The sequence below is a fragment of the Pseudomonas sp. BRM28 genome (genome assembly GCF_002939405.1).
In the GTDB taxonomy this organism is placed as follows: domain Bacteria; phylum Pseudomonadota; class Gammaproteobacteria; order Pseudomonadales; family Pseudomonadaceae; genus Aquipseudomonas; species Aquipseudomonas palmensis.
On record NZ_PEFV01000001.1, the window covers coordinates 112944 to 169611 of the forward strand.

At 62.2% G+C, this 56668-nt stretch carries 50 protein-coding genes (2 of these 50 only partly in view); 33 read left to right on the forward strand and 17 right to left on the reverse strand.

The annotated features are described in order from the left end of the window. Both CR917_RS00550 and CR917_RS00555 read right to left on the reverse strand, forming a co-directional pair. Positions 1–903, reverse strand: partial view of an FAD/NAD(P)-binding oxidoreductase gene (locus CR917_RS00550; protein ID WP_104571754.1) — the 5' portion only. It extends 375 nt beyond the left edge of the window; the window shows 903 of its 1278 coding nt (coding positions 1–903); the start codon lies at positions 901–903; its stop codon lies off the left edge, out of view. A 39-nt stretch (positions 904–942) separates the two neighbouring features. Beyond that, positions 943–1827: an MBL fold metallo-hydrolase gene (locus CR917_RS00555; RefSeq protein ID WP_043862233.1), complete on the reverse strand. Its 885-nt coding sequence runs from the start codon at positions 1825–1827 to the stop codon at positions 943–945. Positions 1828–2079: 252 nt separating this feature from the next. On the opposite strand from CR917_RS00555, the gene CR917_RS00560 reads away from it, so the two are divergent. Next, the gene (locus CR917_RS00560; RefSeq protein ID WP_104571755.1) at positions 2080–3390 is read left to right on the forward strand and encodes a sigma-54-dependent Fis family transcriptional regulator; all 1311 of its coding nucleotides are present in this window, start codon (positions 2080–2082) and stop codon (positions 3388–3390) included. Positions 3391–3514: 124 nt separating this feature from the next. Here CR917_RS00560 and gyrB read toward each other — a convergent pair whose 3' ends face one another. Genes gyrB through dnaA form a run of 4 tightly spaced genes read right to left on the reverse strand, consistent with a single transcriptional unit; the run spans position 3515 to position 9722 of the window. After that, entirely contained in the window at positions 3515–5932 is a 2418-nt protein-coding gene (gene gyrB / locus CR917_RS00565) for a DNA topoisomerase (ATP-hydrolyzing) subunit B (RefSeq protein ID WP_054916057.1), read from the reverse strand. 4 nt (positions 5933–5936) lie between these two features. Then, positions 5937–7040 carry a DNA replication/repair protein RecF gene (gene recF, locus CR917_RS00570; RefSeq protein ID WP_104571756.1) on the reverse strand — a complete coding sequence of 368 codons (1104 nt, stop codon included), beginning with the start codon at positions 7038–7040 and terminating at the stop codon, positions 5937–5939. Positions 7041–7059: 19 nt separating this feature from the next. Continuing rightward, complete coding sequence (gene dnaN, locus CR917_RS00575; protein WP_043860677.1) at positions 7060–8163, reverse strand: DNA polymerase III subunit beta; 1104 nt, start codon at positions 8161–8163, stop codon at positions 7060–7062. A gap of 41 nt (positions 8164–8204) precedes the next feature. Next, positions 8205–9722: a chromosomal replication initiator protein DnaA gene (gene dnaA, locus CR917_RS00580; RefSeq protein ID WP_058541975.1), complete on the reverse strand. Its 1518-nt coding sequence runs from the start codon at positions 9720–9722 to the stop codon at positions 8205–8207. Positions 9723–10325: 603 nt separating this feature from the next. Between dnaA and rpmH the strand changes: the two genes are divergently transcribed. From rpmH to glmS, 21 genes are all read left to right on the forward strand, one after another. Beyond that, positions 10326–10460: a 50S ribosomal protein L34 gene (rpmH, locus tag CR917_RS00585; protein ID WP_002551315.1), complete on the forward strand. Its 135-nt coding sequence runs from the start codon at positions 10326–10328 to the stop codon at positions 10458–10460. Between the two features lie 13 nt (positions 10461–10473). After that, the gene (gene rnpA / locus CR917_RS00590; RefSeq protein ID WP_196933215.1) at positions 10474–10878 is read left to right on the forward strand and encodes a ribonuclease P protein component; all 405 of its coding nucleotides are present in this window, start codon (positions 10474–10476) and stop codon (positions 10876–10878) included. Next, positions 10871–11119: a membrane protein insertion efficiency factor YidD gene (yidD, locus tag CR917_RS00595; RefSeq protein WP_078481305.1), complete on the forward strand. Its 249-nt coding sequence runs from the start codon at positions 10871–10873 to the stop codon at positions 11117–11119. The genes rnpA and yidD overlap by 8 nt, the downstream gene beginning before the upstream one ends. 2 nt (positions 11120–11121) lie before the next feature. Continuing rightward, complete coding sequence (gene yidC, locus CR917_RS00600; RefSeq protein ID WP_104571757.1) at positions 11122–12804, forward strand: membrane protein insertase YidC; 1683 nt, start codon at positions 11122–11124, stop codon at positions 12802–12804. Positions 12805–12887: 83 nt separating this feature from the next. Beyond that, on the forward strand, positions 12888–14258 hold the full coding sequence (gene mnmE / locus CR917_RS00605; RefSeq protein ID WP_104571758.1) for a tRNA uridine-5-carboxymethylaminomethyl(34) synthesis GTPase MnmE: 1371 nt from the start codon (positions 12888–12890) through the stop codon (positions 14256–14258). A gap of 515 nt (positions 14259–14773) precedes the next feature. Further along, entirely contained in the window at positions 14774–16666 is a 1893-nt protein-coding gene (mnmG, locus tag CR917_RS00610) for a tRNA uridine-5-carboxymethylaminomethyl(34) synthesis enzyme MnmG (RefSeq protein WP_054916064.1), read from the forward strand. Further along, on the forward strand, positions 16663–17313 hold the full coding sequence (gene rsmG, locus CR917_RS00615) for a 16S rRNA (guanine(527)-N(7))-methyltransferase RsmG (protein ID WP_058541972.1): 651 nt from the start codon (positions 16663–16665) through the stop codon (positions 17311–17313). The genes mnmG and rsmG overlap by 4 nt, the downstream gene beginning before the upstream one ends. Before the next feature lie 18 nt (positions 17314–17331). Then, a complete protein-coding gene (locus CR917_RS00620) occupies positions 17332–18126 on the forward strand; it encodes a ParA family protein (RefSeq protein WP_043860671.1) in 795 nt (264 codons plus the stop codon). A gap of 9 nt (positions 18127–18135) precedes the next feature. Then, a complete protein-coding gene (locus CR917_RS00625; RefSeq protein WP_043860670.1) occupies positions 18136–19008 on the forward strand; it encodes a ParB/RepB/Spo0J family partition protein in 873 nt (290 codons plus the stop codon). Positions 19009–19157: 149 nt separating this feature from the next. Beyond that, a complete protein-coding gene (locus tag CR917_RS00630) occupies positions 19158–19565 on the forward strand; it encodes a F0F1 ATP synthase subunit I (RefSeq protein WP_043860669.1) in 408 nt (135 codons plus the stop codon). Positions 19566–19581: 16 nt separating this feature from the next. Continuing rightward, entirely contained in the window at positions 19582–20451 is an 870-nt protein-coding gene (atpB, locus tag CR917_RS00635) for a F0F1 ATP synthase subunit A (protein ID WP_043860668.1), read from the forward strand. Positions 20452–20593: 142 nt separating this feature from the next. Then, positions 20594–20851: a F0F1 ATP synthase subunit C gene (gene atpE, locus CR917_RS00640; protein WP_003097235.1), complete on the forward strand. Its 258-nt coding sequence runs from the start codon at positions 20594–20596 to the stop codon at positions 20849–20851. A gap of 57 nt (positions 20852–20908) precedes the next feature. Next, positions 20909–21379, forward strand: a complete 471-nt coding sequence (locus CR917_RS00645; protein WP_043860667.1) for a F0F1 ATP synthase subunit B — start codon at positions 20909–20911, stop codon at positions 21377–21379. 12 nt (positions 21380–21391) lie between these two features. After that, positions 21392–21928, forward strand: coding sequence for a F0F1 ATP synthase subunit delta (locus CR917_RS00650; protein WP_043860666.1), 537 nt, complete (start codon positions 21392–21394; stop codon positions 21926–21928). Positions 21929–21949: 21 nt separating this feature from the next. Beyond that, complete coding sequence (atpA, locus tag CR917_RS00655; RefSeq protein ID WP_043860665.1) at positions 21950–23494, forward strand: F0F1 ATP synthase subunit alpha; 1545 nt, start codon at positions 21950–21952, stop codon at positions 23492–23494. A gap of 50 nt (positions 23495–23544) precedes the next feature. Beyond that, the gene (atpG, locus tag CR917_RS00660; protein ID WP_054916061.1) at positions 23545–24405 is read left to right on the forward strand and encodes a F0F1 ATP synthase subunit gamma; all 861 of its coding nucleotides are present in this window, start codon (positions 23545–23547) and stop codon (positions 24403–24405) included. 27 nt (positions 24406–24432) lie between these two features. Then, positions 24433–25809, forward strand: coding sequence for a F0F1 ATP synthase subunit beta (atpD, locus tag CR917_RS00665; protein WP_043860663.1), 1377 nt, complete (start codon positions 24433–24435; stop codon positions 25807–25809). A 44-nt stretch (positions 25810–25853) separates the two neighbouring features. Continuing rightward, the gene (locus tag CR917_RS00670) at positions 25854–26273 is read left to right on the forward strand and encodes a F0F1 ATP synthase subunit epsilon (RefSeq protein WP_043860662.1); all 420 of its coding nucleotides are present in this window, start codon (positions 25854–25856) and stop codon (positions 26271–26273) included. 127 nt (positions 26274–26400) lie between these two features. Further along, positions 26401–27768: a bifunctional UDP-N-acetylglucosamine diphosphorylase/glucosamine-1-phosphate N-acetyltransferase GlmU gene (gene glmU, locus CR917_RS00675; RefSeq protein WP_054916062.1), complete on the forward strand. Its 1368-nt coding sequence runs from the start codon at positions 26401–26403 to the stop codon at positions 27766–27768. Between the two features lie 192 nt (positions 27769–27960). Then, positions 27961–28728, forward strand: a complete 768-nt coding sequence (locus tag CR917_RS00680) for a DeoR family transcriptional regulator (RefSeq protein ID WP_054916063.1) — start codon at positions 27961–27963, stop codon at positions 28726–28728. Positions 28729–28739: 11 nt separating this feature from the next. Next, positions 28740–30575, forward strand: a complete 1836-nt coding sequence (gene glmS, locus CR917_RS00685; protein ID WP_058541969.1) for a glutamine--fructose-6-phosphate transaminase (isomerizing) — start codon at positions 28740–28742, stop codon at positions 30573–30575. 221 nt (positions 30576–30796) lie between these two features. On the opposite strand, the gene CR917_RS00690 is transcribed toward glmS, so the two are convergent. After that, positions 30797–33010 (reverse strand): LTA synthase family protein, encoded by a 2214-nt coding sequence (locus CR917_RS00690; RefSeq protein WP_256589584.1) that lies wholly within the window; start codon positions 33008–33010, stop codon positions 30797–30799. A 176-nt stretch (positions 33011–33186) separates the two neighbouring features. Between CR917_RS00690 and hcnA the strand changes: the two genes are divergently transcribed. Genes hcnA through hcnC form a run of 3 tightly spaced genes read left to right on the forward strand, consistent with a single transcriptional unit; the run spans position 33187 to position 36142 of the window. After that, positions 33187–33501, forward strand: coding sequence for a cyanide-forming glycine dehydrogenase subunit HcnA (hcnA, locus tag CR917_RS00695; protein ID WP_043861504.1), 315 nt, complete (start codon positions 33187–33189; stop codon positions 33499–33501). Further along, entirely contained in the window at positions 33498–34901 is a 1404-nt protein-coding gene (gene hcnB, locus CR917_RS00700; protein ID WP_104571759.1) for a cyanide-forming glycine dehydrogenase subunit HcnB, read from the forward strand. The genes hcnA and hcnB overlap by 4 nt, the downstream gene beginning before the upstream one ends. Next, entirely contained in the window at positions 34898–36142 is a 1245-nt protein-coding gene (hcnC, locus tag CR917_RS00705) for a cyanide-forming glycine dehydrogenase subunit HcnC (protein WP_104571760.1), read from the forward strand. Before hcnB ends, hcnC begins: the two co-directional genes overlap by 4 nt. A 77-nt stretch (positions 36143–36219) precedes the next feature. Here the strand turns inward: hcnC and lpdA are convergent, their stop codons facing one another. Further along, positions 36220–37620: a dihydrolipoyl dehydrogenase gene (gene lpdA / locus CR917_RS00710; RefSeq protein WP_104571761.1), complete on the reverse strand. Its 1401-nt coding sequence runs from the start codon at positions 37618–37620 to the stop codon at positions 36220–36222. A gap of 188 nt (positions 37621–37808) precedes the next feature. Between lpdA and cfaB the strand changes: the two genes are divergently transcribed. Beyond that, positions 37809–38993, forward strand: a complete 1185-nt coding sequence (gene cfaB / locus CR917_RS00715) for a C17 cyclopropane fatty acid synthase CfaB (RefSeq protein ID WP_043861508.1) — start codon at positions 37809–37811, stop codon at positions 38991–38993. Positions 38994–39002: 9 nt separating this feature from the next. Here the strand turns inward: cfaB and cls are convergent, their stop codons facing one another. After that, positions 39003–40442 carry a cardiolipin synthase gene (cls, locus tag CR917_RS00720; protein ID WP_054916444.1) on the reverse strand — a complete coding sequence of 480 codons (1440 nt, stop codon included), beginning with the start codon at positions 40440–40442 and terminating at the stop codon, positions 39003–39005. A gap of 128 nt (positions 40443–40570) precedes the next feature. On the opposite strand from cls, the gene CR917_RS00725 reads away from it, so the two are divergent. Then, entirely contained in the window at positions 40571–41098 is a 528-nt protein-coding gene (locus CR917_RS00725) for a DUF3617 domain-containing protein (protein ID WP_043861510.1), read from the forward strand. Here CR917_RS00725 and folE2 read toward each other — a convergent pair whose 3' ends face one another. Continuing rightward, positions 41099–41998, reverse strand: coding sequence for a GTP cyclohydrolase FolE2 (gene folE2, locus CR917_RS00730; protein ID WP_104571762.1), 900 nt, complete (start codon positions 41996–41998; stop codon positions 41099–41101). A gap of 75 nt (positions 41999–42073) precedes the next feature. Further along, complete coding sequence (locus CR917_RS00735; protein ID WP_305887858.1) at positions 42074–42391, reverse strand: glutamine synthetase; 318 nt, start codon at positions 42389–42391, stop codon at positions 42074–42076. Positions 42392–42544: 153 nt separating this feature from the next. On the opposite strand from CR917_RS00735, the gene zigA reads away from it, so the two are divergent. The 3 genes from zigA to CR917_RS00750 are packed head-to-tail and all read left to right on the forward strand — an operon-like array spanning position 42545 to position 45357. Beyond that, positions 42545–43753, forward strand: a complete 1209-nt coding sequence (zigA, locus tag CR917_RS00740) for a zinc metallochaperone GTPase ZigA (RefSeq protein ID WP_088513960.1) — start codon at positions 42545–42547, stop codon at positions 43751–43753. Next, a complete protein-coding gene (locus CR917_RS00745; protein ID WP_104571764.1) occupies positions 43753–44352 on the forward strand; it encodes a DUF1826 domain-containing protein in 600 nt (199 codons plus the stop codon). The genes zigA and CR917_RS00745 overlap by 1 nt, the downstream gene beginning before the upstream one ends. A gap of 42 nt (positions 44353–44394) precedes the next feature. Further along, positions 44395–45357 carry a GTP-binding protein gene (locus tag CR917_RS00750; protein ID WP_100634894.1) on the forward strand — a complete coding sequence of 321 codons (963 nt, stop codon included), beginning with the start codon at positions 44395–44397 and terminating at the stop codon, positions 45355–45357. A gap of 54 nt (positions 45358–45411) precedes the next feature. Here CR917_RS00750 and CR917_RS00755 read toward each other — a convergent pair whose 3' ends face one another. Further along, the gene (locus tag CR917_RS00755; protein ID WP_043861515.1) at positions 45412–45804 is read right to left on the reverse strand and encodes a DUF3301 domain-containing protein; all 393 of its coding nucleotides are present in this window, start codon (positions 45802–45804) and stop codon (positions 45412–45414) included. A gap of 117 nt (positions 45805–45921) precedes the next feature. Here CR917_RS00755 and pdxY point away from each other — a divergent pair, with 117 nt between their 5' ends. Beyond that, the gene (gene pdxY / locus CR917_RS00760) at positions 45922–46794 is read left to right on the forward strand and encodes a pyridoxal kinase PdxY (RefSeq protein WP_100634868.1); all 873 of its coding nucleotides are present in this window, start codon (positions 45922–45924) and stop codon (positions 46792–46794) included. Here pdxY and CR917_RS00765 read toward each other — a convergent pair. Continuing rightward, positions 46791–47276: an acyl-CoA thioesterase gene (locus CR917_RS00765; protein ID WP_043861517.1), complete on the reverse strand. Its 486-nt coding sequence runs from the start codon at positions 47274–47276 to the stop codon at positions 46791–46793. The genes pdxY and CR917_RS00765 overlap by 4 nt on opposite strands. A 323-nt stretch (positions 47277–47599) precedes the next feature. Here CR917_RS00765 and CR917_RS00770 point away from each other — a divergent pair, with 323 nt between their 5' ends. Beyond that, the gene (locus CR917_RS00770; RefSeq protein ID WP_054916449.1) at positions 47600–49360 is read left to right on the forward strand and encodes a cation:proton antiporter; all 1761 of its coding nucleotides are present in this window, start codon (positions 47600–47602) and stop codon (positions 49358–49360) included. Here CR917_RS00770 and CR917_RS00775 read toward each other — a convergent pair. The 4 genes from CR917_RS00775 to uvrD all read right to left on the reverse strand — a co-directional run bounded on the left by CR917_RS00775 (position 49357) and on the right by uvrD (position 54074). Further along, positions 49357–50169 carry an alpha/beta hydrolase gene (locus CR917_RS00775; RefSeq protein WP_104571765.1) on the reverse strand — a complete coding sequence of 271 codons (813 nt, stop codon included), beginning with the start codon at positions 50167–50169 and terminating at the stop codon, positions 49357–49359. The two genes, CR917_RS00770 and CR917_RS00775, sit on opposite strands and share 4 nt — an antisense overlap. A 157-nt stretch (positions 50170–50326) precedes the next feature. Then, entirely contained in the window at positions 50327–50734 is a 408-nt protein-coding gene (locus CR917_RS00780) for an SMI1/KNR4 family protein (protein ID WP_014720555.1), read from the reverse strand. Positions 50735–50845: 111 nt separating this feature from the next. Beyond that, a complete protein-coding gene (locus CR917_RS00785) occupies positions 50846–51697 on the reverse strand; it encodes a Tim44 domain-containing protein (protein WP_043861520.1) in 852 nt (283 codons plus the stop codon). A gap of 193 nt (positions 51698–51890) precedes the next feature. Continuing rightward, positions 51891–54074, reverse strand: a complete 2184-nt coding sequence (gene uvrD / locus CR917_RS00790) for a DNA helicase II (RefSeq protein WP_043861521.1) — start codon at positions 54072–54074, stop codon at positions 51891–51893. Positions 54075–54309: 235 nt separating this feature from the next. Here uvrD and CR917_RS00795 point away from each other — a divergent pair, with 235 nt between their 5' ends. Continuing rightward, on the forward strand, positions 54310–56668 hold the 5' portion of the coding sequence (locus CR917_RS00795; protein ID WP_054916452.1) for an EAL domain-containing protein. It continues 512 nt past the right edge of the window; 2359 of the gene's 2871 nt are visible here — the first part of the coding sequence; its start codon is at positions 54310–54312; its stop codon lies beyond the right edge, outside the window.

A 56668-nucleotide genomic window follows, 5' to 3' on the forward strand; every position in this document is an offset into this window, starting at 1 on the left:
GTAGCGCGCATGGCGCAGGGTGGCCGGGTCGACCTCGAGCCAACCGGCCGCATCAGCCAGCGGGCTGTTGCGGATGAAGTCCGGCGAAACCTGCGGCGGTACCACATGCAGCATGTCGAATGCCTGCACCACGGTTTCGCTGCTGCCGTCGGGCAGGGTGCGCAGAAAGGTCGCGCGCTTGCCCGGCCCGTCCACCGCCACCAGCCGGTGTGAATAGTTGAGGTCCACGCCGTAACGGTCGATGTATTCCATCAGCGCCGGCACATAGTCGGCGACACCGAACAGCACGTTGCCGGCGTTGAAGAACTGCGCCTGGATCGCCCCCAGGCGCCCGCTGCGCAGCCAGTGGTCGCACGACAGGTACAGGGCTTTTTGTGGGGCACCGGCGCACTTGATCGGCATCGGTGGCTGGGTGAACACGGCGCGGCCTTCCTTCAGGCCCTGCACCAGCTGCCAGGTGTAGGGTGCCAGGTCGTAGCGGTAATTGGAGGTCACGCCGTTCTGGCCGAGGGTCTCGAGTAGCCCGTCGATGGCGTCCCAGGCCAACCGCAGCCCGGGGCATACCACCAGCTGTTCGTAACTCACCAGGCGCCCGTCATCCAGGCTGACGGTCTGCGCCTGCGGGTCGAACTGTTGCACGGCGGCCTTGATCCACCTGACCGCCGCCGGCACGGTCGAGGCCAGGGTGCGGGCGGTGGACGCTGCACGGAACACGCCCGCGCCGACCATGGTCCAGCCAGGTTGATAGTAGTGAACGTCGGCGGGGTCGATGATCGCGATATCCAGCGAGGCATCACGCGCCAGCAGGCTGGAGGCGGTGGCGATTCCGGCGGCACCGGCGCCGACGATCAGCACCTTGTGGTGGCTGACCTCGCGGGCAGCGGCAGAGGAGGGGGCAGGCATGGCAGTACGTCCTTTAATAATAATTCTGGTGCAGCAGGTTCAGAGCTTGTTGAGCGGGATCTTCAGGTAGCGCACACCGTTGTCTTCCGGCTCGGGCAACTGGCCGCTGCGCATGTTCACCTGCACCGAGGGCAGGATCAGTTGCGGCATGTCGAGGGTGGCATCACGGGCTTCGCGCATGGCCACGAAGCAGTCCTCGCTGATGCCGTCGCGAATGTGAATGTTGCTGGCGCGCTGTTCGCCCACCGTGGTCATGTAGCGCAACGCACGGCCTCCGGGCAGGTAGTCGTGGCACATGAACAGGCGGGTGGCATCCGGCAGGGCCAGGATGCGCTGGATCGAGCGGTACAGGGTGCGCGCATCGGCCCCGGGGAAGTCGCAGCGGGCCGTGCCGTAATCCGGCATGAACAAGGTGTCGCCGACGAACGCGACGCACTCGTCACCGGCCTGTACCAGGTAGGTCATGCAGGCCGGGGTATGCCCCGGGGTGTGCAAGGCGCGCAGCTTGAGCGTGCCAAGGGCGAGCTCGCCGTTGTCGTCCAGCAGCACATCGAACTGGCTGCCATCACGGGCAAAGCCGGGTTCGGCATTGAACAGCGTGCCGAACACCTTCTGCACCTGGGTGATGCGGCTGCCGATGGCCACCTGGCCTCCCAGCGCCTGCTTGAGATAGGCGGCAGCAGAGAGGTGGTCGGCGTGCACATGGGTCTCGAGTATCCACTGCACCTGACCACCCAGCTCGCGTACCCGTGCGATCAGCTTGTCGGCCGAGGCGGTATCGGTACGCCCGGCCTTGGGGTCATAGTCCAGCACGCTGTCGATCAGGGCGCAGTGCGCGCTGGCCTGGTCCATGACCAGGTAGCTGATGGTCGAGGTCGCGCTGTCGAACAGCGCTTCTACATACAGGTTACCGCCGATGATCATTACCGCTCTCCAGAGAAATCCGCTGATGCCTGCCGGCCAGCCGTGCAGGCATTCGACCAACAGTCATCAAGATATGTGCCAGCGCAGATTCACGCCTGCCCCCGGCCAGCACGCCCGATTTACCTGAGTCTGGACCCTCTGGCCGAAACTGCCTGCCACGGTTCTGTCAGCTGGTTGGCAGAGGCTGGCAGTTTTTGGCAGTGGGCGTGGCGTTCGGTTAAGCTGCGGGCCTGCCTTGCCCCTGGTGCCGTCATGCCCATGAACCCCGACACACCCGCCAGCCCCGCCCTGCAGGCGCTGGTGTCCTACCTCGAACACGAACCTCAGCCGAGCATCGTGCTCGACCTGCAGTACAACATTCTTGCCGCCAACACCGCGTACCTGCATCAATTCGGGGTGGTGGGCGCCGCGCCGATCGGCCAGAAGTGCCACCACGTCTCGCACCACTACGCGGTGCCGTGCGACCAGGCGGGCGAGCACTGCCCGATGCGCAAGGCCAGGCACAGCCGCACCCCCGAGCGGGTGCTGCATGTGCATCACACCCCGCGCGGGCCGGAGCATGTGGACGTGGAGTTGCGCCCGATCCTGGACGAGCAGGGTGAAGTGATCGCCTTTGTCGAACGCCTGACCAGCATCGCCGTGGCGTCGGCACAGCCGCAGCAGTTCGGTCTGGTAGGGCGTTCGGCGGCCTTCCAGGAGGCCCTTGCCGGTGTCCAGCGGGCCGCGCCGGCGCAGATACCGGTGCTGCTGCAAGGGGAGTCCGGTACCGGCAAGGAGCTGTTCGCCCGCGCCCTGCATGCCAGCAGCCCGCGTGCCAGCGGTCCGTTGGTGGTGGTGGACTGCACGGGGCTGACCGAGACGTTGCTGGAGAGCGAGCTGTTCGGCTACGAGAAGGGCGCATTCACCGGTGCCAACCAGCGCAAGATCGGCCTGGCCGAAGCCGCCCATGGCGGCACCCTGTTTCTCGACGAGATCGGTGAGGTGCCGCTGGCGATGCAGGTCAAGCTGCTGCGCCTGATCGAGTCGGGCAGCTTTCGCCCGGTGGGCAGCCTGCGCACGGTGCATTCGGATTTCCGCCTGATCTCGGCCACCCACAAGCCCCTCAAGGAAATGGCCACCGCCGGCAGCTTTCGCGAAGACCTCTACTACCGTATCAGCGGCTTCCCGATCCGCCTGCCTTCACTGCGCGAGCGCTTCGAAGACCTGCCCCTGCTGATCGAGACCCTGCTGCAGCGCCTGGCCGGGTCCGCTGCGCCGCGGGTCGACGAGGAGGCCATGACCTTGCTGGGGCTGTACCGCTACCCCGGCAACATCCGCGAGCTGCGCAACATTCTGGAGCGGGCGAGGTTGTTCAGCGACGACGGCATCATCCGCGCCGAGCACCTGCCCACGGAGCTGAGAGCCGACTCGCCCGTCAGTGCCCCACGCCGCTCGAATACCCGATTGCGCGACATCGCCCAGGCGCTGGACAGCTTCGAAGGATCGCGCAGCGAGCTTGCCCGCCACCTGGGGCTGAGCGAGCGCACCCTGTATCGGCGCCTGCGCGAGCTGGGTGTTTCTTGAGTGCTCACGCCTTGGGCGCAGCAGCACCTAGGCAGGAAAACAAAAAGGCCAACCCCTGAGGGTTGGCCTTTCGAGGGCGTTGTCACTGTGGATAACTGCCCGCTTTCAGAGGTACTGCAACCGGTCAGAAGTCCAGGTTGGATACCGCCAGGGCGTTGCTTTCGATGAACTCGCGGCGCGGTTCCACGGCGTCGCCCATCAGGGTGTTGAAGATCTGATCGGCAGCGATCGCGTCTTCGATGGTCACCTTGAGCATGCGGCGCACAGTCGGGTCCATGGTGGTTTCCCACAGCTGGTCCGGGTTCATCTCGCCCAGCCCTTTGTAGCGCTGGATAGTGTGACGCTTGGTGCTTTCGGCCATCAGCCAGTCCAGGGCTTCCTTGAACTCGGTGATGGCTTTCTTGCGTTCGCCACGCTGCACGTAGGCACCTTCACCCAGCAGGGTGGCAAGCTGGGCGCCCAGCGCGGTCACGGTGCGGTAGTCGTTGCTGCCGAAGAAGTCGCGGTTGAAGGTCACGTAGCTGGCAAGGCCGTGGGAAGTGATTTCCACTTCTGGCAGCCACACGTTGCGCTCGCGGTCTTCACGCAGGCTTGCCTTGTACAGCAAGCCCGACTTCTCGGTGTTGCGCAGGCGCTCATCGAACCTGGCGAGCCAGTTCTGCATGTGCGCGTGGTCGGACAGCTGCTCCACCGAGATGGCCGGCAGGTACACGAAGTGCTCGGTGAGCTCTTGCGGGTACAGGCGCGACAGACGCTTGAGAGTCTTCATCACGGTACGGAATTCGTTGACCAGACGCTCCAGCTCGACACCGGAAACCGGTGGCGCGGACTCGTCCAGGTGCAGGCTGGCATCTTCGAGGGCTGACTGGGTCATGTACTCTTCCATGGCCTCGTCGTCCTTGATGTACTGCTCCTGCTTGCCCTTCTTGACCTTGTACAGCGGCGGCTGCGCGATGTAGATGTAGCCGCGCTCGACCAGCTCCGGCAACTGACGGAAGAAGAAGGTCAGCAGCAGGGTACGGATGTGCGAACCGTCGACGTCAGCATCGGTCATGATGATGATGTTGTGATAGCGCAGCTTCTCGATGTTGTACTCTTCGCGGCCGATGCCACAGCCCAGTGCGGTGATCAGCGTGCCCACTTCCTGGGACGAAATCATCTTGTCGAAACGTGCTTTCTCGACGTTGAGGATCTTGCCCTTGAGCGGCAGGATAGCCTGGGTCTTGCGGTTGCGACCTTGCTTGGCCGAGCCGCCTGCGGAGTCACCCTCCACCAGGTACAGTTCGGAGAGGGCAGGGTCTTTTTCCTGGCAGTCGGCAAGCTTGCCCGGCAGCCCGGCAATGTCCAGCGCGCCCTTGCGACGGGTCATTTCACGCGCTTTACGGGCCGCTTCACGGGCGCGCGCAGCGTCGATCATCTTGCCGACCACAGCCTTGGCTTCGTTCGGGTTTTCCAGCAGGAAGTCGGAGAAGTACTTGCCCATCTCCTGTTCCACCGCAGTTTTGACTTCGGACGAAACCAGCTTGTCCTTGGTCTGCGAGCTGAACTTGGGATCAGGCACCTTCACCGAGATGATTGCGGTCAGGCCTTCACGGGCATCATCACCGGTGGTCGCGACCTTGTTCTTCTTGGCCAGACCTTCCTGCTCGATGTAGTTGTTCAGGTTACGCGTCAGCGCCGAACGGAAACCCACCAGGTGAGTACCGCCGTCGCGCTGCGGAATGTTGTTGGTGAAGCACAACAGGTTCTCGTTGAAGCTGTCGTTCCACTGCAGGGCGATTTCCACACCCACACCATCCTCGCGCTGAACGCTGAAGTGGAACACTTCGTTCACCGGAGTCTTGTTGGTGTTCAGGTATTCGACGAATGCGCGCAGGCCACCTTCGTACTTGAATTCCTCTTCCTTACCCGAGCGTTCGTCCTTCAACAGGATGCCTACGCCAGAGTTGAGGAACGACAGTTCACGAATCCGCTTGGCCAGGATGTCCCAGCTGAAGTGGATGTTCTTGAAGGTTTCGGACGATGGCTTGAAGTGGATCTGGGTGCCGGTGGTTTCGCTGTCGCCGACAATCTTCATCGGAGCCTGCGGTACACCGTGAACGTAGGTCTGCTCCCAGATCTTGCCGCTGCGGCGAACGGTGAGGATCAACTCTTCGGAAAGCGCGTTCACCACCGAGACGCCCACACCGTGCAGGCCGCCGGATACCTTGTAGGAGTTGTCGTCGAACTTACCGCCGGCGTGCAGTACGGTCATGATGACCTCTGCGGCGGAAACCCCTTCTTCCTTGTGTACATCGACCGGGATGCCGCGGCCGTTGTCGCGAACGGTGATGGACTCATCCGGGTGGATGATTACGGTAATGTCGTCACAGTGGCCGGCGAGGGCTTCGTCGATCGAGTTATCGACCACCTCGAACACCATGTGGTGCAGGCCGCTACCATCATCGGTGTCGCCAATGTACATACCGGGACGCTTGCGTACGGCATCCAACCCTTTGAGCACTTTAATGCTGGAGGAGTCGTACGTTTGATTTTCGCTCATGCCTTCACTCCCGATGGTCGTGGGTCTGGGTGATACGGCCTTGTTCCACGTGGAACAAGGCAACTGGCGTATCCGTCTGCCAGCCTTCCCTCAATAATTCGTGGTCTACACAGGTGATGAACACCTGGCAGCGTAAGTCTTCCAGCAAGCGGCAAAGTGCACGACGGTGCTGCTCGTCCAATTCGGACGGCAGGTCATCCACCAGATAAATACATTGGCCGCGGCGTGCCTGGCTGACCAGATGCCCCTGGGCGATACGCAGTGCGCACACCACCAGTTTCTGCTGGCCGCGAGACAGGATATCGGCCGCGTTGTTGGCGCCTAACCTGAGCCGCAGATCCGCACGTTGCGGACCTGCCTGTGTGTGGCCCATCTGCTGATCCCGATGGAGCGAGCCAGCCAGGACCTCACTGAGGTCTCTGTCCTTGTCCCACCCTCGGTAGTAACTCAGGGTCAGCCCCTCGAGCTCCAGCAATTCGCTCAAGGTTTGTTCGAAGACGGGTTTCAGCGCTTTGATGTAATTACGGCGGTACTCGTCGATTTCCGCACTGGCCAGGCATAACTCCCGGTCCCAGGCTGCTTGCGAAACAGCGTCAAGTGTACCATGCCGCAACCATGAGTTCCGCTGCCGCAGGGCCTTCTGCAGGCGCTGCCAGGTGGACATGAAGCGAGGTTCCACGTGGAACACACCCCAATCCAGGAATTGCCGGCGAATCTTGGGCGCACCTTCGAGCAGGCGAAAACTGTCCGGGTTGATCAGTTGCAGCGGCAGTATCTCTGCCAGTTGGGCGGCACTGCGGGCGTTCTGCCCGTCGATGCGAATGGTGAAATCCCCTTGCCGTTCCCGCGATATGCCCAGGTTGCTGTAACCACCTTCATTCAGTTCGACCTGACCGAATACCGTACACGCCAGTTCTTCATACTGGATGACCGGTGTAAGGCGAGTGCTGCGAAATGAACGGGCCAGGCCGAGCAAATGGATGGCTTCCAGCACGCTGGTTTTGCCGCTGCCGTTGGCGCCATACAGGATGTTGATGCGGGGGGAGGGGGAGAAGGTCACCGGGTGCAGGTTGCGCACCGCGGTGACTGAAACGCGACTGAGGGACATCTAGCGAGTGCTGGACAAATTACAGGCGCATCGGCATGACGACGTATGCAGAATCGTCATTGTCCGCCTCTTGCAGCAGGGCGCTGCTGTTGGAATCGGACAGGATCAGACGAACCTGTTCGGTGGTCATCACGCCCAGCACGTCGAGCAGGTAGCTCACGTTGAAACCGATTTCCAGCGAACCGCCGTTGTAGTCGACGCCGATCTCTTCTTCGGCTTCTTCCTGCTCAGGGTTGTTGGCCTGAATCTTCAGTTGGCCAGCCGCCAGTTGCAGACGAATGCCGCGGTACTTTTCGTTGGACAGAATCGCGGTACGGCTGAACGCTTCGCGAAGTGCCTGGCGATCACCCAGTACCAGTTTGTCGCCGCCCTTTGGCAATACGCGCTCGTAGTCCGGGAACTTGCCATCCACCAGCTTGGAGGTGAAGGTGAATTCGCCAGTAGTGGCGCGAATGTGTTGCTGGCCCAGCACGATGGCAACGGTGCCTTCCGGATCAGTGAGCAGGCGCGCCAGCTCAAGGATACCCTTGCGAGGCACGATCACCTGGTGGCGATCAGCCTGACCGATATCGGCCTGCATCGAGCACATGGCCAGACGGTGACCATCGGTGGCGACCGCGCGCAGAGTGCCGGTGGAGACTTCCAGCAGCATGCCGTTCAGGTAGTAGCGCACGTCCTGCACGGCCATTGCGAAGCTGGTGCGCTCGATCAGGCGGCGCAGGCGGCTCTGCTCCAGGGTGCAGGTCAGCGAACCCGGGCCTTCCTCGACGGTGGGGAAATCGTTGGCTGGCAGGGTCGACAAGGTGAAACGGCTGCGGCCGGCCTTGATGATGACCTTCTGCTCGTCGACCTTGATGCTGATCTCCGCTTCGCTCGGCAGGCTCTTGCAGATATCCATCAGCTTGCGTGCAGGTACGGTGATCTCGCCAGGCTCGGCAGGGTGTTCCAGTTGCACACGGCCAACCAGTTCCACTTCCAGGTCAGTACCTGTAAGCGACAGTTGCTGGCCCTGGACCACCAGCAGCACGTTGGACAATACCGGCAAGGTCTGGCGGCGCTCGACGACGCCTGCGACCAGTTGCAGGGGTTTCAACAGGGCTTCGCGTTGAATGGTGAAATGCATGGTCTAGTCCCTTGCCTTAAAAAAAGCCGCGCTGACGTTCATCACGTCGTCAGGGTCCGCAGCAGGTTCTTGTAGTCCTCGCGGATATCCGCGTCGGATTCCTTGAGTTCGTTGATCTTGCGGCACGCGTGCAACACCGTGGTGTGATCGCGGCCGCCGAAGACGTCGCCGATTTCCGGCAGGCTGTGGTTGGTCAGTTCCTTGGACAGGGCCATGGCCACCTGACGCGGCCTGGCCACCGAACGCGAACGCCGCTTGGACAGCAGATCGGAAATCTTGATCTTGTAGTACTCGGCCACTGTGCGCTGAATGTTATCCACACTCACCAGCTTGTCCTGCAGTGCCAGCAGATCCTTGAGCGACTCGCGAATCAACTCGATGGTGATATCGCGGCCCATGAAGTGCGAGTGGGCAATGACCCGCTTCAGCGCGCCTTCCAGTTCCCGCACGTTGGAGCGGATGCGCTGGGCAATGAAGAACGCAGCGTCATGTGGCAGGTCGACCTTGGCCTGGTCGGCCTTCTTCATCAGGATCGCAACGCGGGTCTCGAGCTCCGGCGGCTCTACGGCAACGGTCAGGCCCCAGCCAAAGCGGGACTTGAGGCGCTCCTCGAGGCCTTCGATTTCCTTGGGGTAGCGGTCGCTGGTGAGAATCACCTGCTGGCCACCTTCGAGCAGGGCGTTGAAGGTGTGGAAAAACTCCTCCTGCGAACGCTCCTTGCGGGCAAAGAATTGAATGTCGTCAATCAGAAGCGCATCGACCGAGCGGTAGAAGCGCTTGAACTCGTTGATGGCATTGAGCTGCAACGCCTTGACCATGTCGGCGACGAAGCGCTCCGAGTGCAGGTACACCACCTTGGCATTCGGATTCTTCTTGAGCAGGTGGTTACCCACAGCGTGCATCAAGTGCGTCTTACCCAGGCCCACCCCGCCATAGAGGAACAACGGGTTGTAGCCATGCTTGGGGTTGTCGGCGACCTGCCAAGCTGCCGCGCGGGCCAGCTGGTTGGACTTGCCCTCGACGAAATTCTCGAAGGTGAAGGTGCGGTTCAGGTAGCTGGTGTGTTTGAGCGCACCCTCTACCTGCACAGTACGTTGTTCGGTACGGCTGCTGGGTGGCGCCACCACGGCAGTGTTCTCGCCCATCGAGTCGAAGCTGTCGCGCGAAGGTGCATCTTCGACCTGGGGCGCTGCCGGCACAGGTGCTGGCGCTGCAGGGGCTGCCACGGCGGCGACCTGGGCAGCCTGCTGGGCCTGGGAAGCGGCGACCGAGGCGGCGAGCGGTGCGTTGGGCGCAGCACGGGGTGCCGAACTGCGTCGGCTGCCTATTAATAACGAAAGCGCAGGGGCGATGCCGTTGCCGTGTTCGCCCAGCAGTTCGAGCAAGCGACCCAGGTACTTTTCATTGACCCAATCGAGTACGAACCGGTTAGGCGCATAGACGCGCAACTCGTCGCCTTCGGCTTCGACCTGTAGCGGACGGATCCAGGTGTTGAATTGCTGGGCAGGCAGTTCGTCGCGCAGAAGGTCCACGCACTGCTGCCAAAGTTCCACTGACACGGATATCCCCTGAGTTGAACGCCGGTGAGGCAAAAACAAGCGGCCATTGTACCGACCACCAGCGCAGTTATCCACATGCAGGTGTGTCGAGGGTGGCGATAAATCAGCAGGTTAGTGGCAAAAACGTCACTTTACCGCTGTGAATAAGCCCTGTGGATAACCATGCCTGAGCACTTTGCACAACTGGGGGTCGAAATCGGTGGATAACTGCGCTGTGGATAACAGGCCTTTTAATCCACAGCTTTTGCGCCTGCACAGCACAGCCAGAGCACCGCTTCCCGACAGGGTTTCTTTTCTCTGTACAGTACGTAGAACAAGGCCTGTAGCGTTCTATCCACAGAAAACAGCTGCCTAAGTTCTATAAGATTTACAAAAAAGCTTTAAATACCTTCTCTTCTTTTTTCTATGTTTAAGCGTCCGGCAAGGCTGTGTCCCTGTCATCCGGGGCACAGGCCTGTGGACGAGCATGCGAAGGCGCCCGGTTTTTTATCCATAAGGAAAAGCTGGTTGGAAATTGACCTATGGCGCTGCTTTCTCTAGAATCGCCGGTCTCTTAAAACGGGGGCCATTCCGGCCCGTTGTCGACGAACCAGGTAACACGCCATGAAACGTACTTTCCAACCAAGCACCATCAAGCGCGCCCGCACTCACGGTTTCCGTGCCCGTATGGCTACCAAGAACGGCCGTGCCGTACTGTCCCGCCGTCGTGCCAAAGGCCGTAAGCGTCTGGCAGTTTGATTTTTCGGCACAGGTGGTGAGTCAGGACTTCAGTCGGGAAAAGCGTCTTCTGACACCCCGACACTTCAAAGCGGTCTTTGACTCTCCATCCGGCAAGGTGCCAGGCAAGAGTCTCTTGCTCCTTGCCCGCGAGAACGGCCTGGATCATCCCCGCCTGGGGCTCGTGATCGGGAAAAAGAGCGTCAAGCTCTCCGTTCAACGCAACCGCTTGAAGCGTTTGATGCGCGATTCGTTTCGTCTCCACCAGCATTTGCTGGCCGGTTGGGACATCGTGATCGTCGCGCGCAAAGGCCTGGGCGACGTAGAAAACCCAGAATTGCACCAACATTTTGGCAAGCTCTGGAAGCGCCTTGCACGCAGTCGGCCCGCTCCAGTGGTTAACAGCGAATCTGCAGGGGTAGACCGTCCAGATGCGTAAACTGGTACTCGTTCCGATCCAGTTTTACCGTTACGCCATTAGCCCTCTGATGGCCAGCCACTGTCGTTTCTATCCGACCTGTTCCACCTATGCGATTGAAGCCATCGAAACACATGGCGCATTGCGCGGTGGATGGTTGACCGCTCGTCGTCTCGGGCGTTGTCATCCGTGGAATGCCGGCGGTTATGACCCGGTTCCGCCTGCTCCCACTTCCCGTACTTCTTCTTCGATAGCCGAGTAATCATGGATATTAAACGCACGATCCTGATCGCCGCCCTGGCAATCGTGTCCTATGTCATGGTCCTCAAGTGGAACCAGGACTACGGCCAGGCTGCCCTGCCGACTCAGAATACTGCTGCCAGCACCGTCGCGCCGGGCTTGCCCGATACCCCGACCGTTGGCACATCCGGCGCCAGCGCCGATGTTCCGAGCGCCACTGCTGAAACCACCCCTGCAGAAATTGCACCGGTTGCCGTCAGCACAGACCTGATTAGGGTCAAGACCGATGTCCTCGACCTGGCTATCAACCCCAACGGCGGTGATATCGCGCAGCTGACCCTGCCGAAATATCCACGTCGCCAGGACCATCCGGAAATTCCGTTCCAGCTGTTCGATAACGGCGGCGAGCGCGTTTACCTGGCCCAGAGCGGCCTGACCGGTGCCAACGGCCCCGATGCACGTGCCGCTGGTCGCCCGCTGTATTCCGCCGAGCAGAAAAGTTATCAACTGGCCGATGGCCAGAACCAACTGGTCGTCGACCTCAAGTTCAGCGACGCGGGTGTGAACTACATCAAGCGTTTCACCCTGAACCGTGGTGAATATGACCTGAAAGTCACTCACCTGATCGACAACCAGAGCGGCAAGCCGTGGACAGGCAACCTGTTTGCACAGCTCAAGCGCGATGCCAGCTCCGATCCGTCGTCGAGCACCGCCACCGGTACCGCCACCTATCTGGGCGCCGCCCTGTGGACAAGTGCCGAGCCGTACAAGAAAGTGTCGATGAAGGACATCGACAAAGGTAGTTTGAAAGAAAATGTTAACGGCGGCTGGGTTGCCTGGTTGCAGCACTACTTCGTGACCGCCTGGATTCCCAACAAGTCGGACAACAACGTTGTTCAGACACGCAAGGACAGCCAGGGCAACTACATCATCGGGTTCACCGGTCCGGAGCTGAACGTGGCTGCCGGCGCCCAGGGCGAAACCAGCACGCTGCTGTACGCCGGTCCCAAGAGCCAGGAAAAACTCAAGGCGCTGTCCCCGGGCCTGGAGCTGACCGTCGACTACGGCATCCTGTGGTTCATTGCCCAGCCGATCTTCTGGCTGCTGCAACATATCCATGAGCTGCTCGGCAACTGGGGCTGGTCGATCATCGTCCTGACCATGCTGATCAAGCTGCTGTTCTTCCCGCTGTCCGCTGCCAGCTACAAGTCGATGGCGCGCATGCGTGCCGTGGCACCTAAACTGGCCGCGCTGAAAGAGCAACATGGCGATGACCGGCAGAAGATGTCGCAGGCCATGATGGAGCTGTACAAGAAAGAGAAGATCAACCCGCTGGGCGGCTGCCTGCCGATCCTGGTGCAGATGCCAGTCTTCCTTTCGCTCTACTGGGTATTGCTGGAAAGCGTTGAAATGCGCCAGGCCCCGTGGATGTTCTGGATTACCGACCTGTCGATCAAGGATCCGTTCTTCATCCTGCCGATCATCATGGGCGCGACCATGTTCATCCAGCAGCGCCTGAACCCGACGCCGCCGGATCCGATGCAGGCCAAGGTGATGAAGCTGATGCCGATCATCTTCACCTTCTTCTTCCTGTGGTTCCCGGCAGGTCTGGTGCTGTACTGGGTTGTGAACAACTGCCTGTCGATCGCACAGCAGTGGTACATCACCCGCAAGATCGAAGCGGCGAGCAACAAAGCCACCGCTTGACGGGTTAGCCAGCTAACCTGTGGATAAAACGCCCCCTCGTGGGGCGTTTTGCTATCTGTCGTTTTTGTCTGAGGCCTTCGCTGATGAATGCTCGTCGTGAAACCATCACTGCAATTGCCACTGCCCAGGGTCGTGGCGGTGTAGGAATCGTGCGTATTTCCGGACCGCTGGCCAGCAAGGCCGGGTTGGCCATCACCGGCCGTGAGCTCACCCCGCGGTATGCCCATTACGGTCCGTTCAAGGGCGACGATGGCCTGGTGCTGGATGAAGGCATTGCCCTGTATTTTCCCGGGCCCAACTCCTTTACCGGTGAAGATGTGCTGGAACTGCAGGGCCACGGCGGCCCGGTTGTGCTCGACATGCTGCTGCAGCGCTGCGTGGAACTGGGTTGCCGCCTGGCGCGTCCGGGCGAATTCAGCGAGCGCGCCTTTCTCAACGACAAGCTCGACCTGGCGCAGGCCGAAGCCATCGCCGACCTGATCGAGGCCAGTTCTGCACAGGCGGCGCGTAATGCGCTGCGCTCGTTGCAGGGCGAATTTTCCCGCCGTGTGGATAACCTCACCGAAAAACTGATCAGCCTGCGTATCTACGTCGAGGCGGCAATCGACTTTCCCGAAGAGGAAATCGATTTTCTTGCCGATGGCCACGTCCTGCGCATGCTCGAGGAGGTGCGCGAAAGTTTATCCACAGTGCAGCGCGAGGCGGGGCAGGGTGCGCTGTTGCGCGATGGCATGACGGTGGTGATCGCCGGGCGGCCGAATGCCGGCAAGTCCAGCCTGCTCAACGCACTGGCCGGGCGCGAGGCGGCCATCGTGACGGACATCGCCGGTACTACCCGGGATGTGCTGCGCGAACATATCCACATCGACGGCATGCCGTTGCACGTGGTGGACACCGCCGGCCTGCGCGATACCGAAGACCATGTGGAAAAGATTGGGGTGGAACGCGCCCTCAAAGCCATTGGCGAGGCCGATCGGGTGCTATTGGTGGTGGATGCCACGGCACCTGAAGCCGATGATCCGTTCGCATTGTGGCCTGAATTCCTTGAACAGCGCCCCGACCCGGCCAAGGTCACGCTGATTCGCAACAAGGCCGACCTCAGTGGCGACCCCGTGGGCCTGCAGTTGTCCGACGATGGTCACGTCACCATCACCCTCAGTGCCAGGGGCGCCGACCAGGGCCTGGAACTGCTGCGCGATCACCTCAAGGCCTGCATGGGTTACGAACAGACTGCCGAAAGCGGCTTCAGTGCCCGCCGGCGCCACCTGGACGCCCTGCGCCAGGCCAGTTCGCACCTGGACCACGGTCATGCGCAATTGACCCTGGCGGGCGCTGGAGAGCTGCTGGCCGAAGATCTGCGCCAGGCCCAGCAGTCCCTGGGCGAAATTACCGGCGCCTTCAGCTCCGATGACCTGCTAGGGCGTATCTTCTCCAGCTTCTGCATCGGCAAGTAGTCCGTTTATCCACAACGGGGCCGATCCAGGGCCTCGTTGTCGGCTGTCATCCCCCTCAATTTTTTATCCCCTGCCGAGAATTCCGGAACGCTCCGGGGGCTTTCGCGTGCCTGTCTTACTCACAAACCGCAGAATAAGCCCTGTGGAAAACCCCGCCTCAGCTCGGTTGATAACCCGGCCTCAAGGCTGGAGATAACTCCCCCTGTTGATAAGTAGGTGTTTCATCCACAGGCTTAAGGCGCTTATCCAGACCCCTCATGGCCACTAGACCACAGCCTTTTGAACCTCTGTACATAAGGTGGAATAAGGCCTGTAGAGGTTTATCCACAGAAAGGTGCCTCACTAAGAATAAACATAAAAACAAAGCTTTAATAAATTTCTCTCTCTTTATTTCTATTGTCAGCCACTCATCCACAGGCTGGTTAAATTTTGTTCAAGCGGTTCCTAGAAGGGGGGTAAGTCCCTATACTTGTGCGTTATTCCTATCTATTCCCGAAACAGGCACGAGGTGCGTGGTGGATTTCCCTTCCCGTTTTGAAGTGATCGTCATCGGCGGCGGCCATGCCGGAACCGAGGCTGCGCTTGCGTCTGCACGCATGGGTGTGAAAACCCTGCTGCTGACCCACAACGTGGAAACCCTCGGGCACATGAGCTGCAACCCGGCCATTGGCGGTATTGGCAAGAGCCATCTGGTCAAGGAGATCGATGCGCTGGGCGGTGTCATGGCCCTGGCTACCGACAAGAGCGGTATCCAATTCCGCGTTTTGAACAACCGCAAAGGCCCGGCGGTGCGTGCAACCCGCGCCCAGGCCGACCGCGCCATCTACAAGGCCGTGGTACGCGAGATTCTCGAAAACCAGCCCAACCTGTGGATATTCCAGCAGGCCTGTGACGACCTGATCGTCGAGCAGGACCAGGTACGCGGCGTCGTCACGCAGATGGGTCTGCGTTTCCATGCCGATTCTGTGGTGCTGACCACGGGTACCTTCCTCAGCGGACTTATCCACATAGGTCTGCAGAATTATTCCGGTGGGCGTGCCGGCGATCCGCCGGCCATCGCTCTGGCGCACCGCATGCGTGAGCTGTCGCTGCGCATGGGTCGCCTGAAAACCGGCACGCCGCCGCGTATCGACGGGCGTTCGGTAGATTTCTCGGTGATGACCGAACAGGCCGGTGACACCCCGATACCGGTGATGTCGTTCATGGGCGACAAGGCCATGCACCCGCGTCAGGTCAGTTGCTGGATTACCCACACCAACGAACGCACTCACGAGATCATTGCTTCCAACCTCGATCGTTCGCCGATGTACTCCGGCGTGATCGAGGGCATCGGCCCGCGTTACTGCCCGTCGATCGAAGACAAGATCCACCGGTTTGCCGACAAGCAGAGCCACCAGGTATTCATCGAGCCAGAAGGGCTCAATACCCACGAGCTGTACCCGAACGGGATATCCACATCCCTGCCGTTCGACGTGCAGCTGCAGTTGGTGCGTTCGATCCGCGGCATGGAAAACGCGCACATCGTGCGCCCGGGCTATGCCATCGAATACGACTACTTCGACCCGCGTGACCTGAAGTACAGCCTGGAAACCAAGGCCATCGGCGGGTTGTTCTTTGCCGGCCAAATCAACGGCACCACCGGTTACGAAGAGGCCGGCGCGCAGGGGCTGCTGGCTGGTGCCAACGCCGCGCTGCGTGCACAGGGCCGCGAAAGCTGGTGCCCGCGCCGCGACGAGGCGTACATCGGGGTGCTGGTCGACGACCTGATCACCCTGGGTACCCAGGAGCCGTACCGCATGTTCACCTCGCGGGCCGAGTACCGCCTGATTCTGCGTGAAGACAACGCCGACCTGCGTCTGACCGAAAAAGGCCGTGAACTGGGCCTGGTCGACGATGCACGCTGGGCCGCGTTCAGCGCCAAGCGCGAAAGCATCGAGCGCGAGGAGCAACGCCTGAAGTCCACCTGGGTTCAGCCCAATACCGCGATGGGCCAGGCGATTGTGGATAAGTTCGGCACGCCGCTCAGCCATGAATACAACCTTCTCAACCTGCTGACCCGCCCGGAAATCGACTATGCCGGGTTGGTGGAAGTGACCGGCGGTGGAGAAATCGACCCACAGGTGGCCGAGCAGGTCGAGATCAAGACCAAATACGCCGGTTACATCGACCGGCAACAGGAAGAAATCGCTCGCCTGCGGGCAAGCGAAGACACCCGCCTGCCCGAGGATATCGACTACGCTGGTATTTCCGGGTTGTCCAAGGAGATTCAGGGTAAGCTCAGCCAGGCCCGCCCAGAGACGCTCGGCCAGGCCTCGCGCGTTCCCGGCGTGACCCCGGCGGCTATTTCCCTGTTGCTGATTCACCTGAAAAAACGCGGCGCAGGCCGCGAGTTGGAGCAAAGCGCTTGAGTTCTATGGTCACCCCTCAACACGCCCAGGAGTTGTCCACAGGTGCCCGCCAGCTTGGTGTCGAGCTGAGCGAGGCCCAGCACGCGCAACTGCTGGCTTATCTGGCGCTGCTGATCAAGTGGAACAAGGCTTACAACCTGACTGCAGTGCGCAATCCCGACGAAATGGTGTCCCGCCACCTGCTGGACAGCCTGAGCGTCATGCCGTTTATCCACAGCGACACCGAGCGCTGGCTCGACGTCGGCAGCGGCGGCGGCATGCCGGGCATTCCCCTGGCTATCCTGCATCCGCACAAGCAGGTCACGGTGCTGGACAGCAACGGCAAGAAAACCCGCTTCCTCACCCAGGTGAAACTGGAGCTGAAGCTGGATAACCTGCAAGTTATCCACAGCCGGGTCGAGGCGTTCCAGCCGGAACAGCCTTTCTCCGGAATTGTTTCTCGTGCTTTCAGCAGCATGGAGAACTTCACCAATTGGACGCGCCACCTTGGCGACGCCCAGACGCAGTGGCTGGCAATGAAAGGGCTGCATCCGGCTGATGAGCTGGTAGCATTGCCGGCAGATTTCAAAGTGGATAGCGAGCAGGCCTTGACCGTTCCGGGTTGCCAAGGCCAGCGCCATCTGCTGATACTGCGCCGCACGGCATGACTGGGAACACAAGCAAGAATGGCTAAGGTATTCGCGATCGCGAACCAGAAAGGTGGTGTGGGCAAGACCACCACCTGCATCAATCTCGCTGCATCGCTGGTGGCTACCAAGCGCCGCGTGCTGCTGATTGACCTCGATCCACAGGGCAACGCCACCATGGGTAGCGGTGTGGATAAACACGTCCTTGAACATTCGGTCTATGACCTGCTGATCGGCGAGTGCGACCTGGCTCAGGCCATGCACGTGTCCGAACACGGTGGTTATCAACTGCTGCCGGCCAACCGCGACCTCACTGCGGCCGAAGTGGTTCTGCTCGAAATGCAGATGAAGGAGAGCCGGCTGCGCACAGCGCTGGCGCCGATCCGCGAGAGTTACGACTACATCCTGATCGACTGCCCGCCGTCGCTGTCGATGCTGACGCTCAATGCCCTGGTGGCCGCCGATGGCGTGATCATTCCGATGCAATGTGAATACTTTGCCCTGGAAGGCTTGAGCGACCTTGTGGATAACATCAAGCGCATCGCTGCCAAGCTCAATCCGCAGCTCAAGATCGAAGGCCTGTTGCGCACCATGTACGACCCGCGCCTGAGCCTGATCAACGACGTGTCCGCGCAGCTCAAGGAACACTTCGGCGAGCAGCTCTACGATACGGTGATCCCGCGCAACATCCGCCTGGCCGAGGCCCCGAGCTTCGGTATGCCGGCCCTGGCCTACGACAAGCAGTCCCGTGGCGCCCTGGCCTATCTGGCCCTGGCCGGTGAACTGGTACGCCGTCAACGCCGTCAAACCCGCACTGCCGCACAGGCAACTTAAGGAATCCGCATGGCCGTTAAGAAACGAGGTCTCGGACGTGGGTTGGATGCACTGCTCAGTGGTCCTACCGTCAGCGCGCTCGAAGAGCAGGCTGTCAAGGTCGACCAGAAAGAACTGCAACACCTGCCGCTGGACCTGATCCAGCGCGGCAAATACCAGCCCCGTCGGGACATGGACCCGCAGGCCCTTGAAGAACTGGCGCATTCGATCAAGAGCCAGGGCGTGATGCAGCCGATCGTGGTCCGCCCGATCGGCGACGACCGCTTCGAGATCATCGCCGGCGAACGCCGCTGGCGCGCCAGCCAGCAGGCCGGCATGGAGACCATCCCGGCGATGGTGCGCGATGTGCCGGATGAAACCGCCATCGCCATGGCGCTGATCGAGAACATCCAGCGCGAAGACCTCAACCCGGTGGAAGAGGCCATCGCACTGCAGCGCCTGCAGCAGGAATTCCAGCTGACCCAGCAACAGGTCGCGGATGCTGTGGGCAAGTCGCGGGTGACCGTGGCCAACCTGCTGCGCCTGATCTCGCTGCCGGAAGTCATCAAGACCATGCTGTCCCACGGCGACCTGGAGATGGGTCATGCCCGTGCGCTGCTCGGTTTGCCTGAAGAACAGCAGGTCGACGGGGCGCGACACGTTGTCGCACGAGGCCTGACCGTACGCCAGACCGAAGCCCTGGTTCGCCAGTGGCTCAGCGGCAAGCCCGAGCCGGTGGAACCGGCCAAGCCCGATCCGGACATCACCCGCCTTGAACAGCGTCTGGCAGAGCGGCTGGGCTCGGCGGTACAGATCCGTCACGGCAACAAGGGCAAAGGCCAGTTGGTGATCCGTTACAACTCCCTGGACGAGTTGCAGGGCGTGCTTGCTCACATCCGCTGAAACAATTCGCTTTGTAGCGCGCAGTCGGAAATCACTACCCAGCAGTTGAATAGGGGTCCAAGCGCCCCTATACTCTGCGCGCATTTTGTCGGCACAAATTATGCCAAGTCATTACTGACTGGTTGGTCGACTTTCGAGGAGCAGTTGTGATGGAGACCCGCACGCCAAACCGCTTGCCTTTCCATCGCTGGGCGGTTTTTCCGGTACTGTTCGCTCAATTTGTCGTGTTGCTGCTGGCATCGTTGGGGGTGTGGCAGTGGCATGGGGTGGTCAGCGGCTATTCGGCACTCTGCGGAGGACTGATCGCCTGGCTGCCGAATCTGTACTTTGCCTACAAGGCGTTCCGTTACACCGGCGCCAGGGCAGCGCAGGCCATCGTCAAGTCGTTCTACGCTGGCGAGGCAGGCAAATTGATTTTGACGGCAGTGCTGTTCGCATTGACGTTCGCAGGAGTGAAGCCATTGGCGCCATTAGCAGTATTCGGCGTCTTCTTGCTGACCCAGTTGGTCAGCTGGTTCGCGCCCCTGCTGATAAAAACGAGACTTTCGAGACCTTAGGGCGTTTGAGGCAAACATGGCAGCAGAAACCGCTTCGGGCTATATCCAGCACCACTTGCAGAACTTGACCTTCGGGCAATTACCAGACGGCGGTTGGGGCTTTGCCCATTCCGCAGCAGAAGCCAAGGCAATGGGCTTCTGGGCGTTCCACGTGGACACCCTGGGTTGGTCCGTTGCGCTGGGTCTGATCTTCATCCTCCTGTTCCGCATGGCGGCGAAAAAAGCGACTTCCGGTCAACCCGGCGGCCTGCAGAACTTCGTCGAGGTGATGGTCGAATTCGTCAACGGCAGCGTCAAGGACTCGTTCCACGGCCGCAGCCCGGTCATCGCACCGCTGGCACTGACCATCTTCGTGTGGGTGTTCCTGATGAACGCCGTCGACCTGATCCCGGTCGACTGGATCCCGCAACTGGCGATGCTGATCTCCGGTGATCCGCACATCCCGTTCCGTGCCGTATCCACCACCGACCCGAACGCCACCATCGCGATGGCCTTCTGCGTGTTCGCGCTGATCATCTTCTACAGCATCAAGGTCAAGGGCATCGGCGGCTTCATCGGCGAGCTGACCCTGCACCCGTTCGGCAGCAAGAACATCTTCGTCCAGATCCTGCTGATCCCGGTCAACTTCCTGCTGGAATTCGTGACCCTGATCGCCAAGCCGATCTCGCTGGCCCTGCGTCTGTTCGGCAACATGTATGCCGGCGAGCTGGTGTTCATCCTGATCGCCGTGATGTTCGGTGCCGGTCTGCTGTGGCTGAGCGGCCTGGGCGTGGTGCTGCAATGGGCGTGGGCTGTGTTCCACATCCTGATCATCACCCTGCAAGCGTTCATCTTCATGATGCTTACCATCGTCTACCTGTCGATGGCTCACGAAGATAACCATTAAGACCGCCTGGCGTGTCTGAGGCCTCTCCGCCGGGGTGGGGGGAGGCCGAAAAAGTCCGCAAGGGCAGCTGTACCAAACGATTTTGTTTTACCGCTTCAAACTAAAAAACCTAACCAATACGACGTAAAAGTCGGGAGGAAAGATGGAAACTGTAGTTGGTCTTACCGCTATCGCTGTTGCTCTGCTGATCGGCCTGGGTGCCCTGGGTACCGCCATTGGTTTCGGCCTGCTGGGCGGCAAGTTCCTGGAAGGCGCTGCTCGCCAGCCAGAAATGGTTCCGATGCTGCAAGTCAAAATGTTCATCGTCGCCGGTCTGCTCGACGCCGTGACCATGATCGGTGTTGGTATCGCTCTGTTCTTCACCTTCGCTAATCCCTTCGTTGGTCAAATCGCTGGCTAATCACTCGAATTTTCGAGTGGATTGGTGTGATGGACTTAGAACGAGCGAGGTGTTGGCGTGAACATTAATGCAACCCTGATTGGCCAGTCCGTTGCGTTCTTCATTTTTGTACTGTTTTGCATGAAGTTCGTGTGGCCTCCGGTCATCGCGGCTTTGCAAGAACGTCAGAAGAAGATCGCGGAAGGACTGGACGCTGCCAACCGAGCAGCTCGCGACCTGGAGCTGGCCCAAGATAAAGCGGGTCAGCAACTGCGCGAAGCTAAAGCTCAGGCAGCCGAAATCATTGAGCAAGCCAAGAAACGCGGTAACCAGATCGTCGAGGAAGCCCGTGACCAGGCTCGCGTCGAAGCTGACCGTGTGAAGGCCCAGGCTCAAGCCGAGATCGAACAGGAACTGAACGGTGTCAAAGACGCGCTGCGCGCCCAAGTGGGTAGCCTGGCCGTCAACGGTGCTGAAAAGATCCTTGGCGCCACAATCGATCAAAACGCGCATGCGGAGCTGGTTAATAAACTGGCCGCTGAAATTTAAGCGAGGGCGATCATGGCAGAACTGACCACGTTGGCCCGACCTTACGCTAAGGCGGCCTTTGAGCACGCCCAGGCCCATCAGCAACTGGCCAATTGGTCAGCCATGCTCGGCCTGGCTGCTGCAGTGTCTCAAGACGACACAATGCAGCGCCTGCTCAAGGCCCCGCGACTGACGAGCGCAGAAAAGGCCGCCGCGTTTATTGACGTGTGCGGTGACAAGTTCGATGCACAGGCACAGAATTTCATTCATGTTGCCGCGGAAAACGAACGTCTCCTGCTGTTGCCGGAGATTTCGGCTCTGTTCGATCTGTACAAGGCCGAACAAGAGAAATCCGTGGACGTGGAAGTCACCAGTGCTTTTGCGTTGAACCAAGAACAGCAAGACAAACTCGCCAAGGTTCTCAGTGCACGACTCAGCCGGGAAGTGCGCCTGCACGCGACGGAGGATGCCAGCCTGATCGGTGGTGTCGTAATCCGCGCCGGCGACCTGGTTATCGATGGTTCAGTACGCGGCAAAATCGCGAAACTGGCCGAAGCATTGAAATCTTGAGTTTGAAGGGGCAGCAGAGCAATGCAGCAACTCAATCCTTCCGAAATTAGTGAAATCATCAAGGGCCGCATCGAGAAACTCGATGTAGCCTCCCAAGCCCGCAACGAAGGTACTGTCGTCAGCGTTTCTGACGGTATCGTGCGGATTCACGGTCTGGCCGACGCTATGTACGGCGAAATGATCGAGTTTCCGGGCGGCGTGTTCGGTATGGCCCTCAACCTGGAGCAAGACTCCGTTGGTGCGGTAGTACTGGGCGCGTACGACACCCTCGCTGAAGGCATGAGCGCCAAGTGCACCGGCCGCATCCTCGAAGTTCCGGTTGGTAAGGAACTGCTGGGTCGCGTCGTCGACGCACTGGGTAACCCAATCGATGGCAAAGGTCCGCTGAACAACACCGAGACCGACGCTGTTGAAAAGGTTGCACCGGGCGTTATCTGGCGTAAATCGGTAGACCAGCCTGTACAGACTGGCTACAAATCGGTTGACGCCATGATCCCTGTCGGCCGTGGCCAGCGTGAGCTGATCATCGGTGACCGTCAGATCGGCAAGACCGCCATGGCCATCGACGCCATCATCAACCAGAAAGACTCCGGTATTTTCTGTGTGTATGTTGCTGTCGGCCAGAAGCGTTCGACCGTTGCCAACATCGTTCGCAAGCTGGAAGAAAACGGCGCCCTGGCCAACACCATCGTGGTGGTTGCCAGTGCTTCGGAATCCGCCGCACTGCAATTCCTGGCGCCATACGCCGGTTGCACCATGGGCGAGTTCTTCCGTGACCGCGGCGAAGACGCACTGATCGTCTACGATGACCTGTCCAAGCAGGCTGTTGCCTACCGTCAGATCTCCCTGCTGCTGCGCCGTCCACCAGGACGCGAAGCATACCCAGGTGACGTGTTCTATCTCCACTCCCGCCTCCTGGAGCGTGCATCGCGCGTTTCCGAAGAGTACGTAGAGAAGTTCACCAACGGTGCCGTAACTGGCAAGACCGGCTCGCTGACCGCACTGCCGATCATCGAAACCCAGGCTGGCGACGTTTCCGCGTTCGTTCCGACCAACGTGATCTCGATCACCGACGGTCAGATCTTCCTGGAATCGGCCATGTTCAACTCGGGCATCCGCCCTGCAGTGAACGCCGGTGTTTCGGTATCCCGTGTAGGTGGTGCCGCTCAGACCAAGATCATCAAGAAGCTCTCCGGTGGTATCCGTACCGCTCTGGCTCAGTACCGTGAACTGGCGGCATTCGCCCAGTTCGCTTCTGACCTGGACGAAGCCACCCGCAAGCAACTCGAGCACGGTCAACGTGTTACCGAGCTGATGAAGCAGAAGCAATACGCTCCAATGTCCATCGCGGACATGGCGCTGTCGCTGTATGCCGCTGAGCGTGGGTTCCTGACCGACGTCGAAATCACCAAGATCGGCAGCTTCGAACAAGCGCTGATCGCTTTCTTCAACCGTGATCACGCCGAACTGATGGCGAAGATCAACGTGAAGGGTGACTTCAACGACGAAATCGACGCTGGCATCAAAGCCGGTATCGAGAAGTTCAAGGCCACCCAAACCTGGTAAGCCGCAGCGGGGGCTTTGCAGCCCCCGCTTGCTAACCTGATAGGTGTTACATGGCAGGCGCAAAAGAGATTCGCAGTAAGATTGCGAGCATCAAAAGCACGCAAAAAATTACCAGCGCCATGGAAAAAGTGGCGGTCAGCAAGATGCGCAAGGCTCAAATGCGCATGGCTGCTAGCCGTCCCTATGCGGAGCGTATCCGCCAGGTGATTGGTCATCTGGCCAACGCCAACCCGGAATACCGCCACCCCTTCATGATCGAACGCCCTGTCAAGCGCGCTGGTTATGTGGTTGTGAGCAGTGACCGTGGTCTGTGCGGTGGCTTGAACACCAACCTGTTCAAGGCCCTGGTCAAGGACATGGCAGCCAACCGCGAGCAAGGGGTCGAAATCGACCTGTGCGTGGTGGGCAGCAAAGGTGCGGCGTTTTTCCGCAGCTACGGCGGTAACGTCGTTGCAGCGATCAGCCACCTGGGCGAAGAGCCGTCGATCAATGATCTGATCGGCAGCGTCAAGGTCATGCTGGACGCTTACCTGGATGGTCGTATCGATCGTCTGTCCGTGGTATCGAACAAGTTCATCAATACCATGACGCAAGCCCCAACGGTCGAGCAGTTGATTCCGTTGGTTGCAACCCCGGATCAAGAACTCAAGCACCACTGGGACTACCTCTACGAACCTGACGCCAAGGAGCTGCTGGACGGCCTGATGGTGCGTTACGTGGAGTCGCAGGTCTACCAGGCGGTGGTCGAGAACAACGCGGCCGAACAAGCTGCGCGGATGATCGCAATGAAGAACGCCACCGACAACGCCGGCGACCTGATCAGCGAATTGCAGCTGATATACAACAAGGCGCGTCAGGCTGCGATCACCCAAGAGATCTCGGAAATCGTCGGCGGCGCTGCCGCGGTTTAACGGTTCAAATATTCAGAGGATCCAGCTATGAGTAGCGGACGTATCGTTCAAATCATCGGCGCCGTCATCGACGTGGAATTCCCACGTGACAGCGTGCCGAGCGTGTACAACGCACTGAAAGTACAAGGCGCGGAAACCACCCTGGAAGTTCAGCAGCAGCTGGGCGACGGCGTGGTCCGTACCATTGCGATGGGCTCGACCGAAGGCTTGAAGCGCGGTCTGGACGTCGTCGACAGCGGCGCAGCCATCTCCGTACCGGTCGGTAAAGCGACCCTGGGCCGGATCATGGACGTGCTGGGCAACCCGATCGACGAAGCTGGTCCGATCGGTGAAGAAGAGCGCTGGGGCATTCACCGCGAAGCGCCTTCGTTCGCTGACCAGGCAGGCGGCAACGACCTGCTGGAAACCGGCATCAAGGTTATCGACCTGGTCTGCCCGTTTGCCAAAGGCGGTAAAGTTGGTCTGTTCGGTGGTGCCGGTGTAGGCAAGACCGTAAACATGATGGAACTGATCCGTAACATCGCCATCGAGCACAGCGGTTATTCCGTGTTCGCCGGTGTGGGTGAGCGTACTCGTGAGGGTAACGACTTCTACCACGAGATGAAGGACTCCAACGTTCTCGACAAGGTAGCGCTGGTCTACGGTCAGATGAACGAGCCACCAGGAAACCGTCTGCGCGTAGCGCTGACCGGCCTGACCATGGCCGAGAAGTTCCGTGACGAAGGTAACGACGTTCTGCTGTTCGTCGACAACATCTATCGTTACACCCTGGCCGGTACCGAAGTATCCGCACTGCTGGGCCGTATGCCTTCGGCGGTAGGTTACCAGCCGACCCTGGCTGAAGAGATGGGCGTTCTGCAAGAACGTATCACTTCGACCAAGGAAGGTTCGATCACCTCGATCCAGGCCGTATACGTACCTGCGGACGACCTGACCGACCCGTCGCCAGCCACCACCTTCGCCCACTTGGACGCCACCGTCGTACTGTCCCGTGACATCGCCTCCCTGGGTATCTACCCAGCGGTCGATCCACTGGACTCGACTTCGCGCCAGCTGGACCCGAACGTGATCGGCAACGAGCACTACGAAACCGCTCGCGGCGTTCAGTACGTGCTGCAGCGCTACAAAGAGCTGAAGGACATCATTGCGATCCTGGGCATGGACGAACTGTCCGAGACCGACAAGCAACTGGTTTCCCGTGCTCGTAAGATCCAGCGCTTCCTGTCCCAGCCGTTCTTCGTGGCTGAAGTCTTCACCGGTTCTCCAGGCAAATACGTTTCCCTGAAAGACACCATTGCTGGCTTCAAAGGCATCCTCAACGGTGACTACGACCACCTGCCAGAACAAGCGTTCTACATGGTCGGCGGCATCGAAGAAGCAGTCGAGAAAGCCAAGAAACTGTAATCCCGGCGCCCCGCGAGGGGCGCTAATCAGGTTGAGGCAAGCAGATGGCTATGACAGTCCATTGCGATATCGTCAGCGCGGAAGGAGAGATCTTCTCCGGCCTGGTCGAGATGGTGATTGCGCACGGCAACCTGGGTGATCTTGGTATCGCTCCAGGCCACGCCCCGCTGATCACTAATCTGAAGCCTGGTCCGATCACGCTGACCAAGCAGGGTGGCGCCCAAGAGGTGTTCTACATCTCTGGTGGTTTCCTCGAGGTCCAGCCGAACATGGTCAAGGTGCTTGCCGATACCGTGCAACGTGCTGCCGACCTGGATGAAGCTCAGGCCCAGGAAGCCCTCAAGGCTGCCGAGAACGCCCTGAACGCCAAAGGCGCGGAGTTCGACTACGGCGCCGCTGCCGCACGTCTGGCCGAAGCCGCAGCTCAGCTGCGCACCGTCCAGCAGTTGCGCAAGGGAAGGTAATTCGGCCTACAGGCTGATTGCTTTCGCCGCGATTGAGTTAAAGGGTAGCCTCGGCTACCCTTTTTCTTTTTCTGCATATCTCATTTCGGTCATTCATCGACCTCTCCCCGGATTTGGTAGCCAGTCAATGTCTCTCGATATCGTTATTCTCGCGGCAGGCCAGGGCACACGCATGCGCTCGGCCGTGCCCAAGGTACTGCACCCGGTCGCCGGCAACTCGATGCTTGGCCATGTTATCCACAGCGCCCGCCAGCTCGAGCCCCAGGGTATTCACGTGGTGATCGGACATGGTGCCGAGCTGGTTCGCGAGCGACTGGCTGCCGATGACCTGAATTTCGTGTTGCAGGACAAACAGCTGGGCACAGGCCACGCCGTGGCCCAGGCCTTGCCGGCGCTCAGTGCCGACACCGTGCTGATCCTCTACGGCGATGTACCGCTGATCGAGGTGGACACCCTGCAGCGTTTGCTGGCCAGGGTAAACCCGCAGCAACTGGGCCTGCTCACTGTGACCCTGGCCGACCCGACCGGCTACGGCCGTATCGTGCGCGACGACCAGGGCCAGGTGGCTGCCATTGTCGAGCACAAGGATGCCAGCGACGCACAGAAGGCGATCAATGAAGGCAACACCGGCATCCTTGCCGTACCGGGGGCTCGGTTGGCCGAGTGGCTTGGCCGCCTGTCGAACCACAACGCACAGGGTGAGTACTACCTGACCGACGTGATCGCCATGGCAGTGGCCGACGGCCTGGTGGTGGCCACCGAGCAGCCGCTGGACCCGATGGAAGTGCAGGGCGCCAACGACCGTCGTCAGTTGGCCGAACTGGAGCGTCATTATCAATTGCGCGAAGGTCGTCGCCTGATGGCCCAGGGCGTGACCCTGCGTGACCCGGCGCGTTTCGACGTGCGCGGCGAAGTCATCGTGGGGCGTGACGTGCTCATCGACGTCAACGTTATCCTCGAAGGCCGCGTGGTGATCGAGGATGACGTGGTCATCGGCCCGAACTGCGTGATCAAGAACAGTACCCTGCGCAAGGGCGCAGTGGTCAAGGCCAACAGCCACCTCGAAGGTGCCGTGCTGGGCGAGGGCAGCGATGCCGGTCCGTTCGCGCGGCTGCGCCCGGGCAGCGTGCTGGATGCCCGTGCGCATGTGGGTAACTTTGTCGAACTGAAGAATGCCCACCTGGGTGAAGGTGCCAAAGCAGGCCACCTGACCTACCTGGGTGATGCCGAGGTGGGGGCGCGCACCAACATCGGCGCCGGCACCATCACCTGCAACTACGACGGGGCCAACAAATTCCGTACCGTACTGGGCGAGGATGTCTTTATCGGTTCCAACAACTCGCTGGTGGCGCCTGTGGATATCCTCGATGGGGCCACCACCGCTGCGGGGTCCACCATCACCCAGACGGTCGAGGCTGGCCAGTTGGGCGTGGCCCGCGGTCGTCAGCGCAACATCGATGGCTGGAAACGGCCAGAGAAGATCAAGAAGAGCTGAGTTGTCCACAGCTCTGAAAAAGCCGACCGCATTGTGCATAAGTCGGCTTTTTTTTTGCCTGGCATTCGAGTGTGGATAACCTGACCCCAGCAACGCCTTATCCACAGAAATAGTTTCATTGCCTGCTTGACCAAATGAAAGCTTTAGGTTTTGATTGACGTCATTATCTTTCGAATCGAAACTTAACTTCTCATGTCGAAACGAAACACACCTCAACGCCGCCACAACATCCTGGCCTTGCTGCATGAGCAGGGCGAGGTGAGTGTGGATGCACTGGCCAAGCGTTTCGAAACCTCCGAAGTCACCATTCGCAAGGACCTCGCCGCGTTGGAGGCCAACGGCCTGCTGCTGCGCCGCTACGGTGGCGCGGTGACCCTGCCTCAGGAACTGTTCGCCGACCAGGGCCAGCCCATCTCTCTCTACAAACAGGCCATCGCTCGTGCCGCCGTGGCGCGGATTCGCGAGCATGCGCGCATCATCATCGACAGCGGCAGCACCACGGCTTCGATGATCCCCGAACTGGGTCAGCAACCGGGGCTGGTGGTGATGACCAACTCGCTGAACGTGGCCCGTGCCTTGAGCGAACTGGAACACGAACCGGTACTGCTGATGACCGGCGGCACCTGGGACCCGCATTCCGAATCGTTCCAGGGCCAGGTTGCCGAGCAGGTACTACGCTCCTACGATTTCGACCAACTGTTCATTGGTGCCGATGGTATCGACCTGGTGCGCGGCACCACCACCTTCAACGAATTGCTGGGCTTGAGCCGGGTGATGGCCGAGGTGGCCCGCGAAGTGATCGTGATGGTCGAGTCGGACAAGGTCGGGCGCAAGATTCCCAACCTGGAGCTGCCCTGGGCCAGCGTGAATACCCTGATTACCGACGAACGCCTGCCCCAGGAGGCACGCGATCAAATTCAAGCCCGCGGCATCAACCTCATCTGTGCCGCTATCAGCTAGGAGCAACATCTATGTGTGGAATCGTGGGCGCCGTCGCCGAACGCAACATCACCACCATCCTGATCGAAGGCCTCAAGCGCCTGGAATACCGCGGTTATGACAGTGCTGGCCTGGCTGTCTTCACCCAGCAGGGCCACCTTGAACGCCGTCGTCGCATCGGCAAGGTCAGCGAGCTGGAAGCGGCCGTTGCCGCCGAGCCGCTGGTCGGCAACCTGGGTATCGCCCACACCCGCTGGGCGACCCATGGCGCGCCAACCGAAGGCAATGCACACCCGCATTTCTCCGGCCACGACCTGGCGGTGGTGCACAACGGCATCATCGAGAACCACGATGTGCTGCGTGAACAGCTCAAGGGCCTGGGCTACGTATTCACCTCGCAGACCGACACCGAAGTGATCGTGCACCTGCTGCACCACACCCTCAAAAGCCTGCCGGACCTGGCCGACGCCCTCAAGGCGACCGTCAAGCAACTGCATGGCGCGTATGGCCTGGCGGTTATCAGCGCCAGCCAGCCAGACCGCCTGCTGGCCGCCCGCAGCGGCAGCCCGCTGGTGATCGGCTTGGGCCACGGCGAGAACTTCCTGGCCTCCGACCAGTTGGCCCTGCGCCAGGTCACCGACCGCTTCATGTACCTGGAGGAGGGCGATATCGCCGAGATTCGCCGCGACCAGATCACCATCTGGGCCGTCGATGGCCAGCCGGTGCAGCGCGAGGCGGTGCAGTACCACGAAGGTGCAGAGGCGGCCGACAAGGGCCATTACCGCCACTTCATGCTCAAGGAAATCCACGAGCAGCCCACCGTGGTGCAGCGCACCCTGGAAGACCGCCTGGGTTCGGATCACGTGTTGGTGCAGGCTTTCGGCCCCAAGGCGGCCGAGCTGTTCCCCAAGGTGCGCAATGTACAGATCGTGGCCTGTGGCACCAGCTACCACGCGGGCATGGTTGCGCGTTACTGGCTCGAAGAGCTGGCCGGCATTCCGTGCCAGGTCGAAGTGGCCAGTGAATTCCGCTACCGCAAGGTGGTGGTGCAGCCCGACACCCTGTTCGTGTCGATTTCCCAGTCGGGCGAAACTGCCGACACCCTGGCGGCGCTGCGCAATGCCAAGGAGCTGGGCTTCCTTGCCAGCCTGGCCATCTGCAACGTCGGCATCAGCTCGCTGGTGCGTGAATCGGACCTGACACTGCTGACCCGTGCCGGCCCTGAAATCGGCGTGGCCTCGACCAAGGCGTTCACCACCCAGCTGGTGTCGCTGATGTTGCTGACCCTGTCGCTGGGACGCGTGCGTGGCACCTTGCCGGCTGGCGTCGAAGCCGAACTGGTCGAGCAACTGCGTCGTCTGCCGGTACGCCTGGGCGAAGCGCTGGCGATGGACGCCACCATCGAGAAGACGTCCGAGCTGTTCGCCGACAAGCATCACACCCTGTTCCTGGGCCGTGGCGCGCAGTTCCCGGTGGCGATGGAAGGGGCGCTCAAGCTCAAGGAAATCTCCTACATCCACGCCGAAGCCTACCCGGCTGGCGAGCTCAAGCACGGCCCGCTGGCGCTGGTGGATGCCGACATGCCGGTCGTTACCGTGGCGCCGAACAACGAGCTGCTGGAGAAGCTCAAGTCCAACCTGCAGGAAGTGCGCGCCCGTGGCGGCGAGCTGATCGTGTTCGCCGACGAGAAGGCTGGCATGAGCAATGGCGAGGGCACCCATGTGATCGCCATGCCGCACATCGTCGATGCGCTGGCACCGATCCTGTATACCATCCCGCTGCAATTGCTGTCGTACTACGTGGCCGTGCTCAAGGGCACCGACGTCGACCAGCCCCGCAACCTGGCCAAGTCGGTGACGGTGGAGTAAGGGGCCGGTCAGGCCCAGGCACTCCACACCGCCAAAGGATCCGGGAAGGTTCGCCTTCCCGGATCCTGCTTGCCCCGCACACCCGTGCGGCCGCTCTCAGGCCATCACAGCGTCGGCCAGCGCCACGCTTCACACCGGAAAAAGCGGGCAGCCGCTTCTGCTGGTTGAACAGCCGCGTTGTGCGCTGAAGGCCGGTGAACTGTCCACCGACAATCAGGGAATCAACTGGGTTTGCCGTTCAACCGCGCCAGCGTTTCATCCAGCTCATCAATCTGCCCCGGCGCTTCGGTCACCACACTGAAGTCGCTCACTTCGACCGCCCCCAACCCATGCCCCAGCAGGTGGAACGAGAACGCCTTGCGCGACTCGTTGTTGTCGAACGTGAACTCCATTTCCAGGGGCTGATCCGGCGTGACCAGCATCTCCTCGGTAGGTAGCCCCACCAGCACCTCCTGCTCGAACTCCTTGGTCTTGAGCACGATATAGGCGTTCTGCTGCGGGTCGGCCGAACGTACCGTCAGGCGCACCCGGGTGTGCGAGCCCTTGGGCATCTCCAGGTACTGCGCGCCGATCAGGTTGTCGGCCCAGTCATCCTTGATCTGCGGCTGCAGCGGGATCACCGTCGCACTGCCGAACTGGTAGTGCTGGTTCAGCGGTGAGCCCATCACTGATTGATCCAGTGCGCTGGCGCGCGCCTGCACCTGGCGTGCCCGCTGGCCACGGAAGCGATCTGTCAGGTTGGCGCGTTCGGCAATGAAGCCGGTACTGGCATACGACCGGCAGCGCTGCTGGAAATCGCATTCGGTGAAGGTGGCATTGCCATCGTGATAGCGCAGCTTGCCGTTGGTGAACGACATGATTTCACGCCCGTTGTCATAGTCGCGCAGCAGCGAACGCCCGCTGAGGGCGTTGGGCACCGGGAAGCCGAAGTAGTCGAGCACCGATGCGGTCAGGTCGACGTGACCGTACACGCCGGATTTCACCTGTGGCAGTTGTGCCTGCTCGGGCGCCAGCATCAGGTTGAAGCCCCACGAAGACGCCAGGCGTACACCGTCGATGCCATGGGATTCGTCCGAGGTGATCACCACCAGGGTGTCCTTGAGTACCCCCTGACGTTCCAGTCCGGCAAGAAAGTTATCCACAGCGTCGTCGAGATAGGCCACTGCCGCCTGCTTGGGCGTGGCGTAGCGTTCGAGGTATTCCGCCGGCGCGGAGTAGGGCTGGTGGGTGCCCACGGTCAGCAGGGTGAGCATCCACGGTTCAGGCTGCTTCTGCAGTTGGCCGACATAGTCCAGCGCGCCTTCGAAAAACGCCTTGTCGTCCTTGCCCCACGGGAAGTCCAGGTAGTTGGGGTTCTTGAACCAGTCCAGGCCCAGGGTGGTATCGAAGCCGATATGCGGCATGATCTTGTCCTTGGCCATGAAGCGCAGCCCGGCACCCTGCAGGTAGTGCGTGCTGAAGCCATGTTCGCGCAATTGCGCCGGCAGGCATTCCTGGTTGCGCTGGTTCTGCGTCAGCATCTCGACCCCCTTGGGGGTACCGTTGTCGAGCTTGTCGTAGTCGCCACACAGCATGGCGTAGAGGCCACGGATGGTCTGGTGGGTATGCAGCACGTAGTCGGGGGTGTTCATGCCGCGTTCGGCCCAGGCGCTCAGCTTGGGCATCAGGTGTTCCTGGTAGGCGGGGTTGAGGGTGCGTCGGTTGATGTCCAGGTAAGCCCCCGGGATGCCTTCCAGCGCGACCACCAGCACGTTGCGCGCGCTGCCGGGCGCGACGAGCAGCGGCTTGCCGCTCAGGTCCAGGCGGGTCAGGCCGGCCATGGCCACGGGTGGGTCGACCACATCGGCCTCCAGCCAGTCTTCGATACGCGCCTGGCTTTCACCCACGCCTACCGCCAGCAATTGATGTGGCAGGTTGAACACCTGCCACTCGTCCGCTTCGGCAGGTTCCCAGGCCTGGGTACCGGCATGCACCAGCAGGCAGGTCACGGGCACCGCCCACAGGTGCCGCGGCAATGGCGCGACGGGTCTGGCCCGGGCCGCCCAGCGGGTCGCAAGCCACAACAGCAGGCCAAGCCCCAGGGCAATGGCGAAGCCAGGGTTGGCCAGGCTGCCACCGGCGGAGTTTTCCATGAACTGCACATCGGTGAGGTAGTGCAGGTCGGCCGGGGTCGGCAATCGGCCTACTGCGGCCACCAGCTCGGCACTGGCCAGGCTCAGCACTCCCCAAGCCAGCACCACGGGCACTGCCAGCCATACCGGACGACGGTACAGCAGAACGACCAGTGCTCCACCGAGGCCCACGTCGGACAGGTACCCCAGCGGATCGGCCCAGCCGTTCGCCACGCGCAGGCATACAGGAACCACCACCAGCAGCCCGAACAGGGCGGCGAGCGAAGCGCGAGGGTGCTGCAACCAGCGATAGATACGTTTCACGGGGGCGTTCGTCATCATGTCGTCATGTAAATGTGGTGATGGTACCAAGTGCAGTACATCTCCACAGCATTCCGGCAACAAGTCGAAACCCAGTTTTCTGGCCTGGATCAATGTCGAATGCGCCTTCATGGCTTACCGTGGTGGGTTCCTGCCACTCTTTTCAAGGATGAAACGCAATGCAGTCAATGGACCGCAATCATGATATTCAGCCCCTGTCGCGGGCAGACATGACCATCGAGCTCAACGGGCGGCCGGTACCGGCCGCGGCAGGCGAAAGCGTGCTCAACGTGCTGCACGCGGTGGGCCTGCGCCAGGTGGCGCGCAACGACCATGGCCAGGTCACGGGTGCCTTCTGCGGCATGGGCGTGTGCCACTGCTGCCTGGTGTCGATCAACGGTCGCCCCAAGCGCCGCGCCTGCCAGACCATCGTCAAGCCGGGCATGCAGGTCGAAACCGGGGTCAACCGCTTCGACGTGGAGGGTGTCGAATGAGCCTGCGTCCGGTAATAGTCGGCGGCGGTTCGGCAGGCATGGCGGCTGCCATCGAACTGGCCCGGCATGGCGTCTCCAGCGTGCTGTTCGACGAAGCTTCGCGTCTGGGCGGGGTGGTCTATCGCGGCCCTTTGCGCAGCGGCGTCGACCTGAGCTACCTGGGCAAGCGTTATGCCAGCGCGCTGAACACCCTGCACGAAGAGTTCGCCGATTGTGCCGAGCGCATCGACGTGCGCCTGGAAACCCGTGTGGTCGGGGGCGAAGGCGGCAACCGCCTGATGGTGCTGGACAGCGACGAGCAGCTGCACGAAGTGGAATACAGCCACCTGGTACTGTCCGCCGGCTGCCACGAGCGCAACGTGCCGTTCCCCGGCTGGACCCTGCCCGGCGTGATGCTGCTGGGCGGTCTGCAGTTGCAGATCAAGAGCGGCGTGGTCAAGCCGCTGGGCACCACCGTCATCGCCGGCACCGGCCCGCTGCTGCCCCTGGTGGCATGCCAACTGCACGCGGCCGGGGTCAAGGTGGAAGGGGTGTACGAGGCATGTGCCTTCGGCAAGATCGCCAAGGAAAGCCTGGCGCTGCTGAACAAGCCGCAGCTGTTTCTCGACGGCCTGAGCATGCTCGGTTATCTGAAGCTCAACGGTATCCCCATGAACTACGGCTGGGGCGTGGTAGGTGCCAACGGCGAGGGCGAACTCACCGAAGTGCGCCTGGCCCCCTACAGTGACAACTGGCAGCCGGACATCAGCCGTGTGCAGCGCGTCTCGGCGCAGACCCTGGCCGTGGGCTACGGCTTCATTCCGCGCACCCAGCTCAGTCAGCAGATGGGCCTGGCCCACGGCTTCAACGAAGACGGCTACCTGCGCGCCGAAAGCAACGTGTGGCAACAGAGCAGCGAGCCGCACATTCACCTGGCCGGTGACATGGGCGGGATTCGCGGTGGCGAAGCCGCGATGCTCACCGGGCGCATCGCCGCCGTGTCGATCCTGCACCAGGCTCAGGTCATCACCCCCGAACAGGCGCTGGACCTGCGCGAGCGCTACCTGGGCAAGCTGGCCGCGATCAAGCGCTTTCGTGCCGGGGTAGACCGCTACACACTGCGCGGCACTGAGCAGATCACGCTGCCCGCACCCGACACCGTCATCTGCCGCTGCGAGCACGTCACCCGCAGCGACATCGACCGCGCCCTGGAGCAGGGTGTACAGGACATGGCCGGGCTGAAGATGCGCACCCGCGTGAGCATGGGCGATTGCCAGGGCCGCATGTGCGTGGGCTACTGCAACGATCGCCTGCGCCAGGCCACCGGGCGTGCCGATGTGGGCTGGCTGCGCCCGCGGTTCCCCATCGATCCGATCCCTTTCTCCGCATTCAAGAACCTCGGCACGGAAGCTGAAGCATGAACAGAACCTATGATGTGGTCATCGCCGGCGGCGGTGTGATCGGCGCTTCCTGCGCCTACCAGTTGTCCAAGCGTGGCAACCTCAGGATCGCGGTGATCGACGCCAAGCGCCCCGGCAACGCTACCCGCGCCTCGGCGGGCGGGTTGTGGGCGATCGGCGAATCGGTCGGCCTGGGCTGCGGGGTGATCTTCTTTCGCATGATGTCGCAAAAGCACAAGCGCGAAGCCAACGGCGCCGCCGTGGCGGTCGATTCCAGCACCCCGCACATCCTGCCGCAGTCGTTCTTCGACTTCGCGCTGCAATCCAATGCCTTGTACCCCGGCCTGCACCAGGAACTGATGGAGCGCCACGGCATGGACTTCAAGTTCGAGCGCACCGGCCTCAAGTACGTGATCTACGACGACGAGGACCGCCTGTACGCCGAGCATATCGTCGCGCAGATCCCGCACCTGGCCCACGAGGTTCGCTGGCTCGACCGCGATGCCCTGCGCAAGGCCGAGCCAGCCGTCAGCCACCATGCCCACGGCGCGCTGGAGTTCCTGTGCGATCACCAGGTCAGCCCGTTCCGTCTGGCCGATGCCTACACCGAAGGTGCGCGGCAGAACGGCGTCGACCTGTTCCTCAACACCAACGTCACCGGCGTGCTGCACCAGGGCGACCGGGTGGTGGGGGTCAAGACCGACGTGGAAGGCGAGTTTCACTGCCAGACCCTGATCAACGCCGGCGGCGCCTGGGCGGCAGAACTGAGCGAGATGGCCACCGGCCTGAGCATTCCGGTCAAGCCGGTCAAGGGCCAGATCCTGCTCACCGAGCGCATGCCCAAGCTGCTGCAGGGCTGCCTGACCACCGCCGATTGCTACATGGCGCAGAAGGACAACGGCGAGATCCTGATCGGCAGCACCACCGAAGACAAGGGCTTCGACGTCACCACCACCTATCCGGAAATCAACGGTCTGGTGAAGGGCGCGGTGCGATGCATTCCGGAGCTGGCGCAGATCAACCTCAAGCGCAGCTGGGCAGGCCTGCGTCCCGGTTCGCCGGACGAGCTGCCGATTCTCGGCCCGGTGCAGAGCGTGAGTGGCTACCTCAATGCCTGTGGGCACTTTCGCACCGGCATCCTGACCTCGGCGATCACTGGCGTGCTGATCGACAAGGTGCTGCATGAAGAGGCACTGCCGCTGGACCTGACGCCGTTCCTCGCGGACCGCTTCGGTACTCAGCCCAAAGCCGCCCAGGCCTGACCCGGTGCGTGCCTGAACCTGCGGTGATGGTCGCCGTCGGTTCAGGCGCACGGATCAAGCGTGCAGGCTGACCGGGGTCAGATCTGCATGGCCATGCCTTCGACGTTCATCGCCGCCTGGCGCAAGGCCTCGGAGCGAGTCGGGTGCGGGTGGCAGGTGAGGGCGATGTCTTCGGCCGAGGCCGAGAACTCCATGGCCACGCAGTACTCACCGATCATCTCGCTGACGCACGGGCCAACCAGGTGCACGCCGAGCACCTCGTCGGTTTCGGCATCGGCCAGCACCTTGGCGAAGCCTTCGGTCTCGTGGTTGATCTTGGCCCGGCTGTTGGCCATGAACGGGAACTTGCCGACCTTGTAGGCGCGGCCTTCGGCCTTGAGCTGCTCTTCGGTCTTGCCCACGCTGGCCAGTTCGGGGCGGGTGTAGATCACCCCCGGGATCAGCCCGTAGTTCACTTCGTGGGCCTTGCCGTGGATGCGCTCGATGCAGGCGATGGCTTCGTCTTCGGCCTTGTGGGCGAGCATCGGGCCGCTGGTGACGTCGCCGATCACCCACACGCCCGGCACGCTGGTGCGATGGCCCTGGTTCTCGAGCATGCCGCGCTTGTCGGTCTGCAGGCCTACCGTTTCCAGGCCCAGGCCCTGGGTGTAGGGGCGACGGCCGATGGCGACCAGCACGTAGTCGGCCTGCAGGGTTTCGGCGGTGCCGCCGGCGGCCGGTTCGAGGGTCAGGCTGACACCGTCGGCCGACGGCGTGGCCTGGGTCACCTTGCTGCCCAGCTTGAAGCTCATGCCTTGCTTGGCCAATGCGCGCTGCAGGGTCTTGGCGGTTTCTTCGTCGGTGCCGGGGCAGATACGGTCGAGGTATTCCACCACGGTGACCTGGCTACCGAGGCGGCGCCACACCGAGCCCAGCTCCAGCCCGATCACGCCCGCGCCGATCACCACCAGGTGTTTGGGCACCTGGGGCAGGGCGAGGGCGCCGGTGGAGTCGATGATGCGGTGGTTGTCGATGGTCACGCCGGGCAGCGGAGTCGGCTCGGACCCGGTGGCGATGACGATGTCCTTGGCCTGCAGTTCGGTCACGGCGCCCTGGTCATCGGTGACCTTGACCTTGCCCACGCCATCGAGCTGGCCCCAGCCCTTGATCCAGTCGACCTTGTTCTTGCGAAACAGGAACTCGATGCCCTTGGTCAGGCCCGCGACGCTCTCGTCCTTCTGTTTCATCATCTGCGCCAGGTTCAGGCTTGGCTTGACCTCGATACCGAGGTTGGCGAACTCGCTGCCGGCAGCCGCTTCGTAGAGTTCGGAGGCATGCAGCAGGGCCTTGGACGGCATGCAGCCAACGTTCAGGCAGGTGCCACCGAGGGTCGGGCGACCTTCGACACAGGCCACGCTCAGGCCCAGCTGGCCTGCGCGAATGGCAGCGTTGTAGCCGCCAGGGCCGCCGCCGATGATCACGACATCATAGGTTTTCATTGTTGTACTCCCGGATGAAGAATCGACAATGCCGCCAAGGTTAGGGGCCGATCTGGAGGTTGTATACAATTTATGCCACTACCTTTTTGCATCGGCCGGTCTACGACGATAGTCCGGCATGCCTCCCTGTTCTTGAGGATGGGCTACCCTTTTGTGCAGACGTCCGAAGATTACGGGAGGCTCATTTCATGCTTGCGCAACTTCCACCTGTTCTGCAAAGCCTGCGGTTGCCCTTGCGACTCAAGCTTTGGGATGGTCACGAATTCGATCTCGGCCCCCAGCCGCAGGTCACCATCGTGGTCAAGGATCCCCAGCTGATCGGCCAGTTGACCCACCCCAGCCTGGATGAGCTGGGCGCGGCGTTCGTCGAGGGCAAGCTGGAACTGGAGGGCACCATCGGCGAAGTCATCCGCGTGTGCGACGAGCTCAGTCAGGCGTTGCTCACGGACGAGGAAGAAGACCAGCCGGTGCGCAGCGAGCATGACAAGGCCACCGACGCGGCGGCCATTTCCTACCACTACGACCTGTCCAACGATTTCTACCAGCTGTGGCTGGACCGCGACATGGCGTACTCCTGCGCCTACTTCAAGACCCCCGGCGACACCCTTGAGCAGGCCCAGCAGAACAAGTTCGAGCACCTGTGCCGCAAGCTGCGGCTCAAGCAGGGCGACTACCTGCTGGACGTGGGCTGTGGCTGGGGCGGGTTGTCACGTTATGCCGCACGTGAGTTCGGCGCCAAGGTGTTCGGCATCACCCTGAGCAAGGAGCAGCTCAAGTTGGGGCGTGAACGGGTCAAGGCAGAAGGGCTTGAAGATCAGGTGGAACTGCAGATTCTCGACTACCGCGACCTGCCCCAGGACGGTCGCTTCGACAAGGTGGTGAGTGTCGGCATGTTCGAGCACGTGGGGCATGCCAACCTGGCGTTGTACTGCCAGCGGTTGTTCGGCGCGGTGCGCGAAGGTGGCCTGGTGATGAACCACGGCATCACCGCCAAGCATGTGGACGGGCGCCCGGTGGGGCGCGGCGCGGGCAATTTCATCGAGCGCTATGTATTCCCCCATGGCGAGCTGCCGCACCTGTCGATGATCAGTGCGCGTATCAGCGAAGCGGGGCTGGAAGTGGTCGACGTCGAGAGCCTGCGCCTGCATTACGCACGGACGCTGGCGCAGTGGAGCGATCGCCTCGAAAGCCAGCTGGACAAGGCCGCGAGCCTGGTGCCGGAAAAGGCCCTGCGCATCTGGCGGCTGTACCTGGCCGGTTGCTCCTATGCCTTTTCCAAGGGCTGGATCAACCTGCACCAGATTCTGGCAGTCAAGCCGTTCGCCGATGGAGGCCACGACCTGCCGCTGACCCGCGAGGACCTGTACCGCTGACAGTCGCGCTCAGAGGATCGGCGAGATCAGTCGGGCGATGCGCATCCCCAGTTGTTGCAGGCGGCGCGTCTGCTGGCTGTCCTCGGGGGTGATTTCCCGCGCTTGGTCGAAGTCGTGCTGGAGCATGGCTTCGACCTGTGCGGCAAAGGCAAGGTCTACGGTCAGCAGCATGATTTCGAAGTTCAGGCGGAACGAGCGGTTGTCCAGGTTGGCACTGCCGATGGCGCTGACTTCGTTGTCGACCAGCACCACCTTCTGGTGCAGAAACCCCGGCCCGTAGCGGAACATGCGCACCCCGGCCTGCACCGCCTCGAAGGCGAACAGGCTGGAGGCGGCGTACACGATACGGTGGTCAGGGCGCGAGGGAATCAGGATACGCACGTCGACGCCACGCAACACCGCCAGGCGCAGCGCGGCCGACACGGCCTCGTCGGGAATGAAGTACGGGCTGGTGATCCAGAGCCGCTCGCGCGCCGCGTGGATGGCGTCGACAAAAAACAGCGAACAGGTCTCCTGCGGATCGGCCGGCCCGCTGGCCAGTACCTGGCAAAGTACGCCGTTGTCGGGGTAGGTGTCGGGCAGGATCAGTGGCGGCAACTGGCGCGCCGCCCAGTACCAGTCTTCGGCAAAGGATTCCTGCAGGCAGGCCAGCACCGGGCCGCTGACCTGCACATGGGTGTCGCGCCAGGGCGATAGCCTGGGGTTGCCGCCCAGGTACTCGTCGCCCACGTTATGGCCCCCCATGAACCCCAGCATGCCGTCGACCACCACGATCTTGCGATGGTTGCGGAAGTTGACCTGGAAGCGGTTGAACCAGCCGCGGCGGGTGGCGAAGGCGCGGATGTTCACGCCGCCTTCGCGCAAGCTCTGTATATAGGCGGAGGGCAGGGCGTGACTGCCAACGCTGTCGAACAGCACGTAGATCTTCACCCCTTCCGCGGCCTTTCTCAGCAGCAGCGCCTTGAGTTCACGGCCGATGCCGTCGTCGTGGATGATGAAGAACTGGATCAGTACCGTGTCGTGAGCCGCTTCTATCGCCTTGAAGATCGCGTCGAAGGTGGCCTGCCCGTCGATCAGCAGGCTGACCTGGTTGTTGGCCAGGCACGGCATGCGCCCAAGCTTGGGCATGGCCCGCAGCGCCGCATAGGATTCGGAGTTGCGCGCGGTCAGCGCCTCTTCCACCCAGGGGCGCCAGTTGAGGTCGGCCATGGCCACGTGCATTTCGCGGTTGGCCTGGCGGCGGGCCTGGATGTAGGCGTCGAAGGTGCGACTGCCGAACACCAGGTACGGAATCAGCGTGAAGTAGGGGATAAACAGCAGCGACATGGCCCAGGCAATTGCACCTTGGGCAGTGCGCACGGTGAACACGGCATGCAGGGCGGCAATCACGCCCAGCAGGTGAATCAAACCGATGAGGTAACCGAAGAAGTAAGGGCTGTGGTAATCCATACACATTCTGCTATCCGAGGGCACTGCCCGCTAACAGAGCACGTTCGCGCCTGCACTTGCAACTGAAAGCACGAAAACGCGTCTAAGCTGTGTTCCGGCTTGGGGCCGGATTCTGAAGGAGTCACTACATGAAAAGTCGTCTGCCGATGCTGGCACTGGTACTGGGCCTGGCGAGCCCGTTGGTGCATGCGCAGATGTTGCAACCGGGCCTGTGGGAGTTGACCAGCAGCAACATGCAGGTCGATGGCAAGCCACTGCCCGACATGGAATTCATGCTCGGCCAGTTGAAGAACCTGCCGCCCGAGCAGCGCGCAATGATCGAGGGTGGCCTGGCCAAGCAAGGCATCAGCGTCGGGGGCAAAGGGGTGCGTTCGTGCCTGACCCAGGAGCAGGTTCAGACCAACGACATTCCGCTGCAAGACCCGCAGTCGGGGTGCACGCAGAAGATCACCGAGCGCAACGGCAATGTGTGGAAGTTCACCTTCAGTTGCCCCAAGGCTCAAGGCAACGGTGAAGCGCAGTTTCTCAGCGATCGGGAATTTCTGACCAAGGTCAGCGGCACGTTCAATGCGTCCGGTGTTGAGCAAAAGGGCAGCATGAACACCCGTGCGGTGTGGCTGGGCAACGATTGCGGCACGGTCAAGCCGCGCACCTGATCAGCGCGGGTGCCACTGCCATTGGCTTTGCGCGACAGCGTCGTGGGCATGCAGGCTTTCGGCATGTTCCACACGCAGCTTGAAGCCGTCGATCCACGGCAGCGGTTGCAGGGCCAGATGCAGGCGCCTCGCGGCGTCTTCGCAGAACATCAGGTTCTGCCCGTTGGCCAGCGCAAACGCCTGTTCGTCGGCTCGTTTCACGGCTGTCTGCACAGCAGTGCCGAGAGCTGCCTCGGCCAGGTCGATCAGCTGTCGAAAGGGCATTTGCTCCTCGCCTGGGGCCAGGCGCAGGTGCAGATGGGCCGTGCTGCGTTGGCTGTGTGGTGTTGCGACGATGCCTTGGGCGGTGCCGAGCCAATGCAGGATGGCAGCATGATCGAGGTTACTGCGGTTGGCGAAATCATCGACGAACTGCTGCTGAATCAATTGGCGGGCGAGCGCGGCGGAGCATGGGCAGGTCGAGGAATACTCGACTTGTGCGTTTAGTTCCACGTGGAACACTCCGTTTTCCAAACGTGCGTCCACACTCACCGGGTAAGCCTTCCAGCCTGCCAGCGGGCTGACCAGCGCAGGCCGCTTGAGCAACAATTCAAAGCCCAGACGCAGGTAAGCGGTGGTAGAGAGGCCCTGATGGCTGTCGATAAACCGTTCCAGGACCTGGCGCATCAACCCTACTGAAAACGCCGCGTGCTCGAATGCCTCCAACGCGAGGTACAGGCGCGACATGTGAATCCCCCGCGAGGCTCCATCATCCAGGCTGACGCCGGCATCGGCGCTGGCGCGTACCTGCACGCCGTCGAGTGTGATCGGCAGTGCGATGCCGCACATGCCAACCCATTCCAGAGGCATGGATTGCTGGCTGGCCTGAGCGGCGATATCGGGAAGGGTCAGGGCGTTCATGCTGAAACCATCGCTGAATTAAAAACCGATACGTTACATTATAACGATTCATTCATCATAGCTTTTTCCGAGTCCTCACTCGCAGCCCCCAAGGCGATTGCAACGCAGGCTGAAGCGTTGGCCGCTGGAGCTGGACACCCGGTTCTGCGTGGTCCAACCCACCCGGCGGCTATAGCCGACCCAGGCTTCGCCGTCGTTGGCCAGGCCCGTGTAGAAGGTCAGCGGCCCATAGAGGCTGTTGGTTTGCACCCAGCGTCGCTGCCCCAACACCTCAACGCCGCGCACGTACTGGGTATTGCCCTGGCTGTGCACGCTGTACACATTGCCGTCGCGATCTTGGCAGGCCAGCAGGTTGGCGCTGCGCGTGCATTGGGCAGGCTCACTGCGCGGCATCGCGGCGTGAACCGTCGCGACAGGAATTAGCAGGAGCGAAAGCAGTACGAAGGTTTTCATCCAATCTCCGATTGGCTAAATTGCATTGTTATAATATAACATTGAAAAAGGCATCCTTCGAATGCCCCGACGCCCTGATGAGGTATTTGCGCCATGACCGACCGTCTCCCCGTTACTGTGCTGTCCGGCTTTCTAGGTGCCGGCAAGAGCACCCTGCTCAACCATGTGCTGCGTAACCGCGACAACCTGCGGGTGGCGGTGATCGTCAACGACATGAGTGAAATCAATATCGACGCCAGCGAAGTGCAGCGCAACGTCAGCCTCAATCGTGCAGAAGAAAAACTGGTCGAGATGAGCAATGGCTGCATCTGCTGCACCCTGCGCGAAGATCTGCTCGAAGAGGTCGCGCGGCTTGCCCGCGAGGGGCGTTTCGATTACCTGTTGATCGAGTCCACCGGCATATCCGAGCCGCTACCGGTAGCCGAAACCTTTACCTTCCGTGATGAACAAGGCCGCAGCCTGGCCGACCAGGCGCGGCTGGACACCATGGTCACGGTGGTCGACGGGCTGAATTTCCTGGGTGACTACCAGGCCGCCGACAGCCTGGCTTCGCGCGGCGAGACCCTGGGCGAGGGCGATGAACGTTCCATCAGCGACCTGCTGATCGAGCAGGTCGAGTTCGCCGATGTGATCCTGTTGAGCAAGATCGACCTGATCGGCAGCGATGAGCGCGAAGAACTCTGCGCCATTCTGCGCTCGCTCAATGCCCACGCCCAGATCGTGCCGATGGTGATGGGGCAGGTGCCATTGGCGCAGATTCTCGATACCGGCCTGTTCGACTTCGAGCGTGCTGCCCAGGCGCCGGGCTGGCTGCAGGAACTGCGCGGTACGCATGTGCCGGAAACCCAGGAGTACGGCATTGCCGCCACTACCTGGCAGGCCCGCCGCCCCTTGCACCCACAGCGTTTTTTCGACTTTATCCACAGGCCCTGGAGCAACGGCCGCCTGTTGCGTTCCAAGGGCTTTTTCTGGCTGGCCAGCAAGCACCAGGAAGCCGGCAGCTGGTCCCAGGCCGGCGGCATGATGCGCCACGGCTTTGCCGGTCGCTGGTGGCGTTTCGTACCACGCGGGCAATGGCCCCAGGACCCGCAGGACGCGGCGGCGATCCTCAAGCACTGGACGGCCGAATGCGGCGATTGCCGACAGGAGCTGGTGTTCATCGGGCAGCACATCGACTTTGCGCAACTGGATGCCGAGCTGGGCGCCTGCCTGCTGAGCGATGAAGAAATGGCATTGGGCGCCGAGGGCTGGCAACGCCTGCCCGACCCGTTTGGCGACTGGCACGACGAAGAGGCGGCCTGATGCTGGCCCTGAAACGCCGTGGCAGCGCCCGGCAAACAGTCGGCGAATCGCCCCAGGTGCTGACCGAGGTGCTGCAGGATGGCGTCAATCTGGCCGTGTGGCAGCGCCAGTTGCCGGTGCATGTGGCCGATTTTGCCCAGGTGCTGTTGTCCCTTGGGCAGCCGCTGGCCGAGTCCCTGACCCTGGAGTTGCAGCCAGATGACGACGCACCCGCCCTGCGCGGGTTGGCGGCAGCGTATGCCGATCTGCAGGGGTATGAGGGGTTCATCTGCGATGTGCGCTGGCTGGTGGGCGCCTACGCCTGCCTGCTCGACGCGCGTCGGGTGGGGCTGCGCCTGCGCGCACTGGAGGGCGCAATGTGCCCGCGTTTTCACGTCGACCACGTGCCGGCGCGGCTGATCTGTACCTATGCGGGCCCCGGCAGTGAATGGCTGACGGCGCCCGATGCGGTGCAGGTGGAGCAGTTGTCGACCGGTGATGTGGCCGTGCTCAAGGGCGAGAGGTGGCTGGGTAATGAGGGGCATGGGCTGGTGCACCGTTCGCCGGCGGTACCTGCAGGGCAGCGCCGCCTTATGCTGACGCTTGACTGGATGGCCTGAGCGCGCAGCATAGTGCGTATCCTTCCTGACGAATCGATGCGCATGCTGCAGAACATACCCACCCACCTGATCGGCGGCCCCCTGGGCGCCGGCAAGACCAGCCTGATCCGGCACCTGCTGGCCCAGCGCCCGGCCCACGAGCGGTGGGCGGTGCTGATCAACGAGTTCGGCCAGATCGGCCTGGATGCCGCCTTGCTCGCCACCGACGATGATGGCGTGGCGATGGGCGAAGTGGCGGGCGGATGCCTGTGCTGCGTGAATGGTGCACCGTTCCAGGTGGGCCTGGGGCGCTTGTTGCGCAAGGCGCGCCCTCATCGACTGTTCATCGAGCCTTCGGGGCTGGGTCATCCTGCCCAGTTGCTGGCCCAGCTGAGCGAAGCACCCTGGCAAGGCGTGCTGGCGGTTCAGCCGTCGGTGCTGGTACTGGACGCTCAGGCATTGGCGGCAGGCCAGGTATTACCCCAGCCGCAGGCGCAGGCACTGCACGGTGCGGGGCTGCTGGTGCTCAACAAATCTGAAGGCTTGGCGGCCGCCACGCGCCTGTGGATAAGCCAGGGCTTGCCTGATGTACCCCAGCTTTGGACGGACCATGGGCAGATTGCGCTGAACAGCCTGCCGGGCGTTGGTGTGCATCCGTTGCCGGTGGATAACTTCAAGTTGCCGGAGGCCAGGCCGTTGCCGGCGGCGCTGTGGATAAACCCGCTGACGCCGATCTGTCTTTATCAACAGCTGGAGCAGGGCTGGAGCATTGGCTGGCGCTGGCACCCGAGCCAGCAGTTGCACCCGCAGCGTTTGCAGCAATGGCTTGCAGGCCTTGGGTGGCGCAGGGCGAAGCTGGTTATCCACAGCCCGGAGGGTTGGCAGTCGGCCAATGCGCTGGAGGGGCAGGCGCTGCACTGGCAGGCCAGCGAGTGGCGGCGCGACTCGCGTATCGAGCTGATTTTTGCACAGCCGCAGGCAGTGGCGGCCTTGGAGCAGGGGATGCAGGAATGCCGGATTCCCTGAAGACAGGGCCGGCCTCTTTGCAGGCAAGGCTGGCCCCGGTAGACGAAGGGAACGTCACTGGCGCCAGCGATTGTGCTCCTGGCGCCACTGGTTCATCTCGATCACGTTGCCGCCCTGCACCGGCGGCTTGATCTCGAACGGGTAGGGTGCCAGTTCGATCTGCATCGTGTGCGCGCCAAACTGCGTCACCGTACCGGGGTGACGATGTTCGCCCGTCACCGTGAATTCGAAGTTGTACACACGGGCCAGGCGCTTGCGCCCGTTGGCATCGCGCACAAAACCGATGCGCTTGAGCGCCACGTTGCCATCCAGCAGTTCCAGGTCGAGCTTGGCGCAATGCTGCTTGACCCGTTCCAGTGCCTTTTCGCGCAGGCCGTGGTTATGCCACAGCCAGGCGCCTGCGGTGGCCAGCAGCATCAGCACCAGAAGGTTTTCGAGGGTTAACATCTACGTTCGCTCCAACCAGATAGGCTCAGCTTAACTGCCACCCCGGTCTGTCGTACAGGTGGCATTTGGCGCCATACTGCGCGCCTTGTTTTTCATTCGATCGTTTGGAAGCCCTGCATGAAACGTACACCGCATCTGCTCGCCATCCAGTCACACGTGGTATTCGGCCACGCCGGCAACAGCGCCGCGGTGTTTCCGATGCAACGGGTGGGGGTCAATGTCTGGCCGCTGAACACCGTTCAGTTCTCCAACCATACTCAGTATGGCCAGTGGACCGGCGAAGTGCTTGCGCCAGAGCAAATTCCGGCGCTGGTGGACGGGATTGCGACGATCGGCGAGCTGGGCAACTGTGATGCGGTGCTTTCCGGCTACCTCGGCAGCGCCGCCCAGGGCCGTGCGATTCTTACTGGGGTGGCGCGGATCAAGGCGGTCAACCCGAACGCCCTGTACCTGTGCGACCCCGTCATGGGGCATCCGGAAAAAGGCTGCATCGTACCCGCCGAGGTCAGTGACTTCCTGCTCGAGGAAGCGGTTGCGGTGGCGGATGTGCTGTGCCCCAATCAGTTGGAGCTCGACAGCTTCTGCGGGCGTCGGGCCGAGTCGCTGGAGGACTGCGTGGCCATGGCGCGCAGCCTGCTCGCCCGCGGGCCCAAGGCTGTGCTGGTCAAGCACCTGGCATACCCGGGACGCAAGGCCGAAGACTTCGAGATGCTGCTGGTGACTGCCGAAGGCAGTTGGCACCTGCAGCGACCGCTGCTGGCGTTTGCGCGGCAGCCGGTGGGGGTCGGCGATCTGACCTCCGGCCTGTTCCTGGCGCGGGTGCTGCTGGGTGACAGCTGGGTGGCGGCTTTCGAATTCACTGCCGCGGCCGTGCACGAGGTGCTGCTGGAAACCCAGGCTTGCACCAGCTACGAGCTGGAGCTGGTGCGTGCCCAGGACCGCATCATGCACCCGCGGGTGCGCTTCGAGGCGCGGCGCCTGGCGCTCTAGAAGGCGTCGCCCTTGAGTTCCTGGTAGCGCTTTTCGAGTTCCTGGCGAATCAGGCGGCGCTGCTTGCCTTGCACGAAGCGGCGCTTTTCCTCGCTGGTCTCTGGCTGGCGTGGCGGCACGGCGACCGGCTTGCGATCGTCGTCCACCGCGACCATGGTGAAGAAGCAGCTGTTGCTGTGGCGCACCGAGCGCTCGCGGATATTTTCGGTGACGACCTTGATCCCGACCTCCATCGAGGTGTTGCCGGTGTAGTTCACCGACGCCAGGAAGGTCACCAGTTCGCCCACGTGTACCGGCTCGCGAAAGACCACCTGATCCACCGACAATGTCACCACATAACGGCCCGCGTAGCGGCTGGCGCAGGCATAGGCGACTTCATCGAGGTACTTGAGCAGGGTGCCGCCGTGTACGTTGCCAGAAAAGTTGGCCATGTCCGGGGTCATCAGGACGGTCATCGACAGCTGGGCGTTTCCAGGTTCCATAGTGTGCTCACGGTAAGGTTGCGCTGAGGCGGGGTGGCGAGTGGTCGTCACGCTTCTTTTCCCCAATTTCGAATCCCATGAAAACGGGACGCTGACAGCGCCGTTGCCGTCACGCCGTTCGTGCCATCTTTGGCGTGTTACCGGTCTATCTGTTTCTTGATATTACACCGCCTTTTCGTCGCAGGCGCCGGTGTTAACCTGACCAAGCCCATGCAATGTGGTGCCTGGCGTCATTTGACAGACTAATTCCCCCGCCGCTCCACGACAGGCATGTCATCGAGCGGCGGGCTTGTTCTTCGGTTCGAAGTAAGGAGCTCCACGCCGTGCATGCCATCAGCTTTATTCAGGATCTGGCGGTGATCATGCTGGTTGCCGGTGTGGTCACCATCCTGTTTCACCGTTTCAAGCAGCCGGTGGTACTCGGCTATATCGTCGCCGGCTTCATCATCGGCCCGCACACCCCGCCATTCGGCCTCATCCACGACGAAGACACGATCAAGACGCTGGCCGAACTCGGGGTGATCTTCCTGATGTTCTGCCTGGGGCTGGAGTTCAGCCTGCGCAAGCTGTTCAAGGTGGGGGCCACGGCGTTCATTGCGGCCTTCCTCGAAATCGTGCTGATGATCTGGATCGGCTTCGAGATCGGCCGCTGGTTCGGCTGGAACACCATGGACTCGCTGTTCCTGGGCGCAATCCTGGCAATTTCTTCCACCACCATCATCGTCAAGGCGCTCAACGACCTGAAGATGAAGAACGAGCGCTTCGCCCAGCTGATCTTCGGTGTGCTGATCGTCGAGGACATCCTCGGTATCGGCATCATTGCCCTGCTGTCGGGCATTGCGGTCAGCGGCGCGGTCAGTTCCGGCGAGGTGTTCTCCACCGTCGGCAAGCTCTCGCTGTTCATGATCGTGGCGCTGGTCATCGGCATACTGCTGGTACCGCGGGTACTGGCCTACGTGGCCAGGTTCGAAAGCAACGAGATGCTGCTGATTACCGTGCTGGGACTGTGCTTCGGCTTCTGCCTTCTGGTGGTCAAGCTCGAGTACAGCATGGTGCTGGGCGCGTTCCTGATCGGGGCGATCATGGCCGAATCGCGCCAGTTGCTGAAGATCGAGCAGTTGATCGAGCCGGTTCGCGACCTGTTCAGTGCCATCTTCTTCGTCGCCATCGGCCTGATGATCGACCTGAGCGTGCTCATCGAGTACATCTGGCCGATCGTGGTCATTACTGTAGCGGTGGTCCTGGGCAAGATGCTCTCGTGCGGCATGGGCGCCTTCATCGCCGGCAACGACGGTCGCACCTCGTTGCGGGTGGGCATGGGGCTTTCGCAGATCGGCGAATTCTCCTTCATCATCGCTGCGCTGGGCATGACCCTGCAGGTCACCAGCGACTTCCTTTACCCGGTGGCGGTGGCGGTGTCGGCCATTACCACCTTGCTCACGCCCTACCTGATTCGCGCCGCCGACCCGCTGTCGCTCAAGCTTGCCAGTGTGGTGCCCAAGCGCCTGTCGCGGGTGCTGTCGCTGTACGGCGAATGGCTGCGCAGCATCCAGCCGCAGGGCGAGGGCGCGATGGTGGCGGCGATGATCCGGCGCATCCTGCTGCAGGTGGGGGTCAACCTGGCGCTGGTGGTGGCGATCTTCTTCAGTGGTGGTTACTTCGCGGCACGCATCGGCGAGTACCTGAGCGAATGGTTGCCCGACCTGGCCCAGCAGAAAGCGCTGATCTGGGGCGCGGCGTTGCTGCTGTCATTGCCGTTCCTGATTGCCGCGTATCGCAAGCTCAAGGCGCTGTCGATGCTGCTGGCCGAAATGGGGGTCAAGCCGGAAATGGCCGGGCGCCATACCCAGCGCGTGCGCCGGGTGATCGCCGAGGTGATCCCGCTGCTGTCGCTGCTGGTGATCTTCCTGCTGCTGTCGGCGCTGTCGGCGAGCATCCTGCCCACCAGCGAGCTGCTGTTGCTGATTGCGGTGGTGGCGGCCGGCGTGGTGGCGTTGCTGTGGCGCTGGTTCATCCGGGTGCACACGCGCATGCAGATCGCACTGCTCGAAACCCTCGACAATCAGAAGGAACATCACCCCTAGGGTTTGCAGCGCAGCGGCTGGTCCCGCCATTGGGCCCAGGCCCGTGTCCAGCCTTCGGCGTGGCTCACACCGGGCAGCGCAACCTGCTGCATGCAGCGGGCACTGCCCAGTTCCACGCGGTAGTGCTCGAACAGCGAGGCCGGCACGCTGCGGTCCTGCAGCCCGAGAAGGTGGCGCTGCGGCAGGTCGCGCAGGCGCTGGCGATAGTCCAGCGGCTCCAGTGAGCCCGCCAGTGGCGTCAGTTGCAGGGTCTGTGCCCAGTACCGCGGGCTGAGGTTGCCGGCCAGGGTCTGTACCTGGGTAACGTCGCTTCGCCGGGCGGCCAGCAGCAAGGCCAGCGCACCCCCGCCGGAATAGCCGATCAGCTCGAACTCCTGGTTGCCATAGCGCTGCTTGATGCCGCTCAGGGCTTGGTCCAGGCTATCGAGCACTGCCTTGCCAAAGCGCTGGTCGGTCCACATCGCTGCGCGGCAGCCAGGCGCACTGACGAACTGGCAAGGGCGCGCCAGATACAGGCTGGGCTGTGGGTCTTCCAGGGCCAGTCGCGCCAGCAACAGGTTGCGCGGGCTGGGGTCCAGGCTGGGTTGGCTGGAGGTGGCCCAGGCGCGTCCGTCACCTTCCAGATAGACGCGCAGGCGCAGGGCGCCTGGCGCCTTGAGCGGAACGCTCAGCGCCAGCGGGAAGGGCTGGGTAGGCTGGATCTCGACACGATGGCCATGGGCGTGGCTGAGGGTCTGCAACTGTGTCAGCGGCGCCTGGCAGCCGCTCGCCAGCAGCAGGGCGAGCAGTGTGAACAGTCTGGAGTACATCGACAGGGCCCCGGCATGTGAAGGTGCATTCCTGTGCGCGCGGGTCGTATGTCCGAGGGGATGGAGCGGTAGCAACACCGCCGCGCACAGGAAGGCGCGGCGATTCTACGAAGATTGATAGCTCAGAGCCATCATTTTTGTCCGACAAACTGACGGATCAGCTTTCCAGCCACACGTCGCGCGCCCAGTGCCATACCGATTCCCAGGTTTCTTCGGTCACCAGCTCTTCTTCGGCCGACCACAGCACCACGGTGCCGTCTTCCTCGACGCAGTAGTAATCGTCACCATCCTGGCAGATCGGAATCAGCGAACGGTCCACGCCGGCATCCCAGGCATTGGCCGCCACGTCAGGCAGGTAGGTATGCGATTGCGGGTCGGTAACGGTCACCGGCTCCAGGCTGCCGTACACCACATCGCTGACGGTCAACAGGAACTCCCTGAAGACGAACGGGATATCGATGAACAGCTGTTCTTCAATCTCGACCAGCAGGTCTTCGTCGGGCAACTCAAGCGGTACGGGTACCGGTTCGTTGGCTTCACGCAGTTGCTCGATGATTTCTTCCACGGGTTCAATCCTCTTACCTTGACGACACGCTGCGCGTTATACCCTAGTAGGACGCTACGCTAAAAGCAAAACCCCGGGCAAGCCCGGGGTTTTTTGTGCAATGCCTCAAGATCAGCCGTTCTGGCGGATCCCTGCGACCAGCCAAGGCTGGTTTTCGCCCTGGGCACGTTCCATGTTCCAGCTTTCGCTGAACACTTCGCCCTGGTCGAAACGCGAGGTTTTCGACACACCGCTGAAGGTCAGGGTGGCGATGGTGCGGTCGGCACGGTCATCCACGCCTTCCAGCTGCACGTTCAGGTCGTCGATGTAGGTGGACTGGAAGCCTTCACCCAGCTCGGCACGTTCCTTTTTCAGGAACTGCAGCATCTGCGGGGTAACGAACTCGGCGATCTTGTCGATCTCGTTGGCGTCCCAGTGCTGCTGCAGGGTCTGGAAGTGGTTGCGTGCAGCGGCCAGGAAGCTCTCTTCATTGAACCAGGCTGGTGCGTTGATCACCGGGCGGGCCGCGGCAGGTGCAGCGGAACCACCGAAGATCGACGGCTGAGCCGGTTGCTCGTGAACTTCACGCTGGAACGGCGCGTGACCGGCAGCGGCCATCTGCGGCTGTTGCTTGCGGCGACGGGCGGCAATGAAACGGAAGATCAGGAAGGCGATGACCGCCATGATCAGGATGTCGAAGATCTGCATGCCCTGGAAGCCGTCGCCCATGAACATGGAGGCCAGCAGGCCACCGGCGGCGAGGCCGGCCAGAGGGCCGAGCCAGCGCGAAGCACCGCTGGCGGCTGCCGGTGGACGGCCTGCCGCATTTGGCGTGGCGGCCGGCGTGGCCGGAGCGGCCTGGCGCGTCTGGTGGGTCGGCGCGGCGCCCGAGCTCTTGCCGCCGCCGAAGCGCTTGGCGTTGGCGTCGAGGCTCAGCGTAAGGCCGATGCACAGCGCCAAGGCGATGCTAAGAAAACGTTGCATAGAAGGGTATTCCCGTTTTGTGGAGTGCACGCGCGCCATGGTGCACAGGTTGTAGGACACATGACTAGCGCCATAATGTTTCTATCTTTTGCTTGGCGCTGTGGGATGTTTATCAAGTGCGTGTAGGAATTGGCCGACACCTTCGCCGGCAAGGCCGGCTCCCACAGGGGACGGCCCCTGCCGGCGGAGGGTGTTACAGCGGCTCCAGCTTGGCGTAGCCAAGCATCAGCCACTTGCTGCCTTCGGCGAAGTTCACCTGCACCCGCGCCTGGGCACCGGCGCCCTCGAAATTGAGGATCACGCCCTCGCCAAACACCGCGTGCTGCACGCGCTGGCCGAGGTTGAACGCGGTTTCGGGGATGTTCGCCGCACCGAACAGGCTGCTCGAATTCTGTTTCTGACCCGAGCCGAACGGCCGGCTGACGCTGTTGGACAAGCGCACTTCCTGCACCAGCCCCGCAGGGATCTCACGCACGAATCGCGACACCTTGTTGTAGGTTTCGCTGCCGTACAGGCGGCGGGTCTCGGCGTAGGTCATCACCAGCTGCTGCATGGCGCGGGTAATGCCCACATAGGCCAGGCGACGTTCCTCTTCCAGGCGGCCGGGCTCTTCCAGGCTCATCTTGTGCGGGAACAGGCCCTCTTCCATGCCCACCAGGAACACGTGGGGGAACTCCAGGCCCTTGGCGCTGTGCAGGGTCATCAGCTGGATGCTGTCTTCGTGTTCCTCGGCCTGGGCATCGCCGGCCTCGAGGGAGGCGTGGCCCAGGAACGCAGCCAGCGGCGACAGCTCGGCGTCTTCCTCGGCGCTTTCGAAGTTGCGCGCGGCGCTGACCAGTTCTTCAAGGTTTTCTACCCGTGCCTGGCCCTTTTCACCCTTTTCTTCCTGGTGATAGACGATCAGCCCGGACTGCTCGATCACGGTCTGGGTCATCAGGTGCAACGGCATGTCCATGACCTTGGCCGAGAGGTTCTCGATCAGCTCGATGAACGCGGCCAGGGCGCTGGCGGCACGGCCCTTGAGGCCCTTGTTGGCGATCAGCAGGCTCATCGACTCCCACATCGATACCTGGGCGTGACGGGCGTGTTCGCGAATCGCCTCCACGGTCTTCTCGCCGATGCCGCGCGGCGGCACGTTGATCACCCGCTCCAGCGCCGCGTCATTGCCACGCCCTTCAAGCAGGCGCAGGTAGGCCATGGCGTTCTTGATCTCGGCGCGTTCGAAGAAGCGCTGACCACCATAGATGCGGTACGGGATGCGCTCGCGCAGCAGGGCTTCCTCGAGCACCCGCGACTGGGCGTTGGAGCGGTACAGGATGGCGATGTCGCTGCGCGCCATGCCGGTCTTGAGCGCGCTCTCGATGGTCTCGACCACATAGCGCGCTTCGTCGTGTTCGTTGAAGGCGGCGTACAGGCTCAGCGGTTCGCCGTCGCCGCCGTCGGTCCACAGCTCCTTGCCCAGGCGATCACTGTTGTTGGCGATCAGGGCGTTGGCCGCCTTGAGGATGCCGGCGGTGGAGCGGTAGTTCTGCTCCAGGCGGATCATCTGGGTGTCGGGGAAGTCGGCACTGTACTGGTGGATGTTCTCGATCTTGGCGCCGCGCCAGCCATAGATGGACTGGTCGTCGTCGCCCACCACCATCAGGCTGTCACCGCCCTGGGCCAGCAGGCGCAACCAGGCGTACTGCACGGCGTTGGTGTCCTGGAACTCGTCCACCAGCAGGTGGCGGAAGCGCCGCTGGTAGTGCTGCAGCAGGCCCGGGTTGTCGCGCCACAGGTCCAGCGCGCGCAGCAGCAGTTCGGAGAAGTCGATCACGCCGGCGCGCTGGCAGGCTGCCTCGTAGGCCTCGTAGATGCTGCGCATGGTGCCCAGGAACAGGTCGCCGCTGGCCTGGATGTGCTGCGGGCGCAGCCCTTCGTCCTTCTGCCCGTTGATGAACCACTGCGCCTGGCGTACCGGCCAGCGCTGTTCGTCCAGGCCCAGCTCGCGGATCACCCGCTTGACCAGGCGTTGCTGGTCGTCGCTGTCGAGGATCTGGAAGTTCTGGTTCAGCCCCGCTTCCTGCCAGTGGGCACGCAACAGGCGGTGCGCCAGGCCGTGGAAGGTACCCACCCACATGCCGGCCGGGTTGATGCCCATCAACTGCTCGATGCGCTGGCGCATCTCGGCGGCGGCCTTGTTGGTGAAGGTCACCGACAGCACCGAATGGGGTGAGGCCTGCTCGACCTGGATCAACCAGGCGATACGGTGCACCAGCACTCGGGTCTTACCGGAGCCGGCACCGGCCAGAACCAACTGGCGACCAAGCGGGGCCGCTACGGCCTGGCGTTGGGCGTCGTTGAGGGAGTTCAACAGGAGGGAGAGGTCATCGCGCATCCGGCCATTTTAGGGGCGCAAGCGAGCCGGGGGCAAACCCATGGTGGAAAAAGATCGCCCAAGGCGCCGCCCGCTCATCGGTCGCGCCCCTTGGCCCGCGTGCTTGAGGGCTCGGCACTGAAACCAGGTTCCATAATTGCCACGCACAATTTATGACCCAGAGCAGTTTGGCCCAGGCGCCTGCTTGTGTATGCTCCGTGCTCGTTCGAGGCTCACCATTACAAGAACATTGCCTATGACCTTCGCATCTGCCTCCGTCAGCGTGCCGCTGGAAGCGCGCCGCGGTATTCGCAAACAGTTCGCCACGCAACTGGCCGTCGAGCGTACCCGTCTGTTGTACCAGGGCTCGTTGCTACCCACCCTGTTCATGCTGCTCAACGGCCTGGTGTGTGCCTGGCTGCTGTGGAGCCCGCAGCGCTACCTGCTGGTCAGTGTGTGGATCGTCTGGTTGATGGCGCTGGTAGCGCTGCGGGTCATTCAGGTTGCGGCCTTCGACGCGGCGATGCCCGATCGACAGGTGCAACCGACCTGGTGGCGCATGTTCCTGCTCGGTTCGGCCTTCAGCGGCCTGACCCTGGCCAGCGCGGCGATTGCCCTGGTGCCTGTGGATAACTTCGTGCAACAAGCCTGGGTCTTCGGCTTGCTGGGGGCCGCGACCCTGTCGGCGAGTGTGGCCTACGCGGTCAGCCTGCCGGCGTTCCTGAGTTTCACCTTGCCGTGCCTGCTGCCGCCGATCGCGTTCCTGTTCTGGCGCGGTGACGAGCAGCAGCAGGGCTGGGGCTGGCTGGGGCTGATCCTGCTCGGCGCGTTGATGGTGGTGGCCTGGCAGGTCAATCGGCTGATCGAGGGGGGCCTGTTGCGCCGCTTTCAGAACCAGGCGCTGATCGAGCACCTGCAGGCCGCGCAGGCGCGCAGCGAGCGGCTCAACAAGGCCCTGGCGACCGAGGTCGAGCAGCGTCGGCTGATCGAGGAGCAACTGCGTCAGGCCCAGGCCGGGCTGGAATCGAGGGTGGCGCAGCGCAGCCAGGAGCTGGACCGCGCCAACCAGGCCCTGAGCAAGAGCGAGCAGCGCCTGGCCCTGGCGCTGGAAGCCAGTGAGCTGGGGCTGTGGGACTGGAATCTGGAAACCGACGAGGTGCATCACACCCAATTGCACGAGCTGTTCGGCCTGAACCCGGAGCAGGTGCGGGCGGTGCAGGCGCACCTCAAGCCGCGCCTGCACCCGGATGACGTGCCGGCGCTCAAGCGCGCCCTGGTCGACCACCTCAAGGGGCGCACCGACGATTACCGTATCGAGTACCGCTTCCGCCACGCCCAGGGCCACTGGTGCTGGATCGAGGACCGCGGCCGCGCGGTGGAGCGCGATGCCGCCGGGCGGGTGGTGCGCATGCTCGGCACCCGGCGCGACGTGAGCGCGCGCAAGGCCCAGCAGGAACAGCAACGCCTGGCCGCAACCGTATTCGAGGCGGCCAGCGAAGGCATCGCAATCATGGGGCCGGACTATGCCGTACTGGCCGCCAACCAGGCGTTCTGCCACATGACCGGCTACGTGCGCGAAGAACTGCTGGGGCGCAATGCGCTGGAGCTGCCATGCAGCCGCGACGCTCGCCGGCACTACGGTGCCATCGACCAGGCCCTGGCGCAGCAGGGGCGCTGGGAAGGCGAGCTGGTTGAGGCGCGCAAGAGCGGGGAACTCTACCCGCAGTGGCTGCAACTGACCGGCGTGACGGATGCGCGTGGCCAGGTCGGCACCATCGTGGGTTTCTTCACCGACCTGTCGGCACGCCGCGAGTCCGAAGAGCGCCTGCGGTACCTGGCGCACTACGACGAACTGACCGGCCTGGCCAACCGCGCGCTGTTCCGCCTGCGTCTGCATGAAGCCGGCCAGCGCCTGCGTGGCAGCGGTCGCAGCCTGGCGCTGCTGCACATCGACCTGGACCGCTTCAAGCTGCTCAACGACAGCCTGGGCCACGAGCTGGCCGACCGGCTGCTCAAGACCATGGCCCAGCGCATCGGCAACGCAGTGCCCGAGGCCGATACCGTGGCGCGTCTGTCCGGTGACGAGTTCGTGGTGCTGTTCGACGGCTATTCACACCTGTCCAGCCTGGTGCGGGTGGCGACGCGCCTGCTGGACAAGCTGCGCGTGCCGCTGCGTGTCGACGGGCACGAGCTGGTGATCAGCGCTTCAGTGGGGGTCAGTCTGCTGCCCGATGCCAGCCTGGATGTCAGCACCCTGGTGAGCCAGGCCAACATGGCCATGCAGCACGCCAAGCACCTCGGCGGCGACGGGTTCCAGTTCTACACCGAGAGCCTGCAGGCCAGCACCCTGGAGCGCCTGCAACTGGAGAACCAGCTGCGCAAGGCCATCGAAGAACGCCAGCTGGAGGTCTATTACCAGCCCAAACTGTGCCTGACCAGCGGCCGCCTGCAGGCTGCCGAGGCCCTGGTGCGCTGGCATCACCCGCAGGTGGGCATGGTGCCACCGGGCGACTTCATCGGCCTGGCCGAAGAGACCGGGCTGATCGCGCCGATGGGCGAGTTCGTGTTGCGCCAGGCGTGCTGGCAGGCCTGTGAATGGCAACGGCAGGGGCTGG

What these genes read in the sequence shown, in the direction of transcription:
- mnmE (WP_104571758.1), top strand. Translation starts at nt 12,888, where the DNA reads ATGAATGCTCGTCGTGAAACCATCACTGCAATTGCCACTGCCCAGGGT.
- CR917_RS00765 (WP_043861517.1), bottom strand. Translation starts at nt 47,276, where the DNA reads ATGGAACCTGGAAACGCCCAGCTGTCGATGACCGTCCTGATGACCCCG.
- rpmH (WP_002551315.1), top strand. Translation starts at nt 10,326, where the DNA reads ATGAAACGTACTTTCCAACCAAGCACCATCAAGCGCGCCCGCACTCAC.
- glmU (WP_054916062.1), top strand. Translation starts at nt 26,401, where the DNA reads ATGTCTCTCGATATCGTTATTCTCGCGGCAGGCCAGGGCACACGCATG.
- hcnB (WP_104571759.1), top strand. Translation starts at nt 33,498, where the DNA reads ATGAGCCTGCGTCCGGTAATAGTCGGCGGCGGTTCGGCAGGCATGGCG.
- CR917_RS00745 (WP_104571764.1), top strand. Translation starts at nt 43,753, where the DNA reads ATGCTGGCCCTGAAACGCCGTGGCAGCGCCCGGCAAACAGTCGGCGAA.
- atpD (WP_043860663.1), top strand. Translation starts at nt 24,433, where the DNA reads ATGAGTAGCGGACGTATCGTTCAAATCATCGGCGCCGTCATCGACGTG.
- hcnC (WP_104571760.1), top strand. Translation starts at nt 34,898, where the DNA reads ATGAACAGAACCTATGATGTGGTCATCGCCGGCGGCGGTGTGATCGGC.
- CR917_RS00630 (WP_043860669.1), top strand. Translation starts at nt 19,158, where the DNA reads ATGGAGACCCGCACGCCAAACCGCTTGCCTTTCCATCGCTGGGCGGTT.
- uvrD (WP_043861521.1), bottom strand. Translation starts at nt 54,074, where the DNA reads ATGCGCGATGACCTCTCCCTCCTGTTGAACTCCCTCAACGACGCCCAA.
- CR917_RS00725 (WP_043861510.1), top strand. Translation starts at nt 40,571, where the DNA reads ATGAAAAGTCGTCTGCCGATGCTGGCACTGGTACTGGGCCTGGCGAGC.
- folE2 (WP_104571762.1), bottom strand. Translation starts at nt 41,998, where the DNA reads ATGAACGCCCTGACCCTTCCCGATATCGCCGCTCAGGCCAGCCAGCAA.
- atpE (WP_003097235.1), top strand. Translation starts at nt 20,594, where the DNA reads ATGGAAACTGTAGTTGGTCTTACCGCTATCGCTGTTGCTCTGCTGATC.
- atpB (WP_043860668.1), top strand. Translation starts at nt 19,582, where the DNA reads ATGGCAGCAGAAACCGCTTCGGGCTATATCCAGCACCACTTGCAGAAC.
- lpdA (WP_104571761.1), bottom strand. Translation starts at nt 37,620, where the DNA reads ATGAAAACCTATGATGTCGTGATCATCGGCGGCGGCCCTGGCGGCTAC.
- zigA (WP_088513960.1), top strand. Translation starts at nt 42,545, where the DNA reads ATGACCGACCGTCTCCCCGTTACTGTGCTGTCCGGCTTTCTAGGTGCC.
- CR917_RS00560 (WP_104571755.1), top strand. Translation starts at nt 2,080, where the DNA reads ATGCCCATGAACCCCGACACACCCGCCAGCCCCGCCCTGCAGGCGCTG.
- atpA (WP_043860665.1), top strand. Translation starts at nt 21,950, where the DNA reads ATGCAGCAACTCAATCCTTCCGAAATTAGTGAAATCATCAAGGGCCGC.
- cls (WP_054916444.1), bottom strand. Translation starts at nt 40,442, where the DNA reads ATGGATTACCACAGCCCTTACTTCTTCGGTTACCTCATCGGTTTGATT.
- CR917_RS00620 (WP_043860671.1), top strand. Translation starts at nt 17,332, where the DNA reads ATGGCTAAGGTATTCGCGATCGCGAACCAGAAAGGTGGTGTGGGCAAG.
- CR917_RS00785 (WP_043861520.1), bottom strand. Translation starts at nt 51,697, where the DNA reads ATGCAACGTTTTCTTAGCATCGCCTTGGCGCTGTGCATCGGCCTTACG.
- CR917_RS00650 (WP_043860666.1), top strand. Translation starts at nt 21,392, where the DNA reads ATGGCAGAACTGACCACGTTGGCCCGACCTTACGCTAAGGCGGCCTTT.
- yidD (WP_078481305.1), top strand. Translation starts at nt 10,871, where the DNA reads ATGCGTAAACTGGTACTCGTTCCGATCCAGTTTTACCGTTACGCCATT.
- glmS (WP_058541969.1), top strand. Translation starts at nt 28,740, where the DNA reads ATGTGTGGAATCGTGGGCGCCGTCGCCGAACGCAACATCACCACCATC.
- atpG (WP_054916061.1), top strand. Translation starts at nt 23,545, where the DNA reads ATGGCAGGCGCAAAAGAGATTCGCAGTAAGATTGCGAGCATCAAAAGC.
- CR917_RS00680 (WP_054916063.1), top strand. Translation starts at nt 27,961, where the DNA reads ATGTCGAAACGAAACACACCTCAACGCCGCCACAACATCCTGGCCTTG.
- yidC (WP_104571757.1), top strand. Translation starts at nt 11,122, where the DNA reads ATGGATATTAAACGCACGATCCTGATCGCCGCCCTGGCAATCGTGTCC.
- CR917_RS00625 (WP_043860670.1), top strand. Translation starts at nt 18,136, where the DNA reads ATGGCCGTTAAGAAACGAGGTCTCGGACGTGGGTTGGATGCACTGCTC.
- CR917_RS00670 (WP_043860662.1), top strand. Translation starts at nt 25,854, where the DNA reads ATGGCTATGACAGTCCATTGCGATATCGTCAGCGCGGAAGGAGAGATC.
- hcnA (WP_043861504.1), top strand. Translation starts at nt 33,187, where the DNA reads ATGCAGTCAATGGACCGCAATCATGATATTCAGCCCCTGTCGCGGGCA.
- gyrB (WP_054916057.1), bottom strand. Translation starts at nt 5,932, where the DNA reads ATGAGCGAAAATCAAACGTACGACTCCTCCAGCATTAAAGTGCTCAAA.
- pdxY (WP_100634868.1), top strand. Translation starts at nt 45,922, where the DNA reads ATGAAACGTACACCGCATCTGCTCGCCATCCAGTCACACGTGGTATTC.
- cfaB (WP_043861508.1), top strand. Translation starts at nt 37,809, where the DNA reads ATGCTTGCGCAACTTCCACCTGTTCTGCAAAGCCTGCGGTTGCCCTTG.
- CR917_RS00735 (WP_305887858.1), bottom strand. Translation starts at nt 42,391, where the DNA reads ATGCCGCGCAGTGAGCCTGCCCAATGCACGCGCAGCGCCAACCTGCTG.
- recF (WP_104571756.1), bottom strand. Translation starts at nt 7,040, where the DNA reads ATGTCCCTCAGTCGCGTTTCAGTCACCGCGGTGCGCAACCTGCACCCG.
- dnaN (WP_043860677.1), bottom strand. Translation starts at nt 8,163, where the DNA reads ATGCATTTCACCATTCAACGCGAAGCCCTGTTGAAACCCCTGCAACTG.
- CR917_RS00755 (WP_043861515.1), bottom strand. Translation starts at nt 45,804, where the DNA reads ATGTTAACCCTCGAAAACCTTCTGGTGCTGATGCTGCTGGCCACCGCA.
- CR917_RS00555 (WP_043862233.1), bottom strand. Translation starts at nt 1,827, where the DNA reads ATGATCATCGGCGGTAACCTGTATGTAGAAGCGCTGTTCGACAGCGCG.
- CR917_RS00750 (WP_100634894.1), top strand. Translation starts at nt 44,395, where the DNA reads ATGCTGCAGAACATACCCACCCACCTGATCGGCGGCCCCCTGGGCGCC.
- CR917_RS00775 (WP_104571765.1), bottom strand. Translation starts at nt 50,169, where the DNA reads ATGTACTCCAGACTGTTCACACTGCTCGCCCTGCTGCTGGCGAGCGGC.